The sequence below is a fragment of the Geodermatophilus sp. URMC 64 genome (assembly GCF_053502555.1).
In genome coordinates, this window is sequence record NZ_CP199955.1 from 2698998 (window position 1) to 2755026 (window position 56029).

General features: G+C 73.9%; 50 protein-coding genes (2 of these 50 only partly in view). 28 read left to right on the forward strand and 22 right to left on the reverse strand.

Translation table 11 applies throughout. The features are described 5' to 3' along the window. A protein-coding gene (locus ACWIYF_RS13225) for an aldo/keto reductase (RefSeq protein WP_448628597.1) crosses the window boundary here: on the forward strand, positions 1 to 716 show its 3' portion. The gene continues 91 nt to the left of window position 1, outside the view; only the last 716 of its 807 coding nucleotides appear in the window; its start codon lies beyond the left edge, outside the window; the stop codon is at positions 714 to 716. 15 nt (positions 717 to 731) lie between these two features. On the opposite strand, the gene ACWIYF_RS13230 is transcribed toward ACWIYF_RS13225, so the two are convergent. The 4 genes from ACWIYF_RS13230 to ACWIYF_RS13245 form a co-directional block, all read right to left on the reverse strand. Next, positions 732 to 1547: an alpha/beta fold hydrolase gene (locus ACWIYF_RS13230; RefSeq protein WP_448628598.1), complete on the reverse strand. Its 816-nt coding sequence runs from the start codon at positions 1545 to 1547 to the stop codon at positions 732 to 734. 57 nt (positions 1548 to 1604) lie between these two features. After that, entirely contained in the window at positions 1605 to 3119 is a 1515-nt protein-coding gene (locus tag ACWIYF_RS13235) for a flavin-containing monooxygenase (protein WP_448628599.1), read from the reverse strand. Positions 3120 to 3266: 147 nt separating this feature from the next. Next, positions 3267 to 3458 (reverse strand): antitoxin, encoded by a 192-nt coding sequence (locus tag ACWIYF_RS13240; protein ID WP_448628600.1) that lies wholly within the window; start codon positions 3456 to 3458, stop codon positions 3267 to 3269. Positions 3459 to 3548: 90 nt separating this feature from the next. Beyond that, a complete protein-coding gene (locus ACWIYF_RS13245; RefSeq protein ID WP_448628601.1) occupies positions 3549 to 3848 on the reverse strand; it encodes an antibiotic biosynthesis monooxygenase family protein in 300 nt (99 codons plus the stop codon). Between the two features lie 151 nt (positions 3849 to 3999). On the opposite strand from ACWIYF_RS13245, the gene ACWIYF_RS13250 reads away from it, so the two are divergent. Beyond that, entirely contained in the window at positions 4000 to 5223 is a 1224-nt protein-coding gene (locus ACWIYF_RS13250) for a YbfB/YjiJ family MFS transporter (protein ID WP_448628602.1), read from the forward strand. 35 nt (positions 5224 to 5258) lie between these two features. Further along, positions 5259 to 5639: a hypothetical protein gene (locus ACWIYF_RS13255; protein ID WP_448628603.1), complete on the forward strand. Its 381-nt coding sequence runs from the start codon at positions 5259 to 5261 to the stop codon at positions 5637 to 5639. A 28-nt stretch (positions 5640 to 5667) separates the two neighbouring features. Here the strand turns inward: ACWIYF_RS13255 and ACWIYF_RS13260 are convergent, their stop codons facing one another. Continuing rightward, on the reverse strand, positions 5668 to 7095 hold the full coding sequence (locus ACWIYF_RS13260) for a DUF2252 domain-containing protein (protein ID WP_448628604.1): 1428 nt from the start codon (positions 7093 to 7095) through the stop codon (positions 5668 to 5670). A gap of 107 nt (positions 7096 to 7202) precedes the next feature. Here ACWIYF_RS13260 and ACWIYF_RS13265 point away from each other — a divergent pair, with 107 nt between their 5' ends. From ACWIYF_RS13265 to ACWIYF_RS13300, 8 genes are read left to right on the forward strand one after another with little or no spacing between them, the layout of a single operon-like run. After that, positions 7203 to 8276, forward strand: coding sequence for a nitrilase-related carbon-nitrogen hydrolase (locus ACWIYF_RS13265; RefSeq protein WP_448628605.1), 1074 nt, complete (start codon positions 7203 to 7205; stop codon positions 8274 to 8276). A 22-nt stretch (positions 8277 to 8298) separates the two neighbouring features. Next, the gene (locus ACWIYF_RS13270) at positions 8299 to 9441 is read left to right on the forward strand and encodes a DUF3500 domain-containing protein (protein WP_448628606.1); all 1143 of its coding nucleotides are present in this window, start codon (positions 8299 to 8301) and stop codon (positions 9439 to 9441) included. Between the two features lie 11 nt (positions 9442 to 9452). After that, complete coding sequence (locus ACWIYF_RS13275; RefSeq protein ID WP_448628607.1) at positions 9453 to 10091, forward strand: DUF2278 family protein; 639 nt, start codon at positions 9453 to 9455, stop codon at positions 10089 to 10091. Positions 10092 to 10101: 10 nt separating this feature from the next. Beyond that, positions 10102 to 12747, forward strand: coding sequence for an adenylate/guanylate cyclase domain-containing protein (locus ACWIYF_RS13280; RefSeq protein WP_448628608.1), 2646 nt, complete (start codon positions 10102 to 10104; stop codon positions 12745 to 12747). Positions 12748 to 12802: 55 nt separating this feature from the next. Beyond that, positions 12803 to 13633 (forward strand): enoyl-CoA hydratase family protein, encoded by an 831-nt coding sequence (locus ACWIYF_RS13285; RefSeq protein ID WP_448628609.1) that lies wholly within the window; start codon positions 12803 to 12805, stop codon positions 13631 to 13633. Then, positions 13630 to 14388 carry an SDR family NAD(P)-dependent oxidoreductase gene (locus ACWIYF_RS13290; protein ID WP_448628610.1) on the forward strand — a complete coding sequence of 253 codons (759 nt, stop codon included), beginning with the start codon at positions 13630 to 13632 and terminating at the stop codon, positions 14386 to 14388. The genes ACWIYF_RS13285 and ACWIYF_RS13290 overlap by 4 nt, the downstream gene beginning before the upstream one ends. Continuing rightward, positions 14385 to 14786 (forward strand): RidA family protein, encoded by a 402-nt coding sequence (locus ACWIYF_RS13295; protein WP_448628611.1) that lies wholly within the window; start codon positions 14385 to 14387, stop codon positions 14784 to 14786. Before ACWIYF_RS13290 ends, ACWIYF_RS13295 begins: the two co-directional genes overlap by 4 nt. A 14-nt stretch (positions 14787 to 14800) precedes the next feature. After that, positions 14801 to 15157, forward strand: a complete 357-nt coding sequence (locus ACWIYF_RS13300; protein ID WP_448628612.1) for an arsenate reductase family protein — start codon at positions 14801 to 14803, stop codon at positions 15155 to 15157. A gap of 104 nt (positions 15158 to 15261) precedes the next feature. Here the strand turns inward: ACWIYF_RS13300 and ACWIYF_RS13305 are convergent, their stop codons facing one another. Beyond that, on the reverse strand, positions 15262 to 16575 hold the full coding sequence (locus ACWIYF_RS13305) for a DUF222 domain-containing protein (RefSeq protein WP_448628613.1): 1314 nt from the start codon (positions 16573 to 16575) through the stop codon (positions 15262 to 15264). Positions 16576 to 16688: 113 nt separating this feature from the next. On the opposite strand from ACWIYF_RS13305, the gene ACWIYF_RS13310 reads away from it, so the two are divergent. Next, positions 16689 to 18035 (forward strand): adenylate/guanylate cyclase domain-containing protein, encoded by a 1347-nt coding sequence (locus ACWIYF_RS13310; RefSeq protein WP_448628614.1) that lies wholly within the window; start codon positions 16689 to 16691, stop codon positions 18033 to 18035. A gap of 22 nt (positions 18036 to 18057) precedes the next feature. On the opposite strand, the gene ACWIYF_RS13315 is transcribed toward ACWIYF_RS13310, so the two are convergent. Then, positions 18058 to 18909: a PaaX family transcriptional regulator gene (locus ACWIYF_RS13315; protein WP_448628615.1), complete on the reverse strand. Its 852-nt coding sequence runs from the start codon at positions 18907 to 18909 to the stop codon at positions 18058 to 18060. Positions 18910 to 18997: 88 nt separating this feature from the next. Here ACWIYF_RS13315 and ACWIYF_RS13320 point away from each other — a divergent pair, with 88 nt between their 5' ends. Further along, positions 18998 to 20620 (forward strand): AMP-binding protein, encoded by a 1623-nt coding sequence (locus ACWIYF_RS13320; protein WP_448628616.1) that lies wholly within the window; start codon positions 18998 to 19000, stop codon positions 20618 to 20620. Continuing rightward, positions 20620 to 23013, forward strand: a complete 2394-nt coding sequence (locus ACWIYF_RS13325) for a bifunctional salicylyl-CoA 5-hydroxylase/oxidoreductase (RefSeq protein WP_448628617.1) — start codon at positions 20620 to 20622, stop codon at positions 23011 to 23013. Before ACWIYF_RS13320 ends, ACWIYF_RS13325 begins: the two co-directional genes overlap by 1 nt. Before the next feature lie 3 nt (positions 23014 to 23016). On the opposite strand, the gene ACWIYF_RS13330 is transcribed toward ACWIYF_RS13325, so the two are convergent. After that, positions 23017 to 23925 (reverse strand): hypothetical protein, encoded by a 909-nt coding sequence (locus tag ACWIYF_RS13330; protein ID WP_448628618.1) that lies wholly within the window; start codon positions 23923 to 23925, stop codon positions 23017 to 23019. Positions 23926 to 24143: 218 nt separating this feature from the next. Here ACWIYF_RS13330 and ACWIYF_RS13335 point away from each other — a divergent pair, with 218 nt between their 5' ends. Both ACWIYF_RS13335 and ACWIYF_RS13340 read left to right on the forward strand, forming a co-directional pair. Next, a complete protein-coding gene (locus ACWIYF_RS13335) occupies positions 24144 to 24389 on the forward strand; it encodes a hypothetical protein (RefSeq protein WP_448628619.1) in 246 nt (81 codons plus the stop codon). Between the two features lie 79 nt (positions 24390 to 24468). Next, complete coding sequence (locus ACWIYF_RS13340) at positions 24469 to 25728, forward strand: 3-deoxy-7-phosphoheptulonate synthase (protein WP_448628620.1); 1260 nt, start codon at positions 24469 to 24471, stop codon at positions 25726 to 25728. A 4-nt stretch (positions 25729 to 25732) separates the two neighbouring features. Here ACWIYF_RS13340 and ACWIYF_RS13345 read toward each other — a convergent pair whose 3' ends face one another. Next, positions 25733 to 26332, reverse strand: coding sequence for a cysteine hydrolase family protein (locus ACWIYF_RS13345; RefSeq protein ID WP_448628621.1), 600 nt, complete (start codon positions 26330 to 26332; stop codon positions 25733 to 25735). Positions 26333 to 26455: 123 nt separating this feature from the next. On the opposite strand from ACWIYF_RS13345, the gene ACWIYF_RS13350 reads away from it, so the two are divergent. Continuing rightward, positions 26456 to 27250, forward strand: coding sequence for an HpcH/HpaI aldolase family protein (locus ACWIYF_RS13350; protein ID WP_448628622.1), 795 nt, complete (start codon positions 26456 to 26458; stop codon positions 27248 to 27250). Positions 27251 to 27342: 92 nt separating this feature from the next. Here ACWIYF_RS13350 and ACWIYF_RS13355 read toward each other — a convergent pair whose 3' ends face one another. Further along, on the reverse strand, positions 27343 to 27771 hold the full coding sequence (locus tag ACWIYF_RS13355; protein ID WP_448628623.1) for a hypothetical protein: 429 nt from the start codon (positions 27769 to 27771) through the stop codon (positions 27343 to 27345). Positions 27772 to 27950: 179 nt separating this feature from the next. On the opposite strand from ACWIYF_RS13355, the gene ACWIYF_RS13360 reads away from it, so the two are divergent. Next, a complete protein-coding gene (locus ACWIYF_RS13360) occupies positions 27951 to 30533 on the forward strand; it encodes a DUF4062 domain-containing protein (RefSeq protein WP_448628624.1) in 2583 nt (860 codons plus the stop codon). A 9-nt stretch (positions 30534 to 30542) separates the two neighbouring features. On the opposite strand, the gene ACWIYF_RS13365 is transcribed toward ACWIYF_RS13360, so the two are convergent. The 3 genes from ACWIYF_RS13365 to ACWIYF_RS13375 all read right to left on the reverse strand — a co-directional run bounded on the left by ACWIYF_RS13365 (position 30543) and on the right by ACWIYF_RS13375 (position 33266). Next, positions 30543 to 32105 (reverse strand): adenylate/guanylate cyclase domain-containing protein, encoded by a 1563-nt coding sequence (locus tag ACWIYF_RS13365; RefSeq protein ID WP_448628625.1) that lies wholly within the window; start codon positions 32103 to 32105, stop codon positions 30543 to 30545. A 150-nt stretch (positions 32106 to 32255) separates the two neighbouring features. Then, positions 32256 to 32834 carry a dihydrofolate reductase family protein gene (locus ACWIYF_RS13370; protein WP_448628626.1) on the reverse strand — a complete coding sequence of 193 codons (579 nt, stop codon included), beginning with the start codon at positions 32832 to 32834 and terminating at the stop codon, positions 32256 to 32258. A gap of 15 nt (positions 32835 to 32849) precedes the next feature. Further along, positions 32850 to 33266 (reverse strand): VOC family protein, encoded by a 417-nt coding sequence (locus tag ACWIYF_RS13375; protein ID WP_448628627.1) that lies wholly within the window; start codon positions 33264 to 33266, stop codon positions 32850 to 32852. A 173-nt stretch (positions 33267 to 33439) separates the two neighbouring features. Between ACWIYF_RS13375 and ACWIYF_RS13380 the strand changes: the two genes are divergently transcribed. Further along, the gene (locus tag ACWIYF_RS13380) at positions 33440 to 34468 is read left to right on the forward strand and encodes an LLM class flavin-dependent oxidoreductase (protein WP_448628628.1); all 1029 of its coding nucleotides are present in this window, start codon (positions 33440 to 33442) and stop codon (positions 34466 to 34468) included. 6 nt (positions 34469 to 34474) lie between these two features. Continuing rightward, entirely contained in the window at positions 34475 to 35278 is an 804-nt protein-coding gene (locus tag ACWIYF_RS13385; RefSeq protein WP_448628629.1) for an SRPBCC family protein, read from the forward strand. A gap of 54 nt (positions 35279 to 35332) precedes the next feature. Here ACWIYF_RS13385 and ACWIYF_RS13390 read toward each other — a convergent pair whose 3' ends face one another. After that, positions 35333 to 35821, reverse strand: a complete 489-nt coding sequence (locus ACWIYF_RS13390; RefSeq protein WP_448628630.1) for a single-stranded DNA-binding protein — start codon at positions 35819 to 35821, stop codon at positions 35333 to 35335. 172 nt (positions 35822 to 35993) lie between these two features. Between ACWIYF_RS13390 and recD2 the strand changes: the two genes are divergently transcribed. The 4 genes from recD2 to ACWIYF_RS13410 all read left to right on the forward strand — a co-directional run bounded on the left by recD2 (position 35994) and on the right by ACWIYF_RS13410 (position 41134). After that, positions 35994 to 38261: an SF1B family DNA helicase RecD2 gene (recD2, locus tag ACWIYF_RS13395; protein ID WP_448628631.1), complete on the forward strand. Its 2268-nt coding sequence runs from the start codon at positions 35994 to 35996 to the stop codon at positions 38259 to 38261. 112 nt (positions 38262 to 38373) lie between these two features. Beyond that, on the forward strand, positions 38374 to 39810 hold the full coding sequence (locus ACWIYF_RS13400) for a hypothetical protein (RefSeq protein WP_448628632.1): 1437 nt from the start codon (positions 38374 to 38376) through the stop codon (positions 39808 to 39810). Beyond that, entirely contained in the window at positions 39807 to 40865 is a 1059-nt protein-coding gene (locus ACWIYF_RS13405) for a PD-(D/E)XK nuclease family protein (RefSeq protein ID WP_448628633.1), read from the forward strand. The genes ACWIYF_RS13400 and ACWIYF_RS13405 overlap by 4 nt, the downstream gene beginning before the upstream one ends. Beyond that, positions 40862 to 41134 carry a hypothetical protein gene (locus ACWIYF_RS13410; RefSeq protein ID WP_448628634.1) on the forward strand — a complete coding sequence of 91 codons (273 nt, stop codon included), beginning with the start codon at positions 40862 to 40864 and terminating at the stop codon, positions 41132 to 41134. Before ACWIYF_RS13405 ends, ACWIYF_RS13410 begins: the two co-directional genes overlap by 4 nt. A gap of 25 nt (positions 41135 to 41159) precedes the next feature. On the opposite strand, the gene ACWIYF_RS13415 is transcribed toward ACWIYF_RS13410, so the two are convergent. Then, entirely contained in the window at positions 41160 to 41717 is a 558-nt protein-coding gene (locus tag ACWIYF_RS13415; RefSeq protein ID WP_448628635.1) for a hypothetical protein, read from the reverse strand. A 262-nt stretch (positions 41718 to 41979) separates the two neighbouring features. On the opposite strand from ACWIYF_RS13415, the gene ACWIYF_RS13420 reads away from it, so the two are divergent. Both ACWIYF_RS13420 and ACWIYF_RS13425 read left to right on the forward strand, forming a co-directional pair. Next, entirely contained in the window at positions 41980 to 43824 is a 1845-nt protein-coding gene (locus tag ACWIYF_RS13420; protein WP_448628636.1) for a phosphoenolpyruvate carboxykinase (GTP), read from the forward strand. 129 nt (positions 43825 to 43953) lie between these two features. Continuing rightward, positions 43954 to 45903 carry an acyl-CoA dehydrogenase family protein gene (locus tag ACWIYF_RS13425; RefSeq protein WP_448628637.1) on the forward strand — a complete coding sequence of 650 codons (1950 nt, stop codon included), beginning with the start codon at positions 43954 to 43956 and terminating at the stop codon, positions 45901 to 45903. Positions 45904 to 45924: 21 nt separating this feature from the next. Here ACWIYF_RS13425 and ACWIYF_RS13430 read toward each other — a convergent pair whose 3' ends face one another. Then, positions 45925 to 46851 (reverse strand): DUF5996 family protein, encoded by a 927-nt coding sequence (locus ACWIYF_RS13430; protein ID WP_448628638.1) that lies wholly within the window; start codon positions 46849 to 46851, stop codon positions 45925 to 45927. Between the two features lie 305 nt (positions 46852 to 47156). On the opposite strand from ACWIYF_RS13430, the gene ACWIYF_RS13435 reads away from it, so the two are divergent. Beyond that, on the forward strand, positions 47157 to 48038 hold the full coding sequence (locus ACWIYF_RS13435) for an ABC transporter substrate-binding protein (protein ID WP_448628639.1): 882 nt from the start codon (positions 47157 to 47159) through the stop codon (positions 48036 to 48038). A gap of 193 nt (positions 48039 to 48231) precedes the next feature. On the opposite strand, the gene ACWIYF_RS13440 is transcribed toward ACWIYF_RS13435, so the two are convergent. The 4 genes from ACWIYF_RS13440 to ACWIYF_RS13455 all read right to left on the reverse strand — a co-directional run bounded on the left by ACWIYF_RS13440 (position 48232) and on the right by ACWIYF_RS13455 (position 51380). Further along, complete coding sequence (locus tag ACWIYF_RS13440) at positions 48232 to 48591, reverse strand: carboxymuconolactone decarboxylase family protein (protein ID WP_448628640.1); 360 nt, start codon at positions 48589 to 48591, stop codon at positions 48232 to 48234. A gap of 159 nt (positions 48592 to 48750) precedes the next feature. Continuing rightward, the gene (locus ACWIYF_RS13445) at positions 48751 to 49605 is read right to left on the reverse strand and encodes a class I SAM-dependent methyltransferase (RefSeq protein WP_448628641.1); all 855 of its coding nucleotides are present in this window, start codon (positions 49603 to 49605) and stop codon (positions 48751 to 48753) included. Positions 49606 to 49667: 62 nt separating this feature from the next. Further along, positions 49668 to 50093 carry a response regulator transcription factor gene (locus tag ACWIYF_RS13450; protein WP_448628642.1) on the reverse strand — a complete coding sequence of 142 codons (426 nt, stop codon included), beginning with the start codon at positions 50091 to 50093 and terminating at the stop codon, positions 49668 to 49670. 39 nt (positions 50094 to 50132) lie between these two features. Next, on the reverse strand, positions 50133 to 51380 hold the full coding sequence (locus tag ACWIYF_RS13455; protein WP_448628643.1) for a DNA-binding response regulator: 1248 nt from the start codon (positions 51378 to 51380) through the stop codon (positions 50133 to 50135). Between the two features lie 396 nt (positions 51381 to 51776). Here ACWIYF_RS13455 and ACWIYF_RS13460 point away from each other — a divergent pair, with 396 nt between their 5' ends. Next, the gene (locus ACWIYF_RS13460; protein WP_448628644.1) at positions 51777 to 53897 is read left to right on the forward strand and encodes a DEAD/DEAH box helicase; all 2121 of its coding nucleotides are present in this window, start codon (positions 51777 to 51779) and stop codon (positions 53895 to 53897) included. Between the two features lie 57 nt (positions 53898 to 53954). Here ACWIYF_RS13460 and ACWIYF_RS13465 read toward each other — a convergent pair whose 3' ends face one another. After that, entirely contained in the window at positions 53955 to 54989 is a 1035-nt protein-coding gene (locus ACWIYF_RS13465; protein ID WP_448628645.1) for an alpha/beta fold hydrolase, read from the reverse strand. 154 nt (positions 54990 to 55143) lie between these two features. Continuing rightward, on the reverse strand, positions 55144 to 56029 hold the 3' portion of the coding sequence (locus ACWIYF_RS13470; protein ID WP_448628646.1) for a zinc-binding dehydrogenase. Its footprint extends 89 nt past the window's final position; only the last 886 of its 975 coding nucleotides appear in the window; the start codon falls outside the window, past its right edge — the gene reads right to left on this strand; its stop codon occupies positions 55144 to 55146.

Consider the following 56029-nt stretch of genomic DNA (forward strand, 5'->3'; position numbering starts at 1 on the left):
GCCGGCACCGCGAGCTGGTCGAGGCCGCCGTCGCGGCCGGCATCCGGCTGGTCGACACCTCGCCGATGTACGGCGCCGCCGAGCGGCTGCTCGCCGACGCGCTGGAGGGCAGGCGCGACCGGGTCGTCGTGGCCGACAAGGTCTGGACGCCGTCCCCGGAGGAGGGCGCGGCGCAGCTGGCGCGCGCCGTGCGGTGGTACGGCGGGCGGGTCGACCTCATGCAGATCCACAACCTCGTGGCGTGGCGCGCGCACCTGCCGCTGCTCGAGGCCGCCCGGGACCGCGGTGAGGTGGGCCTGATCGGCGCCACCCACTACTCGGAGGCGGCCCTGCCCGAGCTCGCCGAGCTCATGGCCACCGGCCGCATCGACGCCGTCCAGGTGCCCTACAACCCGCTGCAGCGCGCGGTCGAGCACACGATCCTGCCGCTCGCCGAGGACCTGGGTCTCGGCGTGCTGCTCATGCGCCCGCTCGGCGAGGGCCGGCTGCTGCGCCGTTCCCCGAGCCCGGCCGAGCTCGCGCCGCTGCGGCCCTTCGGCGTCACCACCTGGGTGCAGGCGCTGCTCAAGTGGGGCCTCTCCGACCCGCGCGTCACCGTCTCCCTGGCCGCCACCGCCCGCCCCGACCGCCTCCCGGAGAACGCCGCCGCCGGGGCGCCGCCGTGGTTCGGGCCGGAGGAGCGGGCACTCGTGCTCCGCCTGGCCGGAGCACGGTGACGCCCCGGCGGTCGCTCAGGCCTGCAGCTTGTGGTCGTCCAGGAACGAGGTGACGATCCGGACCAGGTCGTCCGGGCGCTCGATGTGCAGGCCGTGGCTGGACCCCGGCCCGGTCACCAGCTCGTAGCGGGCGCCGGGGATGGCGTCGGCGACGGCCTTCGACTGCCAGGGCGGGGTCAGCAGGTCCTGCTCGCCCACCACCACCAGAGTGGGTGCGGTGATGTCGCCGAGCCGGTCGAGGGTGTCGTGGGCCAGGTCGGCGTCCCACTGCTCGGTGGTGACCTGCATCTGCTCCTCGGTCTGCGGGAACGCCGGCAGCATCGGCTCCAGCATCTTCTCGAAGTCCGGGTGGTCGAGCAGCTGCGGGGAGAACGCCAGGCCCGCGGCGCCCAGCGCCGCCTCCATGTCGCGGACGGCGTAGGGCAGCCGCAGCGCGGTGAAGACGGAGCGCTGCAGGCCGTCGCAGCGCCCCCACGTGGCGTACATGATCGCGGTGGCCACCTGCTCCGGATGCGCCAGCGCCAGCTCCTGCACGACGGCGGAGCCGAGCGACCAGCCCATGACGTGCGCCTTCGGCACGTCGAGCGCCTGCATCAGCGCCGAGACGTCCTCGGCCATCGAGGCAGCGGTGATCGCGCCCTCGCCCCGCTCGCTGCCGCCCAGGCCCCGGTTGTCGAAGGCGATCACGCGGTAGTTCTGGGACAGCCGGGGGATGATCTCGCCCCAGAGCGGGATCGAGCCCGACGTCCCCATGATCAGGACGAGGGGCTCGCCCTCGCCGCTGATCTCGTAGTTGAGCGTGACTCCGGTCCGGCAGGCCGTCTGCGGCATGGTGGGGCTCCTCCTCGAGCTGGGGGATGGGGCGGCTGGGGTCGGGGCGGGCTGGGGTCAGGAGTAGACGAGCGTGCCGTCCTCGAGGTCGGCCTTGGGCAGGGTGACCTGCTCCTCCTCGTGCTCGATCATGTGCGTCCAGGGCTCGCGGTCGCCCTGCTTGAACAGGACGTGCTGGGAGCGCATGACGTAGCCGGCGTTGAAGTTCTCCGGGTCGGACCAGGGGCGGATCTTCATGTCCGCGTCCTCCGGCCGCAGGGTCGGGACCACCATCGTGGCGCCCTTGGCCTGCATCGTCTCGAACAACCGGCACACCAGGTCGCTGACCAGGTCCGCGCGCAGCGTCCAGCTGTGCCGGAAGTAGCCGAACACGTAGGCCATGTTCGGCACACCGCTGATCATGATGCCGCGCCAGGTGACGCGTTCCGGGAACTCGACCGGCTCGCCGTCCACGGTGAACGCGATGTCGCCGAACGCGGAGAGGTTGAAGCCGGTGGCGGTGACCACGATGTCGGCCGGGATCTCCTCGCCCGAGCTGACCCGGATCCCCTTCTCGGTGAAGGTCTCGATCGTGTCGGTGACGATCGAGGCCTTGCCCTCGCGCAGGGCCGCGAACAGGTCGCCCTCCGGGACGATGGCGATGCGCTGCTGCCAGGGGCGGTAGCGGGGGGTGAGGTGCTTCTCGACGTCGAAGCCCTCGGGCAGGTGCGGGCGCAGCTCGTCGAGCAGGAAGGTGTGCAGTTCGTCGGGCGCCTCCAGCGACGTCCGCGCCAGCCACTGGTACTGCGAGATGTACTGGCGGCGGAGGATCTCGTGCGTCCACTCCTCCGGGATGTCCAGCGCGCGCAGCTGGACGGCGAGCTCGTGGGTGATCGGCGGCGCGTAGAAGTACGAGGGGGAGCGCTGCAGCATCGTCACGTGCTCGGCCTTCTCGGCCATGGCGGGGATCAGGGTCGCCGCGGTGGCGCCCGAGCCGATGACGACGACCCGCTTGCCGGTGTAGTCGAGGTCCTCCGGCCACGACTGCGGGTGCACGATCACACCCTCGAACCGGTCCATGCCCTCCCACTTCGGCTGGTAGGGCTTCCCGTGGTTGTAGTAGCCCTGGCACATCCAGAGGAAGTTGGTGGTGAAGCGCAGCTGCTCGCCGGTGTCGGAGCGGGTGACGTCGACGGTCCACTGCCGGTCCTCGCTCGACCAGCTCGCCGTGGTGACCAGGTGGTGGTAGCGGATGTACTGCGCCAGGTCGTTCTCCTCGATGACCTCGTCGAGGTAGTCGAGGATCTCGTGGCCCCCGGCGATCGACGGCCCCCGCCACGGCTTGAACCGGTAGCCGTAGGTGAACAGGTCGCTGTCCGAGCGCACGCCGGGATACCGGTGGGTCCACCACGTGCCGCCCCGGTTGTCCTGCGCCTCCAGGACCACGAAGGACCGGTCGGGGAACTGGTGGTGCATGTGGTACGCGGCACCGATCCCGGCGACGCCCGCCCCGACCACGAGGACGTCGACGTGCTCCACGCCGGACTGGTCGCTGCGCGGCTCGGCTACGGTCGCCGGCTCGGTCGTGGTCATGCGGGGGGCCTCCGCTCGTTCGTCGTGATGGAGGTCACAAACGCTATAGCGCGCCCGCCGGAACCGGAATCCCACTGCAACACGATGCAGCCCCCACGGTCGCCGGACCGTGGGGGCTGCGTCCTGTCGTCGACGTCGGGCGCCCTGCTACTGCGCGCCCTCCTGGCCGAGGCGCTGGTCGGCGACGTCGCCGGCCTTGTCGGTCTGCTGGTCGAACTTGCCGCCGGTCTTCTCGTCGGCGAACTGCTCGGCCTTGTCCAGCGCCTGGTCGCTGCGCTGCTCGCCCTGCTCGCTGTTCAGGGCGTCTTTCGCCTTGTCCCCGAGGCCGCCGAGATCCATGCCGCACTCCTCACGGTTGGGTGTGGTGGTCCGGGACTACCCGGTCCGGGACCTCCCGATGCCTGGGCTCCGCGGTCGGTACGGACCCGGTCAGGCCGGGTCCTCGGCGCGGGCGTCGGCGACCACCCGGAACCACTCCGAGCGGCTCGGTTCCTCCTCCAGGCGCTGCAGCGTCTCGCGCTGGTCGAGGAAGGCCGGGTCGGAGTGCCACGCCTCCCAGTCCTCGCGGCTGCGCCAGGTCCCGACGATCACGCGGGTGGAGCGCTCGTCGTCCGAGGTGAGGAGCTGACCGGAGATCCAGCCCGGCCGCTCACGGGCGGAGTCGAACCGGGCGCGCATCGCGTCGTCCCACTCCGCCTCCTCGCCCGGCCGCAGCCGGGTCGTGGTCACCACCGTCATCATCGCGATCGCCTGCCCGTCGTCCGCGGCGGAAGCTCAGGGACGCCGAGTCTGCCCAGGCCGGGTCACGGACGGCAAGGAGCCGAGCGGGTCCGCCGCGACCGGCGGGCCGCTGGTCCGCGGGCGGCCTACGCTTCGCCGGGTGCGCGCCTTCCGTGCTCAGGGCAGCCAAGCCCTCGGGCCGCGGGTCCTGCTGCCGGTCCTCGTGCTGGCCGCCGGCGTCGCCCAGGGCTTCGGGCGTTTCGGGTACGCGCTGCTGCTGCCCGCCGTCAACGCCGAACTGGTGCACTCCTACGCCGTCGCCGGGCTGCTGGGCACGCTGAACCTCACCGCCTATCTCGCGGGGACGCTGCTGGTCAGCCTCACCGCCGGCCGCCTGGCGCCGGCGACCTCGGTGCGGCTGGGCCTGCTGCTCAGCACCGCCGGGCTGGCGGTCCTCGCGTCGGCGCCGTCCGTGCCGGTCCTCGTCGTGGGCATGGTGCTGACCGGGTTCGCCGGGGCGATGATCTGGGTGCCGGCGCCGGGCATCGCCGGCTCCGCCGTCCGCGTGGCCCGCCGCGGCCTGGCCATCGGGCTGACCGGCAGCGGGGTCGGGGTCGGGGTGGCGGCCAGCAGCGCGCTGACCGCGGTCGTGCACGCCGTCGCCGGCGCCGATGCCTGGCGCCAGGTGTGGGGCATCGAGGCGGTGCTCGCGGCGGTGGTGGCGGCCGCGGCGGCGCGGTGGCTGCGGCCGCCGGTCACCCCGGTCTCCGGTCCGGTCCGCATCTCGGCGCTGCGCGCGGTGCCCGGCTGGATCGGCTCGACCGTCTCCTACGGCGGGTACGGCCTGGCGGTCGCGATCTACATGACCTTCCTCGTCGCCGCGTACCAGGACGACGCCGGCTTCGGTGCCGGCCACGCCTCGGCGGTGTTCGCCCTCGTGGGGGTCTGCATCATGGCCGGCGGCGTGCTGCTCGGCCGCTGGTCGGACACCGTGGGCCGGCGCGCGGCCATGACCTGGGCCTACGTCGGCATGACCGCGGCGGTGCTGCTCGTCCCGGTCGGCGCCGAGCCGTGGGCGGTGCTCTCCGCGCTGCTGTTCGGCCTGGCGATGTCGGGGGCTCCGGCGGTGCTGGCCGCGCACCTCGCCGACTTCCTCGACCCCCGCCGGTTCGCCGCGGCCTTCGGCGCCGTCACCCTCGTCTTCGGGCTGGCCCAGCTGGTCGGTCCGCAGCTCGGCGGGTGGATCGCCGAACGGACGGGCAGCTTCACGACGGCGTTCCTGGTCGCCGCCGGTGCCGCGCTCGTCGCGGCCGCCGCGTCGGCGACGCTCCCGCGGCGCCGCGCCGCCGCGCCGTCCCCCGCGGCCACGCCCGAGGTGACCTGACCGGCCCTGTCGGTGCGGCCCGCGAGGATGGGGGCATGGTGGCCTTCTTCCTCCCGCGGGCGAGCGACGACGAGCAGGCGGAGCGGCTCTACGACGCGCTGGCCGAGTTCGCCGGCTGCGAGCCGCCCCCCGCCGGCCGGCGCGTGCAGTCCATCGCCTTCGCCCACGACGGGGCCCGGTGGGTCGCCGAGGTGGGGGAGGAGCTGCGCGGCCGGCGGACGACGCAGCAGCTGCGCCGCGGCGAGCTCATCGAGCGGACCGAGGACCTGTCGTCGTCCTCGCGGGTGCTCGCCGTCTACCCGGGCACGCCGTTCGTCGTCGTCACCGACGCCCAGCCGATCACCGGTGCGCCGTCGGAGTGGGCCAACCCGTTCACCGCCGAGCCGGAGCAGGTGACGTACTTCGACGCGACGTGAGCTCGAGGGGCTCGACCGGCCTCCCCGCTCAGATGCCGGTCTCGGCCGGCAGGACGCCGCGCCGGACGGCGTCCACGAGAGCCGCGTGGTCGCGCTCGGTCTGGTCGGCGTAGGCCCGGGCGAACCGGCAGAGGGCGGCGCGCGCCTTGCTGCCGCCCCCGAGGTAGCCGGCGATCATCGACGCCCCGCTGGTGCGGGCGTGCCCCTTGGCCAGCAGGTAGCCGCAGATGCCGGCGTACGCGACGAGCGCGCCGGCGTCGATGCCGGCGACGGTGATGGCGCCCTTCATGTCCCGGAACTGGCGGACGTAGTACTGGACGTCCCCGGCGGTGGTCCAGCCGAGCAGCGGATCGCTCACCGTCTGCACCGCCTGCTGGTACTCCACGACCCGCTGGCCCTGGTGGGCGTGCCAGGCCGACTCGCCGTGCACGAACGGCGCGAGCACCGAGCGGCGGGCCTGCTTGAGCTGGAGGAACAGCACGTCGTCGGCGCTGCTGCCCTCGCACAGGGCCACCCACGCGCGCAGCCCGACCGAGCCCACGCCGACCACCTTGTGCGCGATGTCGACCAGGCGGTAGCCGCTGACCACCCGGGCCCAGTGCGGCGGCAGCGTGGTCAGGTAGGCGTCCAGCGCCTCGGCCAGCTGCTCGGCCTCGTCCGGCCGCGGCCGGGTGAGCAGCGGCGGCTCGGTCACGATCCGCCGCGCGCCGTCGCGCTCCTCGGTGATCCGGGGCAGCGCGCGGTCGCTCGTGCGCTTGCGGGCCCGCCGGGCCGCCGTCTCGATCTCGGCGCGCAGCCCCGTGCCGGGCGCCGCCCGCAGCATCCGGTCGACGTCCAGGTGCTCGTAGGAGCGGGCGAGCAGCGGCTGCTCGGCCAGGGCGGCGATCTGCAGCCGGTACTCCTCGACGCAGCGGGTCACCGCGTCGCCGCAGGCGGACTCCGACGCCCCGGTCTCCCGGCCCGCCACCCAGACACTGGTCGTGAGCCGGCGCAGGTCCCACTCCCACGCGCCCGGGTGCGCCTCGTCGAAGTCGTTGAGGTCGAACACGAGGTCGCGCTCGGGGGAGGCGTAGAACCCGAAGTTGCCGAGGTGCGCGTCGCCGCACACGACCGGCGTGATCCCGGTGGCCGGCAGCCCGGCGAAGTCCGCGGCGTGCACGTTGGCCGCGCCCCGGAGGAAGGCGTAGGGGGAGGCGATCATCCGCCCCACGCGGACCGGTACCAGCCAGTCCAGTCGCCCCTCGTGCGACCGGATCACCTGGTCGACGACGTCCGGGCGGTCCGGTGGGGGAGTCCAGTCCCCGAGCGCGCCGCGGGGTGTCGTATGGCGGAGTTCCCGGCCCAGCGCGTACCGCGCCGCCCGCGGCGGGGGGCTGTCCCGCAACGAGAAGAACCCGCGGTCGTCGGCGGACGCGAGGACGGTGTGCGCCCGCCGCGCGCCCTGCTGCCCGGTCATGTGCGAGAGCCTCGCAGCGGGCCGATGCCAGGACCAGTGCACAGCCGGGTTCGGGGCACAGCGGCCCGACCGGCCCGCTCGACGCGCTCCGGTGACACACTCGCCCGATGCCGGAGCCGTACACCGCCGTCGGCCTCGTTCCTGCAGTGCGCGGGATCCGCACCCGCGCGGACATCGGCCGCAACCTCGAGCACATCGCGCACCTGTTCAAGGCCGCCTCCTGGCTGTCGAGCCTGGATCTCCCCGTGCGGCTCGTCGCCATCCCGGAGGGCGGCCTGCAGGCGTTCAACGACGAGGTGCTGGACCTCGATCACGAGACCTTCGCCCGGGACTGCGCGATCGACATCCCGGGGCCGGAGACGGAGTTCCTCGGCGAGCTGGCCCGGACCTACGACACCTTCGTGATGGCCCAGGCGAAGGCGCGCCACGAGGCCTTCCCCGACCGGTTCTTCAACGTCGGGTTCGCCCTGGACCGGCAGGGTGAGCTGATCCTCAAGCACTACAAGCTCAGCACGCTCTACCCGGTGGAGCACTCGATGACCCCGCACGACGTGTGGGACCGCTGGGTGGAGCTGTACGGGCTCACCCTCGACGCCTTCTTCCCGGTGGCGGACACCGAGATCGGCCGGCTGGGCGTGCTCATGGCCAACGAGGGGTCCTATCCGGAGAACGCGCGCGGCCTGGCGATGAACGGCGCCGAGGTGGTCTACCGGGCGTCCTATCCGCATCCGCACACCGGCAACGAGTTCTTCGAGATCCAGAGCCGGGCGCGGGCGCTGGACAACAACTTCTACGTCGTCGCCCCGAACCTGGCGACGTACTACCTGCAGCCGGAGTCGGACGACCCGATCGACACGTTCGGCGGCCGGTCGATGATCATCGACTACCGGGGGAAGGTCGTGGGCCAGCACCTGTACGGCGCCGGGTCCTCCTACGTCGCCGGCACGATCGACATCGGTGCGCTGCGGCACTTCCGGACCCACGCGCTGTGGGACAACTGGGTCAAGGACCTCCGCACCGAGCTCTACCAGCTCGTGTACCGCGACCCGATCTACCCGGCGAACCTCTACGCGGACCGGGCACCGTTCGACCACGCGCAGTTCCGGGAGCAGGTGATCGCGAAGCAGATCCGGCTCATGGTGGAACGGGGCGTGTGGGTCGATCCCGACACGAGCAGCTGAGGCGAGCGGGAGGCCGATCGGCATGGGCGGACGACGGCAGGTGGCCGACCGGATGGCCCAGGCGGCGACCGCGTGGCTGGACACCCTCGACCCCGAGCAGCGCCGGGTCGCCACCGGGGCGGTGCCGGACGACGACGCGTCGGACGCCGAACGGCGGCGCTGGTTCTACACGCCCACCGATCACGGCGGCCTGACGTTCCACGCGCAGCGACCGGCCCAGCAGCGCGGGGCGATGCGGGTGGTCGCCTCGGGGCTGTCCGAGGCCGCGTACGTCACGGTGGCGACGATCATCGGCCTGGAGAACGTCCTCGACCGGACCGAGGGCTTCGTCGCCCGGTTCGACCGCGAGCGCGGCCGCGACCCGGGCCTGTACTACCTCCGCGTCTTCGGCGAGCCCGGCGGCAGCCGGCCGTGGGGCTGGCGCTTCGGCGGCCACCACGTCTCGCTGAACAACCTGGTCGTGGACGGCGAGGTGGTCGCCACCACCCCTTGCTTCCTCGGCGCGGATCCCGCCACCGCGCCGCTGCTGGGCGGCGCGGCGAACCGGCCGCTGGGCCGGGTGGAGGACCTCGCGCGGGACCTCGTCCGGTCGCTGCGGCCCCAGCTCGCGGCGCGCGCCGTGCTGCTGGACCGCGCGCCGTCGGACCTGGTCACCGCCAACCGCACGGTCGTCGCCCCGGGGAACCGGGCGATGCCGCTCACCGGGATCTGGCGGGACGAGCGGTTCCCGGACCCGGCCGAGTGGGCGAAGCTGCAGGCCGCGAGCGACGCGATCGACGAGGCGGCCGGCCTGGGCGAGCCCGATCACGCGGCCGTGGAGTACACCGCCGACCCGAAGGGCGTGCCGGCGGCGGAGCTGGACGCCGGGCAGCGCGAGGTGCTGCGGGCGCTGCTGGGGACCTACCTCGACCGCGTTTCGCCCGAGGTCTCCGTGCGGAGCCGGTACGACGACGACGCGGCCCTCGACGCCGTCCACGTCGCCTGGGCGGGTTCGACGTCCCCCGGCGAACCGCACTACTACCGGCTGCAGGGGCCCGGCCTGCTGGCCGAGTGGGACAACACGCAGCGCGGGGCCAACCACGCCCACTCGGTGTGGCGCGACCCCGGCGCCGACTTCGGGCTCGACGTGCTCGCCGGGCACCGCGCGGCCCTGCACCGGGCCTAGGCCGGCCGACCGTGCCGCTGGACCGTTACGGGGTGCTGGTCGGTGTCCTGCGCCGTTCCTTCCGTGACCCGCCGGACGAGCAGGGTCGCTGGTTCCACGTCAACCTCGAGGTCGACGCCCCGGCGGGTCTCCACCGGTGCGCCGTGGACGTCGACAGCAAGATGTCCGCCGTCGGGGTGCAGTGGAAGGTGCTGACCCTGCCGGCCGCCGCGCTCGGCCCGGTGCCCGCGCTCGCGCCGGGACTGCACGACCTGCCCCGCGCACCGGGCTCGGGTGCCCTGGACTACGAGCGGCACCCGGCGCTGGGCCCGCGGGCCGGATGCCTGCTGGGCGGGCTGGTCGGCGGCCGGGAAACCGGCTGGACGTCGGGCTCGCACCTGCAGGCCGCCGAGGCCCTGGAGACGATCCTGGTCCCGGAGCGCCGGGCGCTGGTCTTCGGGGAGCCGTTCCGCACCGGGCTGGGCGTGCACAACGTCCACCAGAACCAGGGGGACCCGGCGGGCAGCCAGTGGTGGGAGGAGAACGGCATCTGGCAGGACGGCGCGACCCTGACCGAACGGCCGGACGGCCGGTTCGACGTCTTCCTGTCCAAGTTCTCGACGCAGGCCACCGCCACCGACGACGACGGTCACCCGCGCGGGACCGGCTGAGCTCCGGACCGTGGCCGAACAGCCTCCCGCAGCCCGGCCCGGCGACACCGCGCTCCCGACCGGCACGGTGACCTTCCTGTTCACCGACATCGCCGGTTCGACGCGATTGCTGCGCCTCGACCAGGAGGCGTACGCCGCGGCCCTCGCCGATCACCGGCAGCTGCTCCGAGCCGCCTTCACCGCGCACGGCGGCCGGGAGGTCGACACACAGGGCGACTCCTTCTTCGTGGCGTTCCCCACGGCCGGGCAGGCGGTGGCCGCCGCGGCGCAGGCGCAGCGGTCGCTGGCGGCCCACCCGTGGCCGGACGGGGGGCCGGTGCCGGTGCGGATGGGCCTGCACACCGGCGAGGCCACCCTGGGCCCGGACGGCTACGTGGGCCTGGCCGTGCACCGGGCCGCCCGGATCGCCGCGGTCGCGTCCGGCGGCCAGGTCCTGCTGTCCGACGCCTCCGCCGCGCTCGTCGGCGAGCAGCTCCCCGACGGCCTCTCGCTGCGCTTCCTCGGGGCGCACCCGCTCAAGGACTTCCCGCAGCCGGCTCCGCTCTACCAGCTGGACATCGCCGGGCTGCCCACGGCGTTCCCGCCGCTCCGGACCCCGGCCCGCTCCCGCGCGCTGCCCGCCCCGGTCGGCGAGCTGCTCGGCCGCGACGGCCAGGTCGCCGCGCTCGCCACGCTGCTGACCGAGCCCCGGACCCGGCTGGTCACCGTGACCGGCCCCGGTGGGATCGGCAAGACCAGGCTCGCACTGGAGACCGCGCGGAGCGTGGCCGGCGACTTCCCCGGCGGGGTGGTGTTCGTGGCGTTGAGCGCCGTCGCGGACCCCGCACTCGTGCTGAGCACGGTCGCGGAGGCCGTCGGAGCTCCGCCCGAGCTGGGGGTCGATCCGGTGGACGCGGTGCGCGCGGCGCTGGGGGACGGTCACACGCTGCTCGTCCTGGACAACGTCGAGCAGGTGGCGGCCGCGGCGCCGGACCTCGCCACCCTGCTGGACCGGGCGCCGGGCGCGGTCGTGCTGGCGACCAGCCGCCGTGCGCTGCGGCTGCGGTCCGAGCGGCTGTTCCCCCTCTCCCAGCTGCCCGGCCCGGCCGCGGAGCGGCTGTTCGCCGAGCGAGCGGCCGCGGTGCGCCCCGGATTCCGCATCGACGCCGGGAACGCGGCTGCGGTGGCGGAGATCTGCCGCCGGCTCGACGGGCTCCCGCTCGCCATCGAGCTGGCCGCGGCCCGGGTCCGCCTGCTGCCTCCCACGGCGCTGCTGGCCCGGCTCGGGGAGCGGCTGGATGTGCTCGGCGGTCCGGTGGACCTGCCGGAGCGGCAGCGGACGCTGCGCGCCACCATGGACTGGAGTTTCGCCCTGCTCGGCCCGCACGAGCAGGCGGTCTTCGCCCGCCTCGGCGTGTTCTCGGGCGGGTGGACGCTCGAGGCGGCGGAGCTCGTGTGCGGCCGGCCGGACGAGCCCGACGTGCTCGGTGCCCTCTCCGACCTGCTCGACGCCAGCTTGGTCGTCGAGATCGACGACACCCCCGGCGAGCCGCGGCTCGGCATGCTGGAGACCGTGCGGGCCTACGCGGTGGAGAAGCTGGCCGCGGCTCCCGATCGGGCGGAGACGGAACGACGCCACACCGCGTGGGTGCAAGCGCTCACCGCCCCGGTGCTGCCGGCAGTGGCCGGGGGCTTCCGGGACGTGCTGGAACGCCTCGACCGCGAGCGCGCCAACCTCCGCGCGGCGGTGCAGCGAGCCGTTGACGCCGGGGACGCGGAGACGGTCGCGGCGCTCGTCCGCAGCGCATCCCCGTACCTGTCGCGGCGCGATGCCGAGCGGGAGGCCGCGGGTTGGCTCGACGGCGTCCTGCCCCGGGCGGGGGACGCCCCTCCGGACGTGCGCGGGCGGCTGCTCGCCTTCCGCGCGATCATCGCGGGCATCCTCGGCGACGTCGCCGTCCTCCGTCGGTCCCTGGAGGGGGCCCGCTCCCTCCTCCGCGACGACGCCGACCACGCCCTCGAGCAGGCACTCCTGGCCTACGCCGACGTCTTCGCCGCGCTGGTCGACGGCTCGGTGGAGGAGGCGTCGCGCAAGGTCGAGGAGGCGGTCACCCGGTTCACCGCCCTCGGCCGGAGTCTGGCCCTGGGCCGCATGAACATGCTGCGGGGAAACCTCGCGCTGCTCGGCGGGAACCTCGCGGATGCCGAACAGCACTACGCGGAAGCGGTCGAGGTCGCCGGCCGGCTCGCCGACGACGCCGTGCTCGGACAGGCCCTCAGCCTGAGCGGGCTCGTCCAGGTGGTCCGAGGGGATCTGCCCGGAGGACGACGGGCGATCCTGGCGGCCGCGGCGGACAGCCGCGCCAGCGGCCAGCCGTCCCGCGTCGCCGCCTCCCTGGAAGGGCTCGCGGCGGTGGCCCTGGCCGGCGGTCGCCCCGCCGTGGCGGCACGCGCCCTGGCTGCCGCGGCCGCCGCCCGCAGCAGGGTCGCCGCGATGCTCTTCCCCGCCGTCGCGCCGCTGGTGGCGGACCTGACTGCCCGTGCCTCCGAGCAGCTGGGCGAGCCCGCCTACGCCCGCGCCGCCGAGGAGGGACGGGCGTGGCCGCTGCTGCACGCGCTGGACCGGACGCTGGAGGACCTCGCCGACGGCGATCCCGGGTCGGTCGCGCCGGGGTGACGACCGTCCCACGGGCGCTACCCTCGCAGCCCCGGGGCGAGGAGGCCGATCGAGCATGGGCAACCGGTTCAGGGCGTCGGTCCCGCTCACCGACGAGTGGGAGCACTTCGAGTTCGGGGTCGCCGACGGCGTCGCCACGGTCACGCTCAACCGTCCGGAGAAGCTCAACCCGCTGACCTTCGAGAGCTACGCCGACCTGCGCGACCTCGTGCTGCAGCTGCCGTACCGGGACGACGTCCGCGTGCTGGTCATCCGCGGCCGGGGGAAGGCGTTCTGCGCCGGCGGCGACGTGCACGAGATCATCGGCGAGCTGATCAGGATGCGCCCGCGCGAGCTCATGGCCTTCACCAAGATGACCGGCGACCTCATCCGGGCGATGCGCGAGGTGCCCGTGCCGATCGTCGCCGGGATCCAGGGCATCGCGGCCGGGGCGGGCGCGGTGGTGGCGCTCGCGTCGGACTTCCGGATCGTGACCACGTCCGCCCGGTTCGCGTTCCTCTTCACCAAGGTCGGGCTCTCCGGGGGCGACATGGGGGCGGCCTACCTGCTGCCGCGCGTCGTCGGCGCCGGGCGGGCCACCCAGCTGCTCATGCTCGGCGACACGATCGACGCCGCGACCGCCGACCGGTACGGCCTGGTGAGTGAGCTGGTCGCCGACGACGAGCTGGACGACGCCGTGGCGCGGCTGGCCGCGCGGCTGGCCACCGGACCGGCGCTGGCCTACGCGCAGACGAAGGCGCTGATCACCCGCGAGCTCGACATGTCGCTGGCGGGGGCGATAGAGCTCGACGCCATGACGCAGGCGCTGCTCATGACCACCGACGACCACGCGGAGTTCCACGCGTCGTTCACCGAGCGCCGTCCGCCCCGCTGGACCGGGACGTGACCGAGCCGCGCACCTGCCTGGTCACCGGCGCCAGCCGGGGCATCGGTGCCGCGGTCGCGGCCCGGCTCTCGGCCGACGGCCACCGGGTCGCCCTGCTCGCCCGGGACGCCGCCGCGCTGGGGTCGGTCCGCGACCGGCTGCCGTCCCCGGCGCTGTGCGTGGCCGCCGACGTCACCGACGCGGGGCAGGTGGACGCCGCCGTCGGGCGGGTGGAACGGGAATGGGGACCGGTCGAGGTGCTCGTCTCCAACGCGGGGGCGGGATTCGCCGCGCCGCTGGTCGACACGTCGGACGACGACTGGGCGGGGATGCTCGAGCTCAACCTGACCGCCCCGTTCCGGCTGGTCCGCCGGGTGCTGCCGCCGATGCTCGGGCGCGGCTGGGGCCGGATCGTCGTCGTCGCCTCGGTGGTCGCCAAGCGCGGCGAGGCGCAGGTCGCCGCCTACACCGCCGCCAAGCACGGGGTGCTCGGGCTGGTGCGGGCGGCGGCGGCCGAGGTCGCCCGCAGCGGGGTGACGGTGAACGCGGTCTGCCCCGGCTACGTCGACACCCCGATGACCGAGGGCACCGTCGAGGCGATCGCCGCCCGGTCCGGGCGCACGCCCGAGGAGGCGCGGGCGGTGCTGGCGCGGCGGCAGCCGATCGGCCGGCTCGTCGATGCCGAGGAGGTGGCGGACGCGGTGCTGTTCTGCGTGGGCAACGCGGCGGTGACCGGCCAGGGCGTCAACGTCGACGGGGGAGCGGTGCAGTCATGACGCTGGAGCGGATCAACCCGCCGGAGCTGGCGCGGCCGTCGGGCTTCGCGCACGCCGTCCGGGCCCGCGGCACGGCGACCGTGCACCTGGCCGGGCAGACCGCGCTGGACGCCGAGGGGCGGATCGTCGGCCGCACGGTCGTCGAGCAGTTCGAGCAGGCGCTGGGCAACCTGCTCACCGCGTTGCGTGCCGCCGGCGGCAGTCCGGAGCACCTGGCGAGCCTGACGATCTACATCGTCGACGTCCCCGACTACCGGGCGCACGCCCGGGAGATCGGGGAGGTCTGGCGCCGGCTGGCCGGGCGGAACTACGCGGCGACCGCCGGGATCGGCGTCGCCCGGCTGTGGGACGACGACGCGCTGGTCGAGGTGCAGGGCGTCGCGGAGATCCCTGCCTGAGGAGGAAGTCCGCGTTGGAGATCTGGATCAACCCGGCCTGCTCGAAGTGCCGCGCCGCCACCGAGCTGCTCGACGAGGCCGGCGCGAGCTACACCGTGCGGCGCTACCTCGACGACCCGCCGACCGCCGACGAGCTCGACGCCGTGCTGCAGCGGCTCGGTCTGGACCCGTGGGACGTCGCGCGGACGAACGAGCCGGTCGCGGCGGAGCTCGGGCTCGCGGAGCTGCCGCGGGACCGGCGGCGCTGGCTGGAGGTGATGGCGGCGAACCCGATCCTCATCCAGCGGCCGATCATCACCGCGGACGACGGCACCACCGTGGTCGGCCGCTCGGAGGACGCCGTCCGCCGAGCGCTGGACGCCTCCGCGTAGTAGGGCCCACCGCTCCCGCTCGCCGTGTCGTATGCGCGCCGCATCCAGGCCGCACACGTCCCTGCGCCCGACGGACTCGTCGGGGGAGCGGGAGGTGGGACGGGTCAGCCGGCTCGCGTGAGCTCCGGATCATGGGCCGGTGGGCGGAGGACGAGAGTCTCGGTGCCGTCGCGGCGGTAGGTGTGCCAGCGACCGTTGCTGTCTCGCTCGACGCGGAAGCCGTGATGCACCTGGGTGTGATGGCGTTCGCAGAGCAGCGCGGAGTTCTCCTCGGACGTCTCGCCGCCGAACAGCCGATGGATCACATGATGAACCTCGCACCAGTAGGTCGGGGCGAGGCAGCCGGCGAAGACGCAGTGCTTGTCGCGGTACTCGACGGCCTTGCGGATGGCCGGGGTGACCAACCGCTGAGTGCGGCCCAGGTCGAGCAGTTCACCCCGAGGACCGAGCAGGAAGCGCCGGAGCTCGGCGTCGCAGGCCACCTGCCGAGCCCGGGCGGCGGAGAAGCTCGCGCCGAACCCGGCCTCGGCGGCGCCCTTACCGGTGGCGGGCGCGGCGAGGTCGTCGGCGCCGATCTTGACCGCAACCTGGGGCTTCACCCCGCGCAGCAGGGGCAGGGTGTCGCAGCCCAGATGGATGTCGGCCAGCTGGACCAGGGCGTCGGCCTGCTGCTGGGGCCGGGTACGGGTGTCACCCGCGGGGCGGTTCGCCTGCAGGATCGACTCCAGCGCGGCCTGCAGCTTCTCCATGCCGAACGCGTCAGGTGGAATCGGCCGGTGCCCGATCCGTCGGCGTGCTTGGCGACGGAGAGGAACCGCTCCTCGGTGGAATCGGGTTCGGGACCGTCCTGATCGAGGCGGGCGAGCACCTGGTGCACCAGCCGGACCAGGTCGTCGTGCGGCTGGGTGGCTGCGAAACGGGCCAGCACCGCGGAGACCTCGGTCAGGTCGATGCCCTGAGCGGCGGCGAGCGCGACCGGCCGCGGCCCGGTGATCTTCCCGATCACTGACACCTGATCGGCGGTGATCTTTCCGGCCGCATGGGCGTCGGCGACCGCGGGCAGCCATTCCGTCGTCCGGCCGTTGCGGACCATCCGCGCGGCCGCGTCGCCGGAGAGCCGGCAATGCCCGCGCAGCCACGACTGCGCCGTGGCCATCCCGTCGGCGGCGAAGGCCTGCTTGCTGTCGGCGACGCGCAGCCGGCGGGCCAGTTCGGCGTCGAGGCGGTTGCGTGCGGCGACCAGGTCGGGGATGTCGCCGAGCAGCTGCGGGCCGGTGCGGGCATGCAGGTCCTCGTCTGCGAGGGCCTCGAGCGCCGCCGTCAACTCGTCCATGAACACCTCCCCACACCTCGAACGTGTGTACGAAGAATACCGGCTCGAGGACGCCCCGGTGAGCTGAATCCCCAGGTCGGCGCATCGTCCACAGATGCGGAAGCCGTCTTGCCGGCAGACGGCGCCGACGGTGCGCCGAGGTCCTCCGCGGGGCGCCGACAACGCCTTTCCTGCGACGAACGTGGCTAGGGTTCGCGCATGCGGTTCGGGCCGCCGGTCTCCTTCACCCATGACGTGAAGGGCCACGCCGTGGCCTACCAGGTGACGGGCCAGGGGGATCTGGATCTCGTCTTCCTGCTGGGCTGGCCCAGCCATCTCGAGCTGTTGTGGGAGAACCCGGCGGCGGCCGAGTTCCTGGAGCGGCTCGCCTCGTTCTCGCGGCTGATCCTGTTCGACCGCGTCTGCACCGGGCTGTCCGACCGCGGGCCCCTCGGCTACGCGTTCGAGGACTGGGTGGAGGACATATCGGCCGTCCTGACGGCCGTCGGCTCGCGACGGGCCGCCCTGTTCGGCTGCCACGTGGGTGGCCGGATGGCCCTGCTGTTCGCCGCCACCCACCCGGAGCAGACGGCCGCGGTGATCACCTTCGGGGCGCACCCGGCCACGGTGCGGGCCCACGACTACCCGTGGGGGGCCACACCAGAGGAGCGCGACGACCTGATCCGCGCCATCCGGACGGGTCCGATGGATCCCGACCGCTTCATGGCGGACATCTCGCCCACCGACGCACGCGACACGATGACCCGCCGCTGGTGGTCGGCCTTCTACCGCTCGGCCGCGAGCCCGGTGGAGCGCGTCGACCTGATCACCCGACTGGCCCCGGTCGACATCCGCGGCCTGCTCGGCGCGGTCCGGGTGCCGACGCTGGTGCTGCATCGCACGGGGGACCGGATAGCCCAGGCCGAGGCCAGCCGGTACATGGCCGAGCGCCTTCCGCAGGCCACCTTCCGGGAGCTGCCGGGCGACGCACACCTGCCGTTCTTCGGCGACCAGGACGCCGTGCTGGCCCTCACCCAGGAGTTCCTCACCGGCGACCTGCCCGTCGCCGAAGCCGACCGGGTGGTGCTGACGGTGATGTTCACCGACATCGTCGACTCCACCGCCCGTGCGACCGAGCTGGGCGACCGTCGGTGGCGTCGCCTGCTGGAGGAGCACGACGCGGTGGTGCGGACGAATCTCGGCCGGTTCCGGGGGCGGGAGATCGACACGACGGGGGACGGCTTCCTGGCCACCTTCGAGGGGCCGGCACGGGCGATCCGCGCCGCCGCCGCCACCCGGAGCCAGCTGGCCGAGCTGGGCCTGCGGCTCCGGGTCGGCCTGCACACCGGGGAGGTCGAGCTGGTCGACGGGCACGTGCGGGGCATCGCCGTCCACATCGCCGCCCGCGTCGTTGCGCTGGCCGCGCCGGACGAGGTGCTGTGTTCGCGCACGGTCAAGGACCTCGTCGCCGGCGCCGGGATCTCCTTCTCCGACCGCGGCACCCACCGGCTCAAGGGCGTGCCCGACGAATGGCCGCTCTACTCCGTCGACCTGGCCTCCCCGTGACGAGCGGGACGCGGTACCGGCGCTACGTCGCGGCGCGGACGACCGCCGTGGCGTGCGACTCGGCGGCCGGCCGGAGGGCGGCGTTCAGCTGCTCGAACAGGTCGACCGCGGCGACCCCCTTCCAGCGGGCCGGCAGCAGCTCCAGCGGCAGGCCCGGGTCGCGGTAGCGCAGCCGCCGCCACACGGTGAGCATCCGCACGTACGCCGCGAACGCCTCGTCGTCCGGCGGCGGGCGCCGGGCGACGAGGCGGGCCAGCGGCCGGTACGCCGCGAGGAACTGCGCGTACCCCGCCTCGACCGCGTCGAGGTCCCACCACTGGCGGACCCGCTCGCGCAGCGGCGCGTACCCGAGGTGCTCGCCGCGGAAGAGGTCCACGTACCCGGCCAGGCCCTGGCGCTCGAGCGCGACCTCGACCTCCTCGGTGAGGGTTCCCGGCGCCACCCAGACGCCCGGGGCCACCGGCCCGAAGCCGAGCCCCGCGAGCCGGCTGCGCAGCTCGTGCCGCTTCTCCCGCTGCACCTCCGGCACGGTGAAGACGACCTGCACCCAGCCGTCGTCCGGACCCGCGGGCCGGTGCTCGAAGATCCGCCGGTCGCCCTCGCGCAGGACCTCCAGCATCGACGGCGAGAGCGCGTAGCCGGCGGTGCCGCCCAGCCGCAGGCTGCGCAGCGTGTCCCGACGCTTCAGCCGGGAGATCGAGGAGCGGACGGCGGGGGCGCTGACGCCGAGGTCCTGCAGCAGCCGGACCACGGCGGCGATCGGCAGCCAGTCGTGCGTCGCGCGCGCGTAGAGGCCGTAGACCGTGACGATCAGGTGGCGCGGCTGCGGGTCGCCGAGCACGTCCTCGGCGGCCGAGGCGGGCACGAGCCTCACCCCGCCACCGTAGCGCCCTATGACGCGTTCTTGACTGCCGTCACGAGCGGAGCACACTGGGGGACGGCGTCCGAGATTGGGGTCCGCGATGGAGCTCTCGCCGTCCGCGCACGTCGACACCTTCTGCCGGGACAGCCTGCCGCCGTTCGAGCAGTGGCCAGAGCTGATCTTCGACCTGCCCGAGCTCGCCTACCCGCAGCGGCTGAACTGCGCCGCGGCGCTGCTGGACGACGTCGTCGCCGTGCACGGCCCCGACCGGCCCTGCCTGCTCAGCCCGACCGAGACCTGGACCTACGGGGAGCTGCTCGCCCGGGCCAACCAGGTCGCCGGCCACCTCACGAGCGAGCTGGGACTGGTGCCGGGGCAGCGGGTGCTGCTGCGCGGCCCCAACAACCCGTGGCTGGTGGCGTGCTGGTTCGGCGTCCTCAAGGCCGGCGGGGTCGCCGTCACCACGGTGCCGGTGCTGCGCAGCCGCGAGCTGCTGCAGCTGGCCGAGATCACCCGCACGGCCTTCGCGCTCTGCGACGCCCGGTTCGCCCTCGACCTCGCCCCGGTCGCCCAGGCCACCGGCATGCGGATGGAGTGCTACGGCGGCGGGGGAGAGGACGACCTCGTGCGCCGGGTCGCCGCCCTGCCGACGACGTACGAGAACGTCGCCACGGCGGCGGACGACGTCGCGCTGCTCGCCGCCACCTCGGGCACCACCGGCGTCCCCAAGGCGACGATGCACTTCCACCGCGACGTCCTGGCCGTCGCCGACACCTTCAGCGCGCACCTGCTGCGCCCCCGGCCGGACGACGTGTTCACCGGCACGCCGCCGCTGGCCTTCACCTTCGGGCTCGGGGGGCTGGTGGTCTTCCCGCTGCGGGTCGGCGCGTCGGTGCTCCTGCTGGAGAAGGTCACGCCGGCCGAGCTGGCCGAGGCGGTGCAGCGGCACCGCGCGACGGTGCTGTTCACCGCGCCCACCGGTTACCGGGCGATGCTCCGCGCTGGCCAGGAGGGGTGCCTGGGCACGCTGCGCCGCGCCGTCTCCGCGGGGGAGCACCTGCCCAAGGCGGTGTGGGAGGAGTTCTTCGCGAAGACCGGCGTCCGGCTCATCGACGGGATCGGCAGCACCGAGCTGCTGCACATCTTCATCGCGGCCGCCGACGACGCCATCCGGCCCGGGTCCACCGGGACGCCGGTCCCCGGCTACCGGGCGGCGGTGCTGGACGACGACGGCAACCCGGCGCCGGACGGCACCCCGGGCCGGCTGGCGGTGAAGGGTCCCACCGGCTGCCGGTACCTCGCCGACGCCCGCCAGACCGGCTACGTCCAGCGCGGCTGGAACATCACCGGCGACACCTACATCCGCGACGCCGACGGCTACTTCTGGTACCAGGCCCGCAGCGACGACATGATCGTCTCCTCGGGCTACAACATCGGCGCGCCCGAGGTGGAGCAGGCGCTCGACCAGCACCCGGACGTGGTGGAGTGCGCCGTCGTCGGCCGGCCGGACCCCGAGCGGGGGCAGATCGTGCACGCCGCCGTCGTCCTGCGCGACGGGGTGGTCGGTGACGAGGCGAAGGTCGCCGAGCTGCAGGAGTTCGCCAAGCGGCTCATCGCGCCCTACAAGTACCCGCGCTCGATCGAGTTCGTCCCCTCGCTGCCGCGGACGGCGACCGGTAAGCTGCAGCGCTTCCGGCTGCGCGAGGCCGTGACGGCGCACTGATGCGGATCGCGGTCATCGGCGGCGGCCCCGGCGGGCTGTACTTCGCCGCGCTGACGAAGGCGCTGCGCCCGGGGACCGAGGTCGACGTCTGGGAGCGCAACGCCCCCGACGACACGTTCGGCTTCGGCGTCGTCCTGTCCGACGAGACCCTGGGCGGCATCGAGCACGCCGACCCGGTGGTGTTCGCCCGCATGGCGGAGCGCTTCGCCCGGTGGGACGACGTCGACGTCCACTTCCGCGGCACGGTGACGACGATCGGCGGCCAGGGCTTCGCCGCCATGAGCCGCAAGGTGCTGCTGCAGCTGCTGCAGGAGCGCTGTGCCGAGCTCGGCGTGCGGGTCACCTTCCGCGCCGAGGCACCCGACGTGGACTCCCTCGCCCGCACGTACGACCTCGTGGTCGCCGCGGACGGGGTGAACTCGGCGGTGCGCACCAAGCACGCCGACGTCTTCGCGCCCGTCCTGGACCGGCGGCACAACAAGTACATGTGGCTGGGCACCGACCGGGTGTTCGAGGCCTTCACCTTCGACATCCGCGAGACGCCGTACGGCGTGCTGCAGGTGCACGGCTACCCCTACGACGCGGGCGGCAGCACCTTCATCGTCGAGATGCGCGAGGACGTCTGGCGCCGCGCGGGGTTCGCCGCGTCGGAGGCGCAGGTGTTCCCGCCCGGCGTGAGCGACGAGGAGTCCATCGCCCGGATCGGCGAGCTGCTCGGCGACCTGCTCGACGGGCACCGCATCCTCGCCAACAACTCCAAGTGGCAGAGCTTCACCACCGTCTCGAACCGGACCTGGCGGCACGGCAACGTCGTCCTCCTCGGCGACGCCGCGCACACCGCGCACTTCTCCATCGGGTCCGGGACGAAGCTGGCGATGGAGGACGCCCTCGCGCTGGTCGCCTGCCTGCACGAGCAGCCCGACGTCCCCGCGGCGCTGGCCGCCTACGAGGCGGAGCGGCGGCCGGTCGTGCTCTCCACCCAGCGCGCGGCGCAGGCGAGCCTGCAGTGGTTCGAGAACATCGCCCAGTACGTCGGGCAGGCGCCGGAGCAGTTCGCGTTCAACATCGTCACCCGCAGCCGGCGGATCACCTACGACAACCTGCGGCTGCGCGACCCGGAGTTCGTGGCGCGGATGGACCGGTGGTTCGCCGGCGAGGAGGTGCCGGCCGAGCTGGCCCGGCCGGGGGAGGAGGGCTGCCCGCCGATGTTCGCCCCGTTCCGGCTGGGGCGGCTGGCGCTGGCCAACCGGGTCGTCGTCTCGCCGATGGACATGTACTCCGCCGACGACGGGCTGCCCACCGACTTCCACCTGGTGCACCTCGGCGCCCGGGCCCTCGGCGGCGCGGGGCTGGTGGTCACCGAGATGGTGTGCGTCTCGCCCCAGGGCCGGATCACCCCGGGCTGCGCCGGCATCTACACGCCCGAGCAGGAGGCCGCCTGGGCGCGGGTCGTCGACTTCGTGCACGCGCAGAGCACCGCGAAGATCGTGCTGCAGCTCGGCCACTCCGGCCGCAAGGGCTCCACGAAGCTCATGTGGGAGGGCATCGACGAGCCGCTGCCCGAGGGCAACTGGCCGGTGGTCGGACCGTCGCCGGTGCCGTACTCGCCGGCCAACCAGGTGCCGCGCGAGCTCACCCGCGCCGAGCTGGACGAGATCACCGGGCAGTTCGTCGCGGCCGCCGAGGCCGGGGCGCGGGCCGGGTTCGACGCGCTCGAGCTGCACTGCGCGCACGGCTACCTGCTCTCGTCGTTCCTCTCGCCGCTGTCCAACCGGCGCACCGACGAGTACGGGGGAGCGCTGCCCGGCCGGCTGCGCTACCCGCTCGAGGTCTTCGACGCGGTGCGCGCGGCCTGGCCGGCGGAGCGGCCGGTCAGCGTCCGCATCTCGGCGACCGACTGGTGCGAGGGCGGCAACGACGTCGAGGACGCCGTGGAGATCGCCCGCGCGTTCGCCGAGCACGGGGCCGACGCGATCCACGTCTCGACCGGGCAGGTGGTCAAGGAGGAGACGCCGGCATTCGGGCGCAGCTACCAGACGCCGTACGCCGACCGGATCCGCAACGAGGTCGGCCGGCGGTACGGCGTCGCGGTGATCGCCGTCGGCGCCATCTCCTCCTACGACGACGTCAACTCGATCCTGCTGGCCGGGCGGGCCGACCTGGTCGCCGTCGGCCGGCCGCACCTGTACGACCCGCACTGGACGCTGCACGCCGCCGCGGAGCAGGAGTACACGGGCGCCGGCATCACGTGGCCGGCGCCGTACCGCGCGGGCAGCCGCAAGCCGCCGACCGGGCGGACCGACGGGCCGCCGCCACGGCTCACCCTCATCCGCGAACCGGCGCGCGGCACCCGGCACACCCGGTGGCGGCCCGGCCCGCAGGACGCGGGCTGACCGTCAGGGTGCCCGCAGGAACCCGGGCCGCCACCGGAGCCGGTCGAGCAGGCGGCGCAGGTGCAGGGCCAGCCGGCCGCCGGTGGGGGCGTCGACCGGTCCCAGGAGCTCGATCTCCGCCCGCAGCGCGGACCGCCGGTGCTCGAGGGCCTCGACCTCCGCGAGCACGGCGGCGCGGCGCACCATGGCCTCCCGGTCGAGGCGCTCCCGGGTCGCGGCGGCCTCGTCGTCCGCCCGCCGCCGCTGCTCCCGTCCGGTGCTCAGCAGCCGGAGGACGTCGTCCCGGGCCTGCAGCCGGGCGACGGCGGCCTCCGCCACCGCCCGCCGCTCGATCTCCTCGACGTGGTCGGCGGCTTGCCGCTCGATCGCCCGAACCCGCTCCAGCCGCGCCCTGGCCGCCGCGCGGGCCGCCCGGGCAGCCTGCTCGGCCTCGTCGACGATCCGGTGCGCCTCGGCGGTCAGCTCCTCGAACCGGGCCACCGCCTCGGCGACCACCCGGCCCGCCTCGGCCCCGGCGTCCGCGAGCACCCGTTCGGCCTGCGCGGCGGCGGCGGACCGGTCGGCCTCCGCCTCGGCCCGCAGGCTCTCGGCCTCGTCGGCCGCCGCGGCGAGCATCGACCCGATCCGGCGCGACACCTGGAGGAACTCGCTGCCACCGGGCGAGTGGGCGAGCAGCTCCCGGGCCTCGTCGAGGGCCGCCCGCGTCGCCACGTGCCGCGCCACCAGGCGCTCGTGCTCGCGCTCGGCAGTGGCGAGCTCGTCCTCCGCCCATCGGACGTAGGTGTCGACCTGGAAGCGGTCGTAGCCGGCGACCGCACGGCGGAACATCGGCGCGGCCTCGAGGACCGTCGGCAGATCACCCGTCACGTTCGGGTGCCCACGGTCCAGCGGCTCGTGCAGCTCGACGCTCATCCCACCTGCCTTCTCCGGGTCCGGGGATCCGGAACGCTACGGCGGGCGGACCGGCGAAGGCTCCTGATGGCGCAGGAAGGTCACCCATAGGCGGTGGTACCCCGCCCGAACGGGGTGCCGACGGCGCCGGCCGTCTCCCTGCGTGACGTCGCCCCGGCGGGTGACGGCACCGGCACGGGGGATGCCGAGGTGCCGCGCGATCGCGCAGGCTGTGTCGCATGGCGCCCGTCTCCACCCCGCCGGCACCGGGCAGCATGACCGTCCCCCCGCTGTTCGGCTGGGAGACCATCCTGACCGGGTTGCTGCTCCTGATCGCCGTCGCCGTGGTGGCCCTCGTCGTCGTGGCCGCGCGGGCGGGCGCGAGCGGGCGGTCGGAGTGGCAGGCCGCGCTGGACGCGCGGTCCAGGCGCTGGGACGCGGCGCCCGAGCCCGGGACCGACGGCCCCGGCCGGACGGCGTCCTGAGGCGACGTTCCGGGATGGACGACACTTCTCCCCGAACGCGAAGCGCGATCGCGACGTACCCAGGCTCGTGAGGAGCACGATGACGCAGGACCAGGCAATCCCGGCTGACCAGATCCTGGAGGTCGCCGAGCGGATCGCCGGCCACCTGCTCGACGTCCAGCGCCGGGTGAACGAGCAGATGGACGCCATGCAGGCCGAGCTGCTGCCCGAGGTGCGGCGGCGGCTCGGGTACGGGGCCGCCGAGCCGGTCGACGTGTCCGGCCTGATGAACACGCGGATCGCCGGCCTGAGCATCGTCGTCACCCCCGAGGCGGTGGCGACCGTCGTGCCGCTCTCGGCGGAGTCCGCGGCCACGACCCGGGCCGGCCGGCGCGCCGTGACGTCGATCCTCGACGGCACCGACAGCCGGCTGGCCGTCATCGCCGGCCCGTGCTCCATCCACGACCCGGCCGGCACGCTCGAGTACGCCGACTTCATCCGGCGCATGCGGGAGCGGCACTCGGCCGATCTCGAAGTCCTGATGCGCACGTACACGGAGAAGCCCAGGACCGAGGTCGACTGGAAGGGCTTCGCCTACGACCCGTACCTCGACGGCTCCAACCGGATCAGCGTCGGCCTGATCGCGACCCGCATCCTCATGTGCCGCATCACCGCCCTGGGCGTCCCGGTGGCGGCGGAGCCGCTCAACGCCCTTACCCCGCAGTACGTCGACGGCCTGGTGACCTACAACGGCGTCGGCGCGCGCAACGTCACCGACCAGACCGCCCGCGAGCGGGTGTCCGGGTTCTCGGCCGTCGTCGGCTTCAAGAACTCGCCGGAGGGCAGCATCGAGGCCGCGATCCAGGCGGTCGTCGCCGCCCGGGCGCCGCACGAGTTCCTGGGGATCGACCGGCACGGGATCTCGGCCCAGCTGTCGACGACCGGGAACGAGACCGGCCACGTGATCCTGCGCGGCGACAAGCACGGCCCCAACTACTCCGCCGCGCACATCGCCGCGACCAGGGACGCCCTCCGCACGCGCGGGCTGCCGGAGGTGGTCGTGGTCGACGCCTCCCACGGCAACAGCCAGAAGAACCACCTGCGCCAGCTCGACGTCGTCGCCGACCTGGCCGGCCAGATCGCGGGCGGGGAGCAGGCGATCCGCGGCGTGATGCTGGAGAGCAACCTCGTGGCCGGCCGGCAGGACCTCGACCAGCGCCGTCCGGGCGAGCTGGAGTACGGCAAGAGCGTGACCGACGCCTGCGTCGACCTGGACATGACCGCGGCGATGCTGGACGAGCTGGCGGCGGCGGTGCGGGCGCGGCGCGGCACCGACGTGGCGGCGCTGCGCGCCGGCTGACCGGCTACCGGCCGGGGATCGCCGCCGGGTCGGGGACGACGATGCCGAACAGGTCGGCGATGGCCGCCAGGCTCACGTCCTGGACCGTGGCCGCGGGGACGACGCCGTTCGGGCCGGGCAGGTCCCGGGTCGCCGTCGCGGCGGCGACGACGGTCGGCCGGTAGCCGAGGCTGAAGGCGCCGCGGGCCGTCGAGTTCACGCACATGTGGGTCATGAAGCCCGCCAGGACGACGTCCGTGCACTGCGCGGTGGCCAGGACGTCGTGCAGGTCGGTGCCCACGAAGGCGTTCGGGCGGTCCTTGACGACCACCGTCTCACCGGCCCGGGGTGCCACCCGGTCGACGATTGCGCCGATGTCGGCGCGCACGTCGTAGGGGGTTCCGGGGCCCGCGTCGTGCTGGATGTGCACCACCGGGACGCCGGCCGTGCGGGCCCGGTCCAGGAGCTCCTCGGCGGCGTCGAGGGCCTTCTGGACACCGTCGAGCTCGAGGACGCCGCGGGTGTAGGTGTTCTGGCAGTCGATGAGCACGAGGGTCTGCTCGGTCCAGGGGGCCGGGGTGTCGGGCATGCCGGTCAGCTGCCGGAGGCTCGTGGTCTCGGCCATGGCGGGCTCCCTGCGTCGGTTCCGTCGGGGGCCACATGCTCGCGCCGGCGGGGCCGGGCGACAAGGGCCGGTGGGTGGGGCAGGATCGCGCCGCGCGAGGACTCGAGGCCGGGGAGGCGAGGGATGGCGATCAGCGAGGTCGACCTGCGGCAGCGGTGGGCCGGCCGGCGGGCGTGCCACGGTCTGTGGAGCTCGCTGCCCGGCGCGGTGACCGGCGAGGTCCTGGCGCGGACCGGCGCGGACTTCGTCGTCCTCGACCTGCAGCACGGCGCCCTTACCGAGGCCGAGCTGCCGGCGGTCACCGCGGCGATCACCGCGGCGGGCTCGGTGCCGCTCGTCCGGACCCGCAGCCCGCTGTTCCCCGACGTCGGCCGGCCGCTGGACCTGGGCGCCCGAGGCGTCATCGTGCCCAACGTGCGCGACGCCGCTCACGCCCGGGAGGTCGTCGCCGCCTGCCGCTACGCCCCGGCGGGCGGCCGCTCGATCGGGCGGCTCTCCGGCGGGGCCGACGAGCCGCTCGTCGTCGTCATGGTGGAGGCCGCGACCGCGCTGGACGACCTCGACGCCGTCCTCGCCGTCGAGGGGCTGGACGGCGTCTACGTCGGGCCGGGCGACCTCTCGCTGTCCCTCGAGCTGACCGGCGCGGAGCACGAGGCGGAACTGCGCGGCATCCTCTCCTCGATCATCGCCCGGGCCGTCGCCGCCGGTGTGCCCGTCGGCGTGCACGCCTTCAGCGGCGAGGTCGCCGCGGGCTACGCCGCCGAGGGCGCGACCATCGTCACCGTCGCCGCCGATGCCGTGTCCCTCGGCGAGGTCATGGCGCACCACCTGCGCGTCGCCCGCGGGCTCATCGGAGCAGGACACCGCCTGACCGGCGGCTCGAGCGGACGCGGCCAGGAGCAGCACGAAGTGCGCTGAAGCCCGGTTCCAGCGTTCGGAACCGGGCCTCAGCGCACTTCGTCAGCGGGGGGCAGCGACAGGGCGATGGTTCAGACCCACGCGAGGGACCGCTACCCGCCGATGCCGCACTCGTCGCGCAGGTAGCTCTCCACGTTGTCGCTCGCCGTCGACAGGTCGCCCTCGGCGTCCTCCAGGGCGCCCAGCGAGTCCGGATCGGTGAGGTCGGCTTCGGCGAGCGCGTCGGCCATCCGGTCCAGGCCCTGCTGCATCGCGTCCCAGTCGGCGGCGATCTCCTCGGGGGCGTCGATGGCGCGCAGCTCCTCGCCGAGCCGGCGGAAGGCGTCGGACACCGAGGCCTCGCCGTCGTCGAGCTCGGACATCGCCGCCTCGACCCGGTCGTCGATCCCCGCGGCCTGGGTGCAGAAGTCGCCCTCCCCGCCCGCGGGGGCGGACTGCTCCGCGGCGCCGGTGGCGGTCGCGTCGGTCGAGGCGTCGCCGCCGTCCCCGCCGCACGCGACGAGCAGGACGACGCCGGCCATCCCGGCCAGTCCGGTTCTGAGACACCGCAGGCTTGGGCGCATCGGGCGAAGCTATGCGCCGGCCCGTGGCCCCCGGTAGGGCAGAAAGACCGGTGAACGGCGAGCTCCACGCTCTTGCCGCGGGCCGGGGACTGGTGTCGGCTGTCGTGGTTGTCCGGCGATCACGGTGAGGAGGCAGGGTGACCCAGCTGGCGCCCGCGCCCATCACGACGCCGGACCGGCGGGTGCGCGTGTTCGTCTCGTCCACGCTGGAGGAGCTCGGCCCGGAACGACGGACGGCGCGGGCGGCGATCGAGGGCATCCGGCTCACCCCGGTGATGTTCGAGCTGGGCGCCCGTCCGCATCCGCCGCGCGAGCTCTACCGGGCATACCTGGCGCAGAGCGACGTGTTCGTCGGCATCTACTGGCAGCGCTACGGCTGGGTGGCGCCGGGCGAGACGGTGTCGGGGCTGGAGGACGAGTACCTGCTGTCGGGCGACCGGCCGAAGCTGATCTACGTGAAGACGCCGGCTCCCGGGCGCGAGCCCCGGCTGGGGGAGCTGCTGCGGCGCATCCAGGCCGACGACCGCGCCTCCTACAAGAGCTTCGCCGACGGCGCGGAACTGGCCGAGCTGCTCGCCGACGACCTCGCCGTGCTGCTGACCGAGCGGTTCACCGCCGAGCAGCCGGAGCCGTCACCCGGGCTGCGCCCGTCGCCGTTCCCCGTGCCGCCCACGCCGATGATCGGCCGCGACGCCGACCGCGAGGGGGTGCTCCGGCGCTTCCGCGACGGCGCCCGGCTGGTCACGATCACCGGTCCCGGCGGCATCGGGAAGACGCGGCTCGCGCTGGAGGTGGCCGCCGTCCTCCGGCAGGAACTCTTCGCCGGCGCCTGGTTCGTCGACCTGGCCGCGGAGCCCGAGGCCACCGGGGTGCTCGCGTCCGTCGCTGCGGCGCTCGGCCTGCGCTCGCCGGGACGGGCGGACCTCGTCGACGCACTCGCCGACCAGCTGGCCGGCCGGCGGGCGCTCCTCGTGCTGGACAACTTCGAGCACCTGCTGCCGGCGGCACCGGACCTCGCGCGGCTGGTCGCCGCGGTCCCGGACCTCGGGGTGCTGGTGACCAGCCGCACCGTCCTGCGTCTGCGGGGCGAGCAGGAGTGGCCGCTGGTCCCGCTGGCCGTACCGACGCAGGAGGACTGCACCCGTCCCTCGAGCGTCGCGCTGTCGCCGGCCGTCCAGCTGTTCGTCGCCCGCGCCGCGGAGGCCGACCCCCGCTTCGCGCTCACCAGCGACAACGCCGCGGACGTCGGTGAGATCTGCCGGCGGCTGGACGGGATCCCGCTCGCCCTCGAGCTGGCGGCCGCCCGGGTGCGGATGCTGCCGCCGTCGGCGCTGGTGGAGCGGCTGGGACAGCGGCTGGACCTCGACGGCGGGCTGGTGGACCTGCCGGCCCGGCAGCGGACGCTGCGCTCGACGCTGGACTGGAGCTACCGGCTGCTCGACGCGCCGGAACGGTCGCTGCTCGCCCGCCTCTCGGTCTTCCCCGGCGGGTGGACGCTCCGGACGGCCGAGGCGATGGCCGAGGGCGGCGAGCCGGTCGACGTCCTCGCGCTGCTGTCCTCGCTGGTGGACAAGAGCCTCGTGACGACGGACGACCGGGCGGCGGCCGGGCCGCGGTTCCGGATGCTCGGTGTGGTCCGGCAGTACGCGCAGGAGCGGCTGGACGAGAGCGGCGGGCAGGGGCCGGCGCTGGACCGGCTGGCCGACGTCATGACGTCCTTCGTCGAGGAGGCCGGCGCCGGGCTGCGGTCGGCCTTCCACCGGTGGGCGGCCCGGGTCGACGACGAGCTGGACAACATCCGGGTGGCGTGGCGCCGTGCGCTCGAGACCGACGACGCCGAGACCGCCTACGGCATCGGGATGCAGCTGGCCTACTACCTCTGGGCCAGGAACCTGATCCCGGAGGTGCTGGAGCTGGTCGACGCGGTCATGGCGCTGCCCTCGGCGTCCCGGCTGGACGCCCCGGCCCGGGGACGGCTGCTCTGGGGACGCGCCACCAGCGACTACTCGATGGGGCACATGGAGCGGGCCGGCGCCCTGCTGACCGAGGCCCTGCGCATCGCCGAGGACGCCGGGGACCGCGAACTGGCCGTCCGCGCCCGGGTCACCCTCAGCTACCTGGCGTCCGGCGACGACGTCCCGCCGCTCCGGGCAGCCCTCGCGGACGGCGCCCGCTGGTTCCGGCAGCGCGGCGACCTGATGAGCGCCGCGTACACGCTCGCCGCGCTCGGGCAGCTCGCCATGCGCTCCGGGGACACCGCCGGCGCCACGGAGGCGTTCGAGGACTGCCGCCGGCTCGGCGAGCAGATCGACAACGAGCACCTGCAGACCCTGGCCCTGCACCAGCTCGGCTTCGCCGCCCTGTTCGACGGCGACGCCGACCGGGCGCGCGCGCTGTTCGACCGGAGCCTGGCGGCGAACACCGGCATGCTCGACCAGGAGGGGGTCACCTACTGCCTGGACGGCCTGGCCGCGGTCGCCCGCACGGAGGGCCGGATGCGCACCGCCGCGCGGCTGCACGCGGCGGCCGCCCGGCTGCGCGACCGCCTGCGGATCAGCACCTGGCCGTTCCTGCGCCCCGTCTCCGACGAGGGGATCGCGGCGCTCCGGTCGGTGCTCGGCGCGGACGGATTCGAGCGGGAGTGGGCGGCCGGCCTGCAGCTGCGTCCGGCCGACGCGCTGGCGCAGGCCCGGGAGGAGCCCGCCGAGAGCCCTCGCTGACGGCGCAGGTCACCGCGCGGCGTGTGGCGCGCCGCGCCTGGTCGGTGGCCGCGCCACGGTGGTGGACGACGTCCGCAGGGGCAGCTGCACGAGGTAGGCGTCCACCGCCGCCTCCTTGCCCTTGAGGTGGAGCCCCGTCACCGGCAGCAGGTCGACGGAGCCGGGGAGCTGGTCGCGCGTCCCGGTGCCGATCAGCACGCCGCCGACCGGGGCGTGCTCCTGCAGCCGGGCCGCGACGTTCACGGTGTCCCCGACGGCGGGGTAGACCAGGTAGCCGCTCCCGCCCATCTCGCTGAAGACGACCGGGCCGCTGTTGACGCCGATCCGGAGTCCCGGCCAGTCCGGGTGGTCCGCGCGGATCCGCGCCACCTCCGCCTGCAGCGCCGCGGCCGCCTCCACCGCCCGCAACGCGTGGTCGGGCTGGTCGCCGACGCGGTTGAACGTCGCGAACACCCCGTCGCCGGCGAACTTCTCCACCTCGCCGCCGAACCGGCGGGAGATCAGCGGCGCGGCCCGCTCGTAGTAGGCGCGCAGCATCGCCGCGACCTCCACCGCGTCGCGCGCGGCCGTGAAGCCGGTGTAGCCGGCCAGGTCGCCGACGAGCACCGACACCTCGCCGCGGTGCTCGCGCGTCGTCGGCAGGTAGAGCGGCCGGAAGCGCTCGTCGCGCCACTCCCGGCGCGCGGCGGCGAACACCAGGAGGTAACCGGTCACGATCAGCGCGTGCCACACCCACCAGGTGGGGTGCCACTTGCGCTCGCCGGCCACCGCGACCCCCACCAGGGCCTCCGCCAGCAGGCCGTAGCAGGCCACGAGGCTGAAGACGAGCAGGCCGAAGTAGCTCCGGTTCACCCACCAGAGCCGGAACGCCGCGACCGCGTAGAGCAGCGCGCCGAGCGCCGCCGCCGTCTTCAGGGCGATGTTCGCCCCGCCCTCGGCGGTCACCTGCTGCAGGGGCGGCCACTCGAACACCGACCACAGCGCCCAGAGGAGCAGCGTGACGAACACGCCCACCCGCAGCTGGTGCCGGTGCCGCACCACCCACCCACCGGCCGAGGGCCGGGCGTCCACCAGGGCGGAGGCCACCGCGAAGGGAGCGGCGACGAGCAACCCGGCGGTGATGGCGATGGTGAATCCGGGGAGCGCGTCGTGGGTCAGCACGTGCTGCGTGCCGACGGCGTGCAGTGCCATGAACCCGCCGGTCGCCAGGAACGCCAGGGACAGCAGCAGGACCCGCGCGTCGCCGCGCCGGCGGGCCGCCTCACCGGCGACCAGCGAGAGGCTGGCCGCGACCGCCCCGACGGTCAGGAAGACGACGAAGTGCAACGGCGGCTCGGTCCAGTGCAGGCCCTTGAAGTCGTTGCGCAGCAGGAAGACCAGGCCGGCGAGGGGGAGGACCAGCGCCAGCAGCACCATGAGCGCGACCGTCGGCCGGCGGCCGTGATCGGCGATCAGGCGGGCGACGAAACCGGTCCGGACCCGGTCGCCGTCCGGCGCCGCGAGCGGGGAGCCGTCCTCACCCCGCGGGCGCGGGACCAGCCCGGTCCCGTGGTCGCGGTGCTTCCCGCTCATCGCGCGTCCCCTGCGCGAGCGCGGTGGCGCCGCCCGGGCCCCGTGCGGGGCGGGCGGTGTGCTCTGCCGACCTGGGCGGCCGGTCCGGACGCCACGGAGGGCAGTGTGCTCCCTGAGGCGGAGCGGGCACCAGCAGGTTGCGGACGACGGTCAGCGACGCACCCGGTAGCGCAGGTGGGTCACGTCGCGCCCCTCCAGGTGCCGGACCAGCTCCAGTTCGACGACGTCGGCGTCGGCCGCGAACAGCCGCCGCCCAGCGCCCAGCAGGACCGGGACGAGGTGGATCTCCAGCTCGTCGAGCTGGCCGGCCCGCAGCAGCGCCTGGGCGGCGCCCGCGCCGTGCACCATGACGGCACGGTCGCCGGCCGCGGCCCGGGCGTCGGCGGCGCAGGCGAGGACGTCGGTGTAGAACCGGGCGCTGCCCGGCAGCTCGTCGCCCTCGTCGACGGAGTGGGTCAGCACGTGGATCGGCACGCCGTCGTGGTGGTCGCCGTTCCAGCGTCCGGCGAGCTCGAACGTGCGCCGTCCGGAGATCACGGCTCCGGTGGCCATGGCCTCGCCGAACACCTGCCCGTTCGGTCCCGGGGACATCCGGTCGTCGAGCCAGTTGAACAACCGCCCGCCACCCCGTCCGAGCTCCTGCCCGGGCCGGTCGTCCGGTCCGGCGATGAAGCCGTCCAGGGACATCGACATGTAGAGCCGTATCGGGGCGCTGGTCGATGCAGTCATCGAAAGGTGCACCTCTCAGTCGGCCCAGTCGGCCGCGGTCATGCCGGCGGGGTGACCGGGCGGCCACTGGACCAGCTCGATCCGGTTGCCGTCCGGGTCGGTGATCCACGTCGTCAGGAAGTCGTCCGAGCCGTCCGGTGACGCGGGCGCCTCCGCGTCGATGCCGCGGGCGGCGAGCGCGGTGACGGTCGCGTCCATCGCGTCGACCGTGATGACGAGGTGGCTGAGGCCGCTCCCCGGACCTGCCTGGCCGCTCGTGGGCCCGTGCACGAGCTCGATGGTCACGAACTCGTCGTCGGGCAGCTTCAGCATGGTCAGGTGCCCGAGACCGGTCTCGGGCACCTCCCCGACCACCTCGTAGCCGACCGCCCGGTAGAACGCGAGCGACCGCTCGAGATCGGCCACACGCAGGCCGACGTGCAAGGTCCTCATCGGTTCCCTCCCGCATCCGGGCATCCGTGCCTGCCCGTGTCGACCGGGAGCGGGAGGAGAAGTCATCGGTGCGGTGTCGGGGTCGGGCGTCCCTAGGATCAGCGCGTCGAGCCCCGGCCGGTCGGCGCTGCCCCACGCCCTTCCCGGCCGCCGGCCCGGAGACGGAGGGCAGCATGCGGATCGGGGTCGCCGCCGCCGGGATCAGCGACGAGGACCTGGCCTTCGTCGTGGAGGCCGAGCGCCTCGGCGCGGACTCGGTGTGGGTGGCCGAGACCTGGGGCTACGACGCCTTCACCCCGCTGGCCTACCTGGCCGCGCGCACCAGCCACATCCGGCTGGCCACCGGCATCGCCCAGCTCGGGGCCCGGACGCCGGCGCTGCTCGCAATGTCGGCGATGTCGATGCAGGCGCTGTCCGGCGGCCGGTTCCTGCTGGGACTGGGCACCAGCGGCCCGCAGGTGATGGAGGGGTGGCACGGGGTGCCCTTCACGGCTCCGCTGGCGATGACCCGGGAGACGATCGAGATCCTGCGCACCGTCACCGCCGGCGAACGGCTCCGGCACGACGGCACGGTGTACCGGCTGCCGCTGCCCGACAGCGCCGGCCGCGCGATCAGGTCGGCGGCTCCGCCGACCCCGGTGCCGGTGTACGTGGCCGCGATGGGACCGAGGAACCTGGCGCTGACCGGCGAGGTGGCCGACGGCTGGCTGGCCAACACGTTCATGCCCGAGACCGCCGCGGCCTTCCTCGAGCCGCTCGCCGCCGGCGCCGCGAGGGCCGGACGGACCGTCGCCGACCTGGACGTCGTCGTGCCGGTCGCGGTGGAGTTCACCGACGACGAGGAGGAGGCCGCCCGGCGGCACGCCCGCGGCTACGCGTTCACCATCGGCGCGATGGGCAACCGGGGCCAGAACTTCTACAACGCTGCCTTCGCGCGACAGGGCTACGGCGAGGACGTCCGCGCCGTGCAGGAGCTGTGGCTGGCCGGCGAGCGGGAACGAGCCGCCGACCGGGTGCCGGTGGACCTGGGCCGGCGCACCAACCTGCTCGGCCCCCCTGACGTGGTGCGCCAGCGGATCGCGGCCTACCGGGCCGCCGGCGTGGGCACCCTGCAGGCCAAGCTCAACGGCTCCCTCGACGAGCGGCTGACCACCCTGGGCACGCTCGTGGAGCTGTGCGCCGAACCAGCGGAGAGGAGCTGACCCGCCATGAAGTACGCCGACGGGCCCACCGTGGAGGTGCAGACGGTCGTCGACGCCCCGCCGGCGGCGGTGTGGGCGCTGGTCAGCGACATCGCCACCCCCATCCGGTTCTCACCGGAACTGCAGGAGGTGCGCTGGCTCGACGACGAGCGGTTCGTGGGCCGCAACTTCCATCCGGCGATCGGGGAGTGGGAGACCACCTGCACCGTGGTCACCCGCGAGCCCGAGCGGGAGTTCGGCTGGGCCGTCGGCGATCCCGCCCACCCGGCGGCCGCCTGGCGCTTCACCCTCGAGCCGGCCGACGGCGGCACGCTGCTGCGCCAGTGGATGCGCATGGGACCGGCGCGCTCCGGCCTCACGCCCGCGATCGAGGCGCGCCCGGACAAGGAGGAGCGCATCGTCTCTCGCCGCCTCGACGAGCACCGGGCGAACATGCAGGCCACGGTCGACGGCATCAAACGGCTGGCTGAGAGCCAGCGGGCTGCCGGCGTCGACCTCCGCGCGGCAGGAGAGATCGAGGGCGAGCGCACCGGCGGTCAGGTGTCGGTCATCATCGTCGACACCGACGTCCCGGGGTCCGGACCGAGACTGCACCGGCATCCGTATCCCGAGACCTTCGTCCTGGTCACCGGTTCGGTCCACTTCTGGGTCGGCGACGACGACTTCATCGCCACCGGCCCCAGCGTGCAGGTCGCGCCGGCCCTGACGCCGCACCGCTTCCGGACCGTCGGCCCCGACCGCGTGCGCATGGTGGATGTGCACGCCAGCCCGCGCTTCATCACCGAGTGGCTGGAGGACCAACCGGCCTGACGAGCACCCACGACGCCGGGGCTGCGCGGGCGGCCGGCCCCGGCGTCGGAGCTCTCAGAAGGGCGGCTCCTCGCTCGCCCCGCCGACCGGCACCGCCCAGGGATCGGGTGAACCGCCTCGCTGGGCCCCGGCACGACCGTCGTTGGCCGCCGTCCCGCCGCCACCACCGTTCCCGGAACGGGCGACCTTCTCCACCGACGCCGTCGCGTAGCGCAGCGACGGGCCGATCTCGTCGACCTCCAGCTCGATGACGGTGCGCTTCTCGCCCTCCTTGGTCTCGAAGGACCGCTGCTTGAGGCGGCCCTGGGCCATGACCCGCGAGCCGCGGGTGAGCGATCCCGCGACGTTCTCGGCCATCTGCCGCCAGCAGCTGCAGCGCAGGAACAGCGCCTCGCCGTCCTTCCACTCCTGGGTCTGGCGATCCAGGGTGCGCGGGGTGGAGGCGATGGTGAAGTCGGCAACCGCCGCGCCCGAGGGGGTGAAGCGCAACTCGGGGTCGCTGGTCAGGTTGCCGATGATGGTGATGACAGTGTCGCCGGCCATGATCCGGTCCTCCGTAGCGTCGATGCATCGCTCAGGTGAGCGTCCGGAGGCTACGAGGACCCGCTGACATTTTCCGCGCGCCGCCAGGACGGGGCTCCCGGGACCGCGGAGATGTCGGAGGGGCGTGTGACCATCGGCCGTCGGAGTGGGCGCGTCGGTGAAGGGATGGCAGGTGGCGGAGGGGCGGGCCGGGGCGGTCCTGGAGGGCTCGCTGGAGCGCATCACGTTCGCCAACACCCAGACCGGCTACACCGTGGCCCGGCTGGACACCGGGCGGGGCGGGGACCTGGTCACCGTGGTGGGTTCGCTGCTCGGCGCCCAGCCGGGGGAGACCCTGCGGCTGCAGGGTCGCTGGGGCTCGCACCCCCAGTACGGCCGGCAGTTCCAGGTCGAGGACTACACCACCGTGCTCCCGGCCACGACGCAGGGCATCCGCCGCTACCTGGGCTCGGGACTGGTCAAGGGCATCGGCCCCAAGCTGGCCGAGCGGATCGTGGCGCACTTCGGCGCCGACGCGCTGCGGGTCATCGAGGAGGAACCCGGCAGGCTGGCCGAGGTGCCCAGCCTCGGCCCGAAGCGGACCCGGCTGATCACCGCCGCCTGGGAGGAGCAGAAGGGCATCAAGGAGGTGATGGTCTTCCTGCAGGGCGTCGGCGTCTCTACCTCGCTGGCCGTGCGCATCTACCGGGAGTACGGCGGCGCCGCGATCGGCGTGGTCCGCGCCGAGCCCTACCGCCTGGCCGCCGACGTGTGGGGCATCGGGTTCCGCACCGCCGACACGATCGCCGCCGCCGTGGGGATCCCGCACGACAGCACGGAGCGGGTCGAGGCCGGGCTGCAGTTCGTGCTCTCCGAGGCGACCGGGCAGGGGCACTGCTACCTGCCCGAGACCGACCTGGTCGCCCGGGCGGTCGAGATGCTGCAGGTCCCGGCCGCCCTGGTCGGCCACTGCCTCGCCCTGCTCGTCGCCGACCAGAACCTCGTCCGCGAGGAGCTTCCCGGCGCGGACGGCGAGCCGCCCACGGTGGCGTACTACCTCGTCCCGTTCCACCGCGCGGAGGTCTCCCTGGCCGCGGGGTTGCGGCGGCTGGCGGCCGCCGACACCGACCGGATGCCGGCCTTCGCCGGTGTGGACTGGGCCGCCGCGCTGGCCTGGCTGCACGGCCGCACCGGCGTGGAGCTGGCGCCCGGCCAGCAGCAGGCGGTGCGCCTGGCGCTGACCGAGAAGGTCGCCGTCCTCACCGGTGGGCCCGGCTGCGGCAAGAGCTTCACCGTGCGCTCGATCGTCACGCTCGCGGCGGCCAAGGGCGCCCGGGTCGTCCTCGCCGCCCCGACCGGCCGGGCGGCGAAGCGGCTCACCGAGCTGACCGGTGTCGAGGCCGTGACCGTGCACCGGCTCCTGCAGCTGCGACCGGGAGGCGACGCCGCGTTCGACCGGGAGCGGCCGCTGCAGGCCGACCTGGTCGTGGTCGACGAGTCCTCGATGCTGGACCTGCTGCTGGCCAACAAGCTGGTGCGGGCGGTTCCGCCCGGCGCGCACCTGCTGCTGGTCGGGGACGTCGACCAGCTGCCCTCGGTCGGCGCCGGGGAGGTGCTGCGCGACCTGCTCGCCGAGGGCACGCCGATCCCGCACGTGCGCCTGACCCAGGTCTTCCGGCAGGCCAGCCGGTCGGGGGTGGTGACCAACGCCCACCGGATCAACGCCGGCAGACCGCCGCAGGTCCGCGGTCTCGACGACTTCTTCCTGTTCAGCACCGAGGACGCCGAGGAGGCCGCGCGGCTCACCGTGGACGTCGTCGTCCGCCGGATCCCGGCCCGCTTCGGGCTCGACCCGCGCCGCGACGTCCAGGTGCTCACCCCCGTGCACCGCGGGCCGGCGGGCGCCGCCGCGCTCAACGAGCTGCTGCAGGAGGCGCTCACCCCCGCCCGACCCGACCGCGCCGAGAAGCGCTTCGGCGGGCGGGTGTTCCGCGTCGGGGACAAGGTCAGCCAGATCCGCAACGACTACGACAAGGGCGCGAACGGGGTCTTCAACGGCACCCAGGGTGTCGTCACCGCCGTCGACGCCGTGGAGCAGACCCTCACCGTCGTCACCGACGAGGACGAGGCGATCGACTACGACTTCGGTGAGCTCGACGAGCTGGTGCACGCCTACGCCGTCACCGTGCACCGCTCCCAGGGCAGCGAGTACCCCTGCGTCGTCGTCCCGCTGACCACCAGCGCCTGGATGATGCTGCAGCGCAACCTGCTCTACACCGCCGTCACCCGGGCCAAGAAGCTCGTCGTCCTCGTCGGATCGCCGCGGGCGCTTGCCCAGGCCGTGCGCGCCACCGGGTCCGGACGCCGGCACACCGGCCTCGCCCACCGCCTCCGTGGCGGGCCGCGGCCGGCCCCCGGCTACGCCGACAGCGAACGGCGACACGCCGACCCGGCCGCCTGACCTGCGGCTTCACAGAAATCTGCGGATGTGCTTGTGCAGGCGGCCCGTTTCTGTCAGTGCCCGCTCGTAGCTTTCGGGTCGACATCTTCCCCGTGTCGGCAAGGAGCACATCATGGCCATGGATGGCCTCAAGACCCGTAAGCCCACCGGCCGCGTCCCGTGGCCGTGCATCCTCCTCGAGGGCGAGGAGAAGGCGGGCAAGAGCTGGGCGCTGGCCCAGTTCAGCACCAGCGACCGGATCGGCACCCTGTACTGGATCGACCTCAACGAGGGTGCCGGCGACGAGTACGGCGCCATCCCCGGAGCCAGCTACGAGCTGGTCGAGCACGACGGCTCGTACGCCCAGGTGCTGGCCGCGGTCCAGACGATCAAGGCCGAGGCGCGCCGCGCGGCCGACGCCGGCGAGCCGCCGGTGGTCCTCGGCATCGACACCGGCTCGGCGATCTGGGACGGGCTCAAGGACTGGGCGAGCGCCCGCGCCGCCAAGTCGGCCCGCAACCGGGAGCTGCTCAAGCGCGACCCGAACGCCGAGATCGTCATCAGCCAGAACCTGTGGAACGACGCGGGCGCCCGCTGGCGCAAGCTGCAGACCGAGCTGCTCACCTTCCCGGGCATCGTCGTGGTGACCGCCCGCGGCAAGGAGGTCACCGAGGTCGACGCCAACGGCCGCCCCATCGAGGGGCAGAAGACCTGGTCGGTGCAGACCCACCGGGAATTCCCCTACGCGGCCAGCGTGTGGGTGCGGCTGCGCCGCGGGCGCCGGCCGCTGATCGTCGGCGCGCGCAGCGTCCACGTCGGCATCAAACCGAACACCGACCCGGCCAGGGAGGTCACCGCCCAGGCGGCGGAGGGCCGGCTGCTCGAGTGGCTGGTCTTCGACGCGCTGAAGTGCGACCCGGGCACCGCGCACGTCCGCGACCTCGTCCCGTTCCACGGCGGCGGGCTGCTCGAGCACGAACGGGAGGAGGAGGCCCGCGCCGCCCGGACGAGCCGGCCGAGCGAGCCGGACGCCGCCGACCTGGTCGCCCGCATCCAGGACGCCGAGGACGACGACGACCTGCGCGAGGTCTGGGCCCAGGCCAACCGCGCCGCGCTGCTGCAGGTCGACGTCCCCACCCCCAGCGGCTCGTACACCGTCGCGGAGCTCATCCAGGCCCGGCACGAGGAGTTCCTCGAGGCGTCGATGGACGCCCACCCCGCCGGTCGCCGCCGGGCGCAGACCGCTCCGCCCGCGCCCACGACGCCCGCCGCCGTGGTCGAGGCCGCCCGGGCCGCGGCGGCGTCTCCCGCCGGTCAGGGCGCGCCGGCGAACCCGCTGCTGGAGGCCTCGCCGACCCCCGACGACCCGCGGGAGCGCCGGCTCACCGCCGCCCGCAAGGGCGTGCTCGCGAGCCTGGAGAGCCTCGGTGTGAGCGACGAGCAGATCGCCGAGCGGTTCGGCCGGCCGGTCGAGCACGTGGCCACCAAGCGGCTGACCGCGCTCGTCCGTGAGGTGATCGCCATCCAGCGGTCCGGGATGTCGGTGGGGCAGCAGGAGATCTCCGCGTGACGGCGGTCCTGCCCGCCCGGCCCACCGCGGCCGAGCGGCGGGCCGCACCGAGCCTGGCGGCGGCGGTCCGTGACCTCGACCGCCGCCGGGCCCGGTCGCGGCAGCGGATGATCGGCGCCTCGGAGCTCGGCGAGTGCCGGCGCCGGGCGGCCTACCGGATCGCCCGGCGCCGGCCGACCAACGCCCGCACGGGGCTGCAGGCGTTCCTCGGCACCGAGCTGCACCGCGGGGTGCTGCGCGCCCTGCGCCGCCAGTACGGCGGGGTGACCGAGGTCGGGCTCAAGGGCGAGCAGGTCAAGGGCCGCTGCGACTGGTGGCACGCCCCGGTCGTCGAGGACCTCAAGACCACGTCGCGGTTCGGCTTCGAACGGGTCCTCACCCGCGGGGTGCCCGTCAAGCACTGGTTCCAGGTCGCCGTCTACGCCTGGCTGCTGCGCACCGGGCAGATCAACGACCGGCGGCTCCCGGCCGGCACCGGGCAGGAGGTCGAGGGACTGCGCATCCGCTACCTCTCCCGCGACTCCGGGGAGGACGTCGTCTTCGAGGCCGACCACGACCCGGCACTGACCGCCGAGGCCCTCCTGTGGCTCACCGACGTCTACGCCACCGTGGAGGATGAGGGGGTCGACGCCGTCCCGCGCGACGGGTTCGGGCCGGGCGTGGACACCATGTGCGACTGGTGCCCGTTCCTGGACCTGTGCTGGGGCCCGCCGGTGGACCCGGAGACCGAGGGCGACGTCTCCCGCCAGTCCCGCCTGACGGTCACCGACGAGGACTTCACCGCGGCCGTGCGCGACTACGACGCCTGGCGCGCGGCGGAGAACGAGGCCAGGCGCCACAAGGAGTACGCGCGGGAGCTGTTGCGGGGCCGGTCCGGGCCGGCGGAGGACCTGTACTGCGAGTGGTCCGGTGGCGGCCTGCGCACGCAGGTCGACAAGGACGCCGCGGTCGAGCGGCTGGCCGAGCTTGGGGAGGTCGTGCCCACCCGGAGGGTCCGCAGCCCGCAGACGATCCGGGTCACGCGGAACGGCACCGGGCGGGAGGGAGTCGCATGACCACCGTTGCGACCAGCAACCTGTCCGCCGGGGAGCCGGTCCTGACCAGCGACGTCGTCGGCACGGACTTCGGCCTGCCCTTGGTCCGCCCGGCCAAGAGCCGGCAGGGCAGCCGGGTCCGGGTCGTGCGCTCGCGGTGCCGGGCCCACGGGGGAATCGTCGTGTGGTTCACCGACGGCACCAAGACCCCGCCGCTCCACGGGCGCACGAGCTGGATCGTGGCCGAGCCCGAGCCGGGTGCACCCGCCCGCGCCCGCGACGTGGCGTGACGCGAGGGCGCGGGGCGGGGGCCGGTCAGTACGACTCCGGGCGCAGCTGCCGCTCGTGGTCGACGGCGGCGCGGAGGTTCTCCACCCTCACCTGGGCCGCCATCTCGAGCCCGCCGAAGGTCTCCTCCAACGACTCCAGCCGCTCCCACCAGGCCCGCAGCGTGTCCGGATCGGCCAGATCCGACGGCTCCAGGGCCAGCAGCCCCCGGATCGACGCGTCGGCAGCCTCCAGCACGCCCGACTCGTCGTCCGGAGACCCGGCCCGGGCCGCCCAGAACACCTCCGCCCACAGCGCGGCGACGCCGTGGCTGCCGGCCGGCGGCACGCTCTGCGGAAAGGCGCGCCGCCGGTCCCCGGCGACCGCCGCGAGCCGCAGCGCCAGGAGCTGACGCACCCTCCGCAGGAACTCGGGCGCCACGGCGACCCGCGCCGGCCCCGACCCGGCGCCGATCATCCGGTCGTACGCGTCGGCCACCCGCTGCCCGGCCCGCTGGGTGCGGTCCCACAGCTCGTAGCCGGTCAGCTCCGCGAGGGCGCCGGGCGCATCGTCGTCCGCGTCGAACCCGCCGCTCACGTCCCTCACGTCGCGGACGCTAGAGCCCCCTGCTGACGTCCTCCGGCCGACTCGCCAACGGCCGGACTCCGCGTCCTCCTCCCGCACGAGTGCGTGCACGCCCTGCAGCCGAGAGCTGACTCGCCGGCGCCAGGCCGGTCGGTCCGGCGCCCCCGACGAGCACGTCGGTCAGCCCGGCGGAGCGCGCGACGGGAGGGCTGCTGGAATACGGTCGCGAGTGGGGCGATCAGCCGCAGGTCGTCCGGCTGGGTGGAACGGGAAAGGATCGGTCGTGACCGCCATTGATGTCGTGCTCGACGACGCGGGACTGAAGAACGGTCGCGTCCGCGACTTCGTCCGCCACTGGGCCGAGCACACCGGGGCAGCGCGGATCGAGGTGGTCAACGCCTCCGACGACGAGCGGCTGACCCGCGAGGCGCTGGAGGCCGGCGAGCTCTTCCCCGCGGGCGAGGGCCGGTACTACTCCCGCAGCCACGTCAAGGACACCGCGCGCTCCGAGGAGCGCACCGTCGTCGCCACCGGCGACCCCGGGGACAAGGGCGTCTACAACAACTGGCGGCCCGCGGAGGAGATGCGCCCGCTGCTCGAGGAGCGCATGCGGGGCGCGTCGGCCGGCAAGACGATGTACGTCGTCCCCTACCTGATGGCGCCGCCAGGCTCCCCGCTCGCGCGCTACGCGACCGGGGTCGAGCTCACCGACGCGCGCACCGTCGTCCTGCACATGATCCGGATGGCGCGGGTCGGCGTGGAGCACGTCGACGACCTCGACGACCCGGACAGCTTCGTCCGCGGGGTGCACGTCACCGGCGACCTCGAGACCCTCGGCCAGGGGACGCCCGACGACCAGCGCTACTTCGTCACCGTGGCCGACCAGCGCACGATCCTGCACTACGGCTCCTCCTACGGGGGCAACGCGCTGCTCGGCAAGATCGCGCACGGCCTGCGCCAGGCCGCGTACGACGGCTGGAAGTCGGGGGAGTTCCTCGCCGAGCAGTTCATGCTGCTCGGGATCACCGACAAGCAGACCGGCCGGACGTACCACATCTGCGGCGGGTTCCCCAGCGCGTCGGGCAAGACGAACCTGGCGATGATGCTGGCCCCGGACGCCCTCGGCGACCGGTACCACGTCACCTTCTACGGCGACGACATCGCGTGGCTGCGCGTCGACCCCGAGGACGGGCGGGTCTACGCGATCAACCCCGAGTTCGGCGTGTTCGGCGTCGCCAAGGACACCAACGAGAAGACCAACCCGACCGCCGTCGCCGCGATCGGCCCGGGCACCGGGACGATCTTCACCAACGTCGCCTACAACGAGAACACCGGCGACGTCTGGTGGGAGGGCAAGACGCCCCAGCCGCCCTCGGACACCGCGGGGTGGCGGGACTGGACCGGGCACCTGGTCAGCGACCGGCCCGCGGAGGCCGGCGACTCGTCCTGGGCGCACCCGAACAGCCGGTTCACGACGACGCTGGCCAACGTCCCGAACGTGGCGCCGGACTTCGAGACCCCGCGCGGCGTGCCGATCGACGCGATCATCTTCGGCGGCCGCACCCGCGACCGGGAGCCGCTGGTCCGCGCGATAGCCGACCTCGCCGAAGGCGTCTACGACGGGCTCACCCTGGGCGCCGAGGCCACCTTCGCCGCCGAGGGCACCGAGGGCGTGCTGCGCTACGACCCGATGTCGATGCGGCCGTTCATGTCCTACTCGGAGGGCGCCTACGCCGCGCACTGGCTGAAGGTCATCGGCGCCGCGCAGGACCAGCCGATCTTCGCGCACGTCAACTGGTTCCAGCGGGACCCGGACGACGGCTCCTTCCTGTGGCCGGGCTACCGGGAGAACCTGCGGCCGCTGCTGTGGCTGGTGCAGCTCAAGGCCGGCGAGGTGAGCGGGCGGCAGACCCCGGTCGGCATCGTCCCCACCGAGGAGGAGCTGGACCTGCGCGGTCTGGACCTGCCGCCCGGCGACCTCGAGAGGCTGCTCACCATCGACACCGAGCGGTGGCGGCAGGAGATGGCCCACCGCGAGGAGCACCTGTCGCAGTTCCCCGACCTGCCGGAGGAGATCTGGGCGGCGCACCGCCGGGTCGCGGCCGCGCTCGACACGGAGGCGCGATGAGGTGGCCCCGCAGCTCACCGTCCTCGGCGTTCTGCCGCGAGCACCTCGGATGACGTTCGGGCGCCGACCCGTCGTCTCACGGCGCCGATGGTCGTTGCCGGACGACCGGCCGAGGGGCGATGCTCGTTCATGGCCTCGAATCCGTCGTACGAACAGTCGAAGCAGGTCGCCGAAGCCAGCCGCGAGACCGAGTGGACGAAGCCGTCGTTCGGCAAGGAGCTCTTCCTCGGCAACTTCCGCCTCGACCTGATCCACCCGCAGCCCGAACTCGATCCGGCCGCCGTGCGGAAGGGTGAGGCCTTCCTCGAACGCCTCCGCGCCTTCCTCACCGAGCGCGTCGACCGGCAGCAGATCGAGCGCGAGGCGAAGATCCCGGGGGACGTCGTCCAGGGTCTCGAGGAGCTGGGCGCCCTCGGCATGAAGATCCCCGAGGAGTACGGGGGACTCGGGCTGAGCCAGGTCTACTACAACAAGGCCCTGGCCATGGCCGGCACCTGGCACTCGGCGATCTCGACGCTGCTGTCCGCGCACCAGTCGATCGGCCTCCCTGAGCCGCTGCGCCTCTTCGGCTCCGAGGAGCAGAAGCGGGAGTGGCTGCCCAAGCTCGCCACGGACCACATCTCGGCGTTCCTCCTCACCGAGCCGGACGTCGGCTCGGACCCGGCGCGCATGAGCACCACCGCGCTGCCGACCGAGGACGGCACGGGCTACCGGATCAGCGGCACGAAGCTGTGGGCGACGAACGGCGCGGTCGCCGACGTGGTCGTGGTCATGGCCGTCGTCCCGAAGTCCGACGGCCACCGGGGCGGCATCACCGCCTTCATCTGCCCGTACGACCGCGCCGGCATCACGGTCGAGCACCGCAACGAGTTCATGGGGCTCAAGGGCCTCGAGAACTCGGTGACCCGCTTCGACGACGTCTTCGTCCCCAACGAGGACGTCATCGGCGGTGAGGGCAAGGGCCTGCGGATCGCGCTCACCACGCTCAACACCGGCCGCCTGTCGCTGCCCGCCTTCTGCCTGGGGGAGGCCAAGTACGCGCTGCGGATCGCGCGCGAGTGGTCGGCCGAGCGCACCCAGTGGGGCAAGCCCATCGGCAGGCACGACCCCATCGCGCAGAAGCTCGCCTGGCTCGCGGGCACGGCGTTCGGGCTGGAGGCGGTGCTCGACGTGTCCAGCCGCCTGGCCGACGACAAGCGCAACGACATCCGCATCGAGGCCGCACTCGCCAAGCTCTACGGGTCGGAGCTCGGCTGGACCGCCGTCGACGAGATGGTCCAGATCCGCGGTGGCCGCGGGTACGAGACCGCCGAGTCGCTCGCCCGGCGCGGCGAGAAGGCGGTGCCGGCCGAGCAGATGCTGCGCGACATGCGGATCAACCGCATCTTCGAGGGCTCCACGGAGATCATGCACCTGCTGATCGCGCGGGAGGCCGTCGACCAGCACCTGCGCGTGGCCGGCGACCTGGTCCGCGTCGACGCCCGTCTCGCCGAGAAGACGAGAGCCGCCGGGAAAGCCGGCGCGTTCTACGCGAAGTGGTTCCCGACGCTGACGACGGGCGCCGGTCAGCGTCCCGGCGCGTTCGCGGAGTTCGGCGAGCTGGCCAGGCACCTGCGCTACGTCGAGCGCCACGCGCGCAAGCTCGCGCGCTGCACCTTCTACGCGATGGGCCGCTACCAGGCGCGCCTGGAGCAGAAGGGCCGGCTGCTCGGCCGGATCGTCGACATCGGTGCGGAGCTGTACGCGATGGCGTGCGCGTGCGTCTACGCGGACACCGTCGCCCGCGAGCAGCCCGACCGCAGGCAGGGGGCCTACGAACTGGCCGACCTGTTCTGCGGCCAGGCCCGCCGTCGGGCCGACCGGCTGTTCGCGGAGCTGTGGGCCAACGACGACGACGTCCAGTACCGGGCCGCGCAGCAGGTCCTCGCCGGCCGCTACGGGTGGTTCGAGGACGACGTGCTCGACCCGGCGGGGGACGGCCCGATGATGCCGAGGCAGGCGGTGCCGGCCGCCGAGCGGTTCGCCGAGGAGTCGTCGTCCGTCGAAGCGCCCACGGTGGGGGCGACGGCCGCCTCGTAGGAGCGCGCCGCCGTCGCGGCGTCAGGTCACCGGTGGTGGGATGCTGTCGGCGCTCGCGGCCAGCACGGGGTCCCAGTCGCAGGCCGTGCACGAGTGACGGACGACCGAACGCCCGAAGGTCACCGCCTCCCGGTGCGGGTCTCCCGCGCGGCGCACGTCGTCCCAGTCGAGCAGGAACTCGCCGAGGCCCGGTTCCCAGCGAGCGGCGCGCGGCTCGAGCCGGGCGTCCGGGTAGCCGGTGGGCGCCGGGTGGGCGTAGCCGTAGAAGGCCGCGCGGGGGTAGCGCTGGTCCCCGGGCCACCAGCCGACGGCGATCTCCTGGGCGTCCATGGCATTGCGCATGATGAAGTCGTCCGACGGCGGGTCCGCCGGCCGTCCCGAGAAGAAGCTCACCGCGAGGTCGAACGACCCCCACCACGCGTTGAGCGGGGTCGAGCGGCCGCGGTACGGAGCACGGAGTTCGGCGAGGGCCAGGGCGGCGCGGGTCGCCGCGGCGAAGTAGGCCCGCACCTGCTCGGGGTCGTACGTGGCGTGCTCCTCGTCCTCGTCCAGGGGCGTGGACCAGGGGGTCTCCTGGGGCCGGGGGTCGATCCTCACCGGCCCGGCCATCTCGCGAACGGCGGCGAGGACCTCTCGCGTCACCTCGCCGACGGACCGGTGCGGGGTGAGCGGGACCTGTTGCTGCCGCCCGTCGCTGTGCTCGACGACCGTGCGGTGCGCGTGCAGGTCCAGGAGGACCACGAGGGCCCCGGATCCGTCCGGTGCGGGCAGCGGCTGGGTCTCCCAGCCGCGGCCGGTCATCCGCAGGGCGGCGTGCTGCAGCTGCGGCTCGGGTGGCGCGAGGCCGGCCGCGAGCTTCCCGAGGACCTGGGTGTGCGCGTGCAGGGTGTCGCAGGTGGCCTGCCAATGCTCGTAGGGGAGCGCCGGCCAGTCCCGGGAGGAAGGCACGGCACAAGGTAGCGCCGAGGAGGGCAGGTCGGGGGTCGGTCGAGTCGCCGACCGGTTCGAGGAGCCGTTCCGGTGGCACACTCGACCGATGCCTGAGCGGTACACCGCCGTCGGCCCGGTCCCCGCCGTGCGGGGGATCCGCACCCGTGCGGACATCGGGCGGCTTCCGGAGCACATCGCAGGCGGAGGCCCGCCACGAGGCCTGTCCGGACCGGTTCTTCATCGTGGGGTTCGGGCGACGGTCGAGCGGGGCGTGTGGGTGGCGGACGGCGAACCGGACGCCTGAGGAGGAGGAGATCCTCGAGATGGTCTTCACGATCCAGCCGCACGTACGGCTTCAGGAGTGGGTGGCCGAGGAGCACGGGTTCTTCACCGCGGAGGGACTGGACTACGAGTTCGACGTCCACGGCTTCGACATGGGTTCCGCGGCGACCGTGAGCTCCGCCGGCTCGGCCCCGCTCTCGGTGCGCAGCGGCGCCTTCGAGGACATGGAGGCCGGCCGCTCCTCCGACGTCTCCTGTGCCTGCCACTGGGCCGTGAACGCGGCCGCCAGTGCCCAGCACGGCAAGATGTACGGAAAGGCGTACTCCGTCTGCCCCGCCGGCATCTACGTCGCGCCGGACTCGGAGCTGACGCGGCCGGAGGATCTCGCGGGCGTCGAGGTGGGCGTCGGCTACCACTCCGGCAGCCACTACTCCGCGCTCCAGGCGCTGGAAGCGTTCCTGGACCGGGAGGACGTCGCCCTGACCTTCGCCGGCCGGCCCTTCGACCGGGTCCGGCTGGCGCTCGCGGGCCGGGTCGCCGCCGTCAACGTGTGGGGGGCTCAGGCCTACCTGCTCGAGCAGCAGGGGTTCCGCAAGCTCGTCGACACGTCGTTCGTCATGGGCTTCCTGCTGTCCGCGCACGCGGACGCCCAGGACGTCGAGCGGTACTTCCGGGCGCTCCTGCACGCCCAGCAGGAGATCGACCTCGAGCTGCCCCGCCACAGCCACCACTGGGCCCGGGAGCTGCCGCCGGACCTGCTGGAGCTGGTCGACGTCCGCCGCTTCGGCCCGGGGGAGCGGATCGTTCCCCAGCCCTACACCCGGGAGATGTTCGAACGGACGCAGGGCTGGATGCGGGAGTGGGAGCTGCTCGACGTTCCCGTCGCGGCCGGCGCGCGCTACCAGGACGCCGTCGTCACCTGAGGCAGCACATCTGCCGTCGGTCGTCGCCGGTCGGTCCACGCCCACGGTGTGCTACCGGGGGGCCGGCCTTCGGCGACCGCCAGCCCGAACATGTGTGCCCCCCGGTCACCGATCCGGGGCGGGACGGTGTCGGTGTCCGAGGGGCGACTCGACACGCACGCACGTGGTTCCGCCCGTGGGGGGACCCCTCGAGTCATCCCTGCTCGGGGTCTGCCTCTTCCGCGAACTCCCTGAAGGCCGCGAAGGCGCGTGGACCGTACACGGTGCCCGGTCCGCCGTTCATCGCGATGGCGACGCCGAGCGCTTCGGCGACCTCCGACTCGCTGGCGCCGGTCCGGACAGCACCACGAGCATGGGACGCGATGCAGCCGTCGCACTCCTTGCTGACCGCGATGGCCAGCGCGATCAGTTCCTTCGTCTTCTGGTCCAGCGCCCCGGCGGCGTATGCCGCGGCGTGCATTCGGCGGTATCCGTCATAGACCTCGGGGAGCGCGCGACGTAGCGCGAGGGCCGGTTCGCGGAGCTCCGCCTGAACGGCATGGCCGTGTCCCATGACGTGATGCTCGCAGTTGCCGTGCCGCGGGGCGCGGTGGCGCGGGACTCGGGGCGAGGCCGCCTGCCCGTCAACCGGAGCGTGCACAGGCCGGACCAGGCGGTTGTCCGGCGTCCGCCCGCCGGCGGGATGCGGGCCGTGTCACGCCGGGGCAGGCCATCACTTCGTCCCGACACCGATGTTGAGCCGAGCGGTCAGCACGACAGCGCCCTGGTCGTCGCGGCGTTCACGCAGCATGCCGTCGAGGGTTCGGCGCACCGCGGCCTGCTGCTCGGCCGTGAGGTCGCCGACGATCATCCCCGTGATCGGGTTGCTGTTGAGCATCCAGTCCCACAACTGCTGTCCGGAACGGAGCTCGAGTCGTTCTTCATGAGTGGTGTCCACCGTGACGTCACCCAGTCCGGCATCGACCAGGCGCTGGCGCAGCACGTCCGGATCCGCCACTTGGAACTCCAACGGCGGGGGATCGTCCGGCAGTCCCTCGAAGTCGGGCGCCACGGCACGCAGCGCCTCGATGAAGACCTGCAGCGCCTCGAAGTGCGCCGGTGAGCCGTAGGTGATCATCAGAACCCGCCCTCCGGGTCGTGTCACCCGGACCATCTCCCGCAACGCCACCGCCTGGTCCGGGACGAGCATGACGCCGAACTGCGAGCCGGTGATGTCGAAGGTGTCGTCCTCGAGGTCGAGGGCGTGCGCCTCCATCACGCGCCCCTCGGCGTTCTCGAGCCCTTCGTCGTGGACCCGCGCCCGGAACCGATCGATCATCGCCGGAGACCAGTCCGTGGCCAGGACCTTCGCGCCGAGGCGGGCGGCGGGCAGGCTGAGGCCGCCCGGCCCGGCCGCGACGTCGAGGAAGCGGTCGCCCGCCGTCAGTCCGGCGAGGCTGAGACCCGCGTGCGCGAACGGCTCCTCGCCAGGCGCGACGAGCTCGTCGTAGCCGGCTGCGATCACGTCCCAGGCCTCGGGCGGAGCCACCTCGTGGTGCGTCGCCATCGGCGTCACGTCCATGCCCATGGGTCTGTCCTCCCACTCGGCCCGCCGGCACCCGGGGGAGTGGGTGCCTGCTCGTGGTGACGCTAGGAAGCCCGGGACGGCCGCACATCGGGAGAATCATGGAGATCGCTACGACCGGGGATAGGTATTTCTGCGGAGGTGGCCCGGACCAGGTGGTGCGAGTAGGCGTAGGCCGTGGCCGCCGAGCGGGACGGCAGTCCCAGTTTGGTGAAGATGCTGCTCACGTGGGTGGCGACCGTCTTCTCGCTGATCGAGAGCTCGGCGGCGATCGCCCGGTTGGTCCCGCCCGTCGCCAGCAGCGTCAGTACCTGCATCTCGCGTGCGGTGAGCCTGCCATCGCAGCGGTGGGCCGTGCCCGGCGACAGCGCTTCGACCGAGGCCAGGTCCGGCCTCGCGTCGAGCTCCCGGAACACCGACCGTGCCGCGTCCAGCTCCAGCTGTCCGCCGCCGGCGTCCCCCAGGGACCGGCAGGCAAGCCCGAGCAGCACCCGGGCACGTGCCGCCTGGTACGGCGCCTCCAGATCGCACTAGTCCGTCACCGCGCGGCGGAGCAGGGCCGAGGCGGCGCGCATGTCACCTGCCGCCAGATGCACGGCGCCGGCCGCGTGCCGGGCCGCTGCGGACAGCATGGGCATGTCCCGCCCGGAGGCGAGCGCCGACAGTTCATCGACCGCGGCACGCGCGGCCACCACGTCTCCACCGGCCAGCACGACCTCGACATAGGGAGCCAGGAGTCTCGACCGCGTCGCCGGATCCTCGGCCTCGTCCAGGACACGGCGCATGGCGGTGACGGCCTCATCGACGCGGCCCTGCCGGAGCCGTAGCTGCGCCAGGCCGGGTTCTGGCCGCCGTCCACATCGATGGGCCTGCCGGTATGCCTGGTCCGCGGCGTCGAACTCACCCCGGAGACGGTGGAGCTCGGCCCGCACGTAGTGCGCGGCGCCCAGAGCCCGTGAACCAGTGGGCCAGACAACACGGTCGCAGGCGCGCTGCACCTCGGCCAGCGCTTCCGCCCACGCCCCGCGCAGCAGCATCAGCTCGGCACGGTGCACCAGGCATGGGCCGCGAAAGGCCACCAGCTGCGGCTGGCCCTCGCACCAGCGGGTGAGCGCTGCGGTCCACTCCTGGGCCCGGCGTACGTCGCCGACCTCCTGGCACCCCTCGATCACCGTGCAGTACACGTCGCCGACCACAGTGGGCGACACTTCCCGGGCGGTGACCGCCACCATGGCGTCGTCCAGCAACGCCATTCCCGCCGCGACCTCGCCGAGGTAGATCCGACAGCGGCCGCGGCCGACCCGGGCCAGCGCTGCCAGCTGGGGATCGTGGAAGCGCTCGCCGGTCGCGGCGGCCTGGGCGAATCCCGCGCTGCCACCGGCCGCGTCGCCCTCGAACGTCCGGCGGAGGGCCGCGGCGTAGCACAGATAGCCCTGCTCGACGCAGTCCAGCGCGTGCTCGTCCAGCAGCCGCTGAGCCCGGTGGATCCAGCCACCCGCGCGGGCCGGCTGACCCGCGTTCAGCAGGACGAAGGTCAACCAGAACGCGCAACGGACCGCGCGGGCGACCTCGCCGAGCCGGATGCACGTGTGATGAGCACGTCCCCAGGCGTCGACGCTCTCCTCGTCGTGGCCGCTCAGGTGAGCGGCCGCCGCGAGCCGCTCCAGGTCCCCCAGCTCCAGCGGTACCGCGCGATCCGCGGCGGACAGTTGCGACCACGCGTCGGCCCAGGCCTGCCGGCCGAAGGACCGACGTCCCTGATCGACCGCATCCGCCATGGGGAGAGTCTCGCCCCGTTCCGGCCCGTTCGGCTCCGCCGCGTGAGCGCCGCATCGAAACGACCGGCCGCACGCCTCGGGCACGGAAGGCCGTTCCAGCGGGCCGGGGAATCATGCGCCCCCGTACGCGTTGACAGGAGCGAGGCACCGACCACGGGACCCGAGCCGGTCGTCCGACGACCACGTCGCCGTGTCGTGGTCACCGGCCCGTGCACGGGGGACGCCGGTTGCCTGTGAGACGCTTGCCGTGGCCCGCGGCGTCGATCCTCGCCGGATCCGCCGGCCGGCTCGGCGCTCGGAGCACCGGGTTCTCCGCTCGGGACGTCCCCGTCCCGTCCGCGGGACCGCGCGGCATGCCGCCGCGGCGACGGTGCCGGCATTCCAGAGGAGGAGTCTGTGGCTCGACCAGGCCAGCGCCGGACGGGCGCTCGCCGTCCCGCCCCGCGCAACCAGCGACGTGCCCGTCACCAGGGCGACGTCATCGCGGTGCTCGCCCGGACCGTCCGCGAGGTCGAGGCGGCCGCCCAGCGCGGGCGCGTGACGCCTGCCGTCCGCGCGACGTTCCAGGCGGTCGCCCTGCTGCTGCGGGACGAGCGGGCCCGCGTCCAGGCCGAGGGCGGGAGCGACAGCCACCGGACCGAGCAGCTCAAGCGCCTGGACGGGATCGCGCAGATCCTCGCGACCACCGCGGTCCGGGACGCCGCGCTCATGGCGCTGCTCGCCGAGGACGCCGTCGTCTCCGACGCGGCCCGGTCGGTCAAGCGCGAGCTGCTGAAGGCCGGCGGCGTCGAGCCGCCCCCGGAGGAGGCGCCGCCGACGGCGCCCCCCGCGGCGCCGGCAGCCCCCGAGCGCCGCGTCGTGCCGCAGTCGGTGATCTCCCGGCAGCTGGCCAACCCGTTCCTGGCCCCCGACTTCTCGGCTGTTCCGCAGCGGGTCTCCCGTCCGCGCCGGCTGGCCGGGTGGGAGCTGCTCGGCCCGCTGCTGAGCTCCTTCGAGCGCGCCGGGAGCGGCGATTCGGCGATCATGCCCCTGCCCGCGCCGTCCTCGCTGCGGGGCCCGAAGGGGCTGGAGCTGATGCCGCACCAGGCGCAGGTCGTCGCCGCGGCCGGGGCCGGCCACCGGACCTTCCTGCTCGCCGACGAGCCGGGCCTGGGCAAGACGGCCCAGGCCCTGCTCGCCGCGGAGGCGGCGGCCGCCTACCCGCTGCTCGTGGTCGTGCCGAGCGTCGTCAAGACCAACTGGGCGCGCGAGGCCGGCATGTGGACGCCGAACCGGTCGGCCACCGTGGTCCACGGCAACGGGGACGAGGTCGACGGCTTCGCCGACATCGTCGTCGTCAACTACGAGGTGCTCGACCGCCACGTGGGCTGGTTCGGCGACTTCGGGTTCCGCGGCATGGTCATCGACGAGGCGCACTTCATCAAGAACAAGGCCTCCCAGCGCTCGCAGCACGTGCTGGAGCTCGCCGAGCGCATCCGGGCCCGGAGCCCGCGACCGCTGCTGATGGCCCTCACCGGCACCCCGCTGATCAACGACATCGAGGACTTCCGGGCGATCTGGCAGTTCCTCGGCTGGATCGACGACACCAAGCCGCTCGGCGAGCTGGTGGACGCACTCGAGGACACCGGTCTGACGCCCGCCGACCCGGGCTTCTACCCGGCCGCCCGCCGCTGCGTGATCGACCGCGGCATCGTCCGCCGCCGCAAGGTCGACGTCGCCGCCGACATCCCCGCCCGCCGCATCGCCGACCTCCCCGTCGAGCTCGACGGGCCGGCCGGCCGGTCGATCCGGGCGGCCGAGCGCGACCTCGCGCGCCGGATGGTGGCCCGGTACGAGCGCGCGCTCGCGGCCCGCGGGTCCGACGACGTCGTCGAGGGCATCGACGCGGCCCTCGTGCGCCGGGTGGCCCGCGCGGAGCTGAAGGACGCCACCACGACGACCGGCGAGAACGTGTTCACCATGATGCGGCGCATCGGCCAGGCGAAGGCCGGCCTCGCCGCCGACTACGCGGCGCAGCTGGCCCGGAGCGCCGGCAAGGTGGTGTTCTTCGCCAAGCACGTGGACGTGATGGACGCCGCCGAGGAGGCCTTCACCCGGCAGGGCGTGCGCTTCTCGTCGATCCGCGGCGACCAGACCCCCTCGGTGCGGCAGAAGAACATCGACGCCTTTGTCAACGACCCCGACGTCGCCGTCGCGGTCTGCTCCCTGACCGCGGCCGGGGTGGGTCTGAACCTGCAGGTCGCCTCCAACATCGTGCTCGCCGAGCTGTCCTGGACCGACGCGGAGCAGACCCAGGCCATCGACCGCAGTCACCGCATCGGCCAGACCGAGCCGGTCACCGCGTGGCGCATCATCGCGGCGCAGACCATCGACGCCCGGATCGCCGAGCTGATCGACAGCAAGGCGGGGCTCGCCGCGCGGGCGCTGGACGGATCGGACGACGAGGTCGTCCCGTCGGCCGACGTGCAGCTCGATGCGCTGGTGGCGTTGCTGACGGACGCGCTGCGGGCGTCCTGAGGACAGGGAACCGCCCCGGGCACCAGACCAGCAGGAGTCCCGGGGCGATCCGGATCGTCACACCGGGCGATCGAGCAGCTCGCGCAGTGTCTGATCGATGAACTGGTTGTCGGGTTCGTGGAAGCCGAGACCGGCGAAGTGGCCGTAGACGGTGTCGATGACCCGGACCTCGCCCTGCGGGATCGACTTCGACCACGCCTCCTCGTCCTCGGGCGGGAAGTAGAGGTCGGTCCGCGCCGGCATGGAGACGACGGGGCAGCGGATGGAGCGCAGCGCGGCCTCGGTGTCCCCGTCGAAGCCCGGGGTCCTGCCGACGTCCCCGTTCTCCCAGGTCCACAGCATGGCCAGCAGGTCGTTGGGGTCCTTGTCGTCGAGCCAGTAGCCCTCCCACCAGCCGACCAGGAAGTCCTCGAGCGTCGAGTGGCCCATGTTCCGGTACTCGCGCTGCCAGTAGAACGCCTGCGACAGCCCCCAGCCGGCGTAGATGCGGGCGAACGCGCGCATTCCGCGCGTGGGTGGCGCGTCGGGGGAGTAGAGGCCGCCGTCGAAGACCGGGTCCAGGGTCAGCGCCGCCCGCAGGCTCTTCAGGAAGACCTTGTTGTGCTCGCTGGTCTTCGGCGCGCCGACGATGGGCGCGGCACGCTTGACCATCTCGGGGTGGCTGACCGCCCACTGGTAGGTCTGGGCGGCGCCCATCGAGGACCCCAGGACCAGCTCCAGCGACTCGATGCCCCACTTCTGCGTGAGCAGCCGGTACTGCGCCTCGATCTGGTCGTAGAAGGTGACCGGCGGGAAGTACGGCCCGTTGAAGGGCGGCGGCGTGTTGCTCGGCGAGCTCGACAACCCGTTGTTGATCTGGTTCGGCACGACGATGAAGTACTGCCCCGGATCGCAGGCCAGGCCCGGCTCGATCGTCCACTCGTTGGCGTCGTGCCAGGCGCTGAACCACGTCGGGTGCAGGATCACGTTGGACTTGTCGGCGTTGAGCGTGCCGTAGGTCTTGTAGGCCACTTTCGCCCCGCGGAGGACCCCGCCGTGCTGGAGCGGGAGATCTCCCACGTCGAACAGCTCGTAGTCGGTTGGCGCTGGCATGGCCCCTCCGTTTCCTCGGTGGCGTGGGGAAAGCCTCCAACCCGGCCCGGCGCCGGGGCAACGGGGCCGGCGAAGAAGGCCACCTTCGCTGCCGCCGGCGAGCGGAGGGCGCCCGGCGACAGGTGCCGGTCCCGCGCGGTCGGGACGCCCGCGATCACGTCATGTCGACAGCGATCTTCAACTGGCCCGGCCGGGGAGTGATGGCGGCGCTGAAGGCCGCCTGCACGTCAGTCACGGGGTGGACGTGGCTGACATAGCAGTCCCGCAGGCCTGGGTGCGCCGCCAGGTAGGTGCCGGCGTCCGCCAGCACCCGGCGCCGCTCCAAGGTGACGCCGGAGCGCAGGGTCAGGTTCTTGCGCAGGAAGGTCATCATGTCGAACGGGTAGACCGGGTCGTCCGGGACGCCGAAGTAGAAGATCTGACCGCCGGGTGCCACGGCGTCCAGCGCCGGCTGCAGCGTCGATATCTGGTGGCCCACCGCCTCCACGACCACCGACGGCCGGTCTGCGTCGGACAGCGAACTCGCCCACCGCTCGGCCCGGGCGGTGACGACCTCGTCGACGCCGAAGGCGGACGCGACGTCGGTGCGGTCGACCGGGTCCACACCGGTCACCCGCGCCGCGCCGCGGGCCTTGAGGACGTGGCTGAACAGCAGGCCGATCGGGCCCTGACCGATCACTCCGACCGTCTGCCCGGAGACGTCGCCGAGCTGCTCGACGGCGTAGAGCACGCAGGCCAGGGGTTGCAGCATGACCGCCGTGGTGGCCGGCAGGCCGGTGTCGTAGCGGGCCAGGCCGTCGCCGTCGGTGACCACGAGCTCGGCGATGCCGTCGAACATGGACGCCCAGCCCACGACCAGGTCGCCGGGGGAGTGGTCGGGATGCCGGCTGGCGACGACCTCCCCGACGATCTCGTGCATCGGGAAGCCCGGCGCCCTCGTCGCCCCCCAGCCGTCCTCCGCGGCCGGGTGCGGCCACACGCCACCGCGGAAGTTGGGCAGGTCGCTGCCGCAGATGGCGCCGGCGCGGGTGGCCAGCAGC

What these genes read in the sequence shown, in the direction of transcription:
- ACWIYF_RS13230 (WP_448628598.1), bottom strand. Translation starts at nt 1,547, where the DNA reads ATGCCGCAGACGGCCTGCCGGACCGGAGTCACGCTCAACTACGAGATC.
- ACWIYF_RS13235 (WP_448628599.1), bottom strand. Translation starts at nt 3,119, where the DNA reads ATGACCACGACCGAGCCGGCGACCGTAGCCGAGCCGCGCAGCGACCAG.
- ACWIYF_RS13240 (WP_448628600.1), bottom strand. Translation starts at nt 3,458, where the DNA reads ATGGATCTCGGCGGCCTCGGGGACAAGGCGAAAGACGCCCTGAACAGC.
- ACWIYF_RS13255 (WP_448628603.1), top strand. Translation starts at nt 5,259, where the DNA reads ATGGTGGCCTTCTTCCTCCCGCGGGCGAGCGACGACGAGCAGGCGGAG.
- ACWIYF_RS13260 (WP_448628604.1), bottom strand. Translation starts at nt 7,095, where the DNA reads ATGACCGGGCAGCAGGGCGCGCGGCGGGCGCACACCGTCCTCGCGTCC.
- ACWIYF_RS13265 (WP_448628605.1), top strand. Translation starts at nt 7,203, where the DNA reads ATGCCGGAGCCGTACACCGCCGTCGGCCTCGTTCCTGCAGTGCGCGGG.
- ACWIYF_RS13270 (WP_448628606.1), top strand. Translation starts at nt 8,299, where the DNA reads ATGGGCGGACGACGGCAGGTGGCCGACCGGATGGCCCAGGCGGCGACC.
- ACWIYF_RS13285 (WP_448628609.1), top strand. Translation starts at nt 12,803, where the DNA reads ATGGGCAACCGGTTCAGGGCGTCGGTCCCGCTCACCGACGAGTGGGAG.
- ACWIYF_RS13295 (WP_448628611.1), top strand. Translation starts at nt 14,385, where the DNA reads ATGACGCTGGAGCGGATCAACCCGCCGGAGCTGGCGCGGCCGTCGGGC.
- ACWIYF_RS13305 (WP_448628613.1), bottom strand. Translation starts at nt 16,575, where the DNA reads ATGCGCCGACCTGGGGATTCAGCTCACCGGGGCGTCCTCGAGCCGGTA.
- ACWIYF_RS13310 (WP_448628614.1), top strand. Translation starts at nt 16,689, where the DNA reads ATGCGGTTCGGGCCGCCGGTCTCCTTCACCCATGACGTGAAGGGCCAC.
- ACWIYF_RS13320 (WP_448628616.1), top strand. Translation starts at nt 18,998, where the DNA reads ATGGAGCTCTCGCCGTCCGCGCACGTCGACACCTTCTGCCGGGACAGC.
- ACWIYF_RS13325 (WP_448628617.1), top strand. Translation starts at nt 20,620, where the DNA reads ATGCGGATCGCGGTCATCGGCGGCGGCCCCGGCGGGCTGTACTTCGCC.
- ACWIYF_RS13330 (WP_448628618.1), bottom strand. Translation starts at nt 23,925, where the DNA reads ATGAGCGTCGAGCTGCACGAGCCGCTGGACCGTGGGCACCCGAACGTG.
- ACWIYF_RS13335 (WP_448628619.1), top strand. Translation starts at nt 24,144, where the DNA reads ATGGCGCCCGTCTCCACCCCGCCGGCACCGGGCAGCATGACCGTCCCC.
- ACWIYF_RS13340 (WP_448628620.1), top strand. Translation starts at nt 24,469, where the DNA reads ATGACGCAGGACCAGGCAATCCCGGCTGACCAGATCCTGGAGGTCGCC.
- ACWIYF_RS13345 (WP_448628621.1), bottom strand. Translation starts at nt 26,332, where the DNA reads ATGGCCGAGACCACGAGCCTCCGGCAGCTGACCGGCATGCCCGACACC.
- ACWIYF_RS13350 (WP_448628622.1), top strand. Translation starts at nt 26,456, where the DNA reads ATGGCGATCAGCGAGGTCGACCTGCGGCAGCGGTGGGCCGGCCGGCGG.
- ACWIYF_RS13355 (WP_448628623.1), bottom strand. Translation starts at nt 27,771, where the DNA reads ATGGCCGGCGTCGTCCTGCTCGTCGCGTGCGGCGGGGACGGCGGCGAC.
- ACWIYF_RS13365 (WP_448628625.1), bottom strand. Translation starts at nt 32,105, where the DNA reads ATGAGCGGGAAGCACCGCGACCACGGGACCGGGCTGGTCCCGCGCCCG.
- ACWIYF_RS13370 (WP_448628626.1), bottom strand. Translation starts at nt 32,834, where the DNA reads ATGACTGCATCGACCAGCGCCCCGATACGGCTCTACATGTCGATGTCC.
- ACWIYF_RS13375 (WP_448628627.1), bottom strand. Translation starts at nt 33,266, where the DNA reads ATGAGGACCTTGCACGTCGGCCTGCGTGTGGCCGATCTCGAGCGGTCG.
- ACWIYF_RS13380 (WP_448628628.1), top strand. Translation starts at nt 33,440, where the DNA reads ATGCGGATCGGGGTCGCCGCCGCCGGGATCAGCGACGAGGACCTGGCC.
- ACWIYF_RS13385 (WP_448628629.1), top strand. Translation starts at nt 34,475, where the DNA reads ATGAAGTACGCCGACGGGCCCACCGTGGAGGTGCAGACGGTCGTCGAC.
- ACWIYF_RS13390 (WP_448628630.1), bottom strand. Translation starts at nt 35,821, where the DNA reads ATGGCCGGCGACACTGTCATCACCATCATCGGCAACCTGACCAGCGAC.
- ACWIYF_RS13400 (WP_448628632.1), top strand. Translation starts at nt 38,374, where the DNA reads ATGGCCATGGATGGCCTCAAGACCCGTAAGCCCACCGGCCGCGTCCCG.
- ACWIYF_RS13410 (WP_448628634.1), top strand. Translation starts at nt 40,862, where the DNA reads ATGACCACCGTTGCGACCAGCAACCTGTCCGCCGGGGAGCCGGTCCTG.
- ACWIYF_RS13425 (WP_448628637.1), top strand. Translation starts at nt 43,954, where the DNA reads ATGGCCTCGAATCCGTCGTACGAACAGTCGAAGCAGGTCGCCGAAGCC.
- ACWIYF_RS13435 (WP_448628639.1), top strand. Translation starts at nt 47,157, where the DNA reads ATGGTCTTCACGATCCAGCCGCACGTACGGCTTCAGGAGTGGGTGGCC.
- ACWIYF_RS13440 (WP_448628640.1), bottom strand. Translation starts at nt 48,591, where the DNA reads ATGGGACACGGCCATGCCGTTCAGGCGGAGCTCCGCGAACCGGCCCTC.
- ACWIYF_RS13445 (WP_448628641.1), bottom strand. Translation starts at nt 49,605, where the DNA reads ATGGGCATGGACGTGACGCCGATGGCGACGCACCACGAGGTGGCTCCG.
- ACWIYF_RS13455 (WP_448628643.1), bottom strand. Translation starts at nt 51,380, where the DNA reads ATGGCGGATGCGGTCGATCAGGGACGTCGGTCCTTCGGCCGGCAGGCC.
- ACWIYF_RS13465 (WP_448628645.1), bottom strand. Translation starts at nt 54,989, where the DNA reads ATGCCAGCGCCAACCGACTACGAGCTGTTCGACGTGGGAGATCTCCCG.